Origin of the sequence: Cryobacterium sp. TMT2-17-1 (assembly GCF_004402765.1) — a bacterium.
Lineage (GTDB): Bacteria > Actinomycetota > Actinomycetes > Actinomycetales > Microbacteriaceae > Cryobacterium > Cryobacterium sandaracinum.
On the sequence record NZ_SOGC01000041.1, the window covers coordinates 57165 to 105555 of the forward strand.

The window sequence follows — 48391 nt, forward strand, 5'->3', positions numbered from 1 at the left end:
TCGAGCACGCTAGGCCGGGTCGACTGGAATGCCGAGTTGGTGCAAGGTGACTTGGCGCAATCGGTTCAGCAGCTCAAGCAAGAGCCCGGCGAGAGCCTGTGGGTAGGTGGCGTGACGCTCCCCCTTGCCCTGGCGGATCTGGGGCTGATCGATGAGTACGAGTTCCTTGTGCAGCCGGTCCTTGCCGGGCACGGCCCGACATTGCTCGCCGGCCTGCGCGAGCACATCCAGCTCGAACTCATGGATCGCCATGAGTTCCGGTCGGGGGCAGTCGCCATGCGATACCGGCCCACACGAGTTATGGCTCTATGAGCCTTGTCCTGGCACATTGGCCCAGCTTGACTGGCGGGTTCAGTCCATCAGTCCCCGAGCCGATACTAATGACTACGTCAAGTGGAAGACTCTAAGCCCGAGATACCTAACACTCTGCGCCGCACGGCCAGCGCTGTCGGGAGGAGGAAGGCTCTGAACCCGCCTCACACCACAGACCGGTCGGCAATCTCGCCAAGTACCCTGGCGTACGGGTCTCAGGACGCCCACAGCAGTACTCAGCTTTTCCGTCTTACGTGGATGGGTCCCAGGAAACTTCGTCCGGCCAAGGGCGCCGGGCGGCCGCCGACCGGGAAGCGAGTTCCATGTTCGCGTGAGCATCGAAGAACTCCAACCATCTGCGCAGCACGCCGGGATCCGCAAGCCGCCCTCCGATCTGCGCCGCTCCGTCGCCCGAGCTGACCTCGATCTGGTCCCAGCCACCCTCGCCATGCGCGAACCGATAGGTAAGTTGTTCCCATGCGGGGTTCACGTAAATTACTTGCGAGTCCGTCTCGTCGAGCGGCTCCCTGCTGAGAAAACAAGTCAGATCAGACCCACTCGCGTATCGACTTTCCCGATAGTCATCGCGGCGCGAGCCCACGGCATGGCGCATGGCGTCCTTCACGTCCACCTTCGGTGACGGGCCGGTAATGGCCGCGATGTAGCCGAAGTCCGCCGTGCCCTCATCCACGCGGCGAATCCAGATCCCGCGACCACTCCAGAATCGGACGGCCCCATCCTCCTGTTGAGTGCGACCGATGTAGAAGTGGTCTACGCCGACCCCGGTCTTCTCCTCTACTCGCGGGTGTTGCTCGAGGAGCTCACGAAGCATCGCGTCATGCGTGGGATCGGTGACCTTCTCGTCTAGGTCGTAAGCGTGCAGAATTCCCCGGAATGCTTCTTTAGCTTTCCCGATTGTTTCCCAACGGAAGGTGCGCAGCACCACCGGCTTAGCAACCATTACTCCCCCAATCGATCAGTGTAGGGCGCAGGCTGTTCGACGCTCGCTCGTCTGCGGGCGGCCTCTACAATCTCAGCAACGACGAGAGCCGGCAGGTCTAGCGCCCGAATGTCGCGCGACGCAATCCATTCGAGTGATCCCTCAGGTGTGAGGTCATCACTGACGATGTGCTCGGACAATGCCACAACACTGGTCCGTGAAAGACCGAGGCTCATCATCGACACTTCCGTGACGCGAGAAACACCAAGTTCCATCATCATTGCGATGTCCCGAGTCTCGTCGTGCTCCGTATCCGGAGGCAGCGCCTCATTCAAAACGTCCGAATAGCAGGCCAGAAACAACGGCCCTTCGAAGCGCGCATACTGCTCGACATCTTTTAGAACGTTGCGGATCTCAACAGCGAGCGTGAACGGCTTTTTTGCCCTACGCAGATACCGAAGCCGACTTGCGATGAGGACTGCAAGGGGGCGGCCCTTCATCCATTCCACGAACAGGAGAGCGAGCGAGAAGTGCCGGCCTTCAATATCGGTGAAGTCGGCGCCTAGGAACCTGAAACAGATATCAATGGCGCGCACGTAGGAATCGACCGAGTCTCTACTCTCGGGTGCGGCCAACTCAAACTCTTCCCGACCGGCTACTGACTGGAAGTGGTCGTGAAGGCGTTGTATCGAGACGGGGCTGATGCCCGCGTGGAGTTGGAGGGTCTCCTCCGATACGGTCAATGTCGCGAGTTGCGCATCAACGAGTCCGGAGAGTTCAGACGCCTCATCCCCAGTGGCCTGCAACCAAGGCAGATCCTCCAGCTCGCGGCCCTGCCGTCGTGCCGACGTCAGGATCCCGAACAACGCTTGAAGGATGGGCTCTGCGCGTGCCATATCGACCGGCGTGCCGTCGGCGATGTACTGGCGTAACGCGGCGAAGTCTCGCGAAATTGCGTCGGTCGCTCTCGCCATTGGCTGACGTGTGCGGCGGATCGGCACTTCAAGCCAAGTGCTCTCCGCAGCAGTGTCGATGCACACGATGTTGCCCTGAAACTCAACACCCCATCGGCCAGCTCGACCCGCCAGGTTCCAGAAGTCCGCCGCTGACATCAGCACTTTGTTGCCTTTGCGAGGTGCCCTGACGAAGAGGTTTTGGCAGGGCAAATTCACCCCTTCGAGCAACGTAGACGTGCAGACGAGATACCGAATGTCGCCATTGCGAAATAGCCGTTCTACGGCTTCACGGACGAGCAACGGCATATTGCCGTAGTGGAATGCCACACCTTGCCTGAGGTAGGTCGCGAGGAGGTACTGAGGATGGATCGTCTTCTCGATCAGTTCGACCAAGTCGAGCGTCGCTTCGGACGCTTCCCACTTCGACGAAGCAAGCGCGTCGCAAATCTGGCCGGCGGTTTTCTCTGCATCGCCAGGACCGTTGGCGTACACAACGTTGCCGGCGTGTGTACTGCCTAGCGCTACGGCAACAAGCGAAAGCCTCTTGCTCTCGGGAACCGGTCGCGCAGGCAAGTCGAACTCGCCGATAGAAATTCGTTCGCCGCTTACGAGCGCGACCATGTCCCACAGCTTCGTTTTCTTCGGTCGCTGATTGACATGAATCAGCGTTTGATTGACCGTTACCGTCTCGCTGATGAGAGCCTTCGAAGTTCCCGGGGCACCTTCGATTAGGAGCTCTGGGTTCGAAGTCAGCGGGCTGGCGAAGATGATCTTCGGCTCACCGCGGCGAGCCGCTTCGTCCAAGGTGCGCTGGAGAAGCACGCCGCGTGATCCGTCGTTCAGCTTCTGCGCTTCATCTACGAAGATGGTGTCGAACGTCATCTCCGGCCGTTTGCGTAGAAGGATGTGCAATCGTTCTTGGGTCAGAACGAACATCTCGTGGGGCTTCTCATCGACCCTCGTATCCCAGGGCATCGTCGTGACCGTTGCCCGGTCCCCCAGCGCAGTCTCCAGCTCTCGGCTGACCTCTTCAATCAGCGCCCGAGTAGGAACCAGATATACAGCCCTGTAGCTGGCGTGAGACGCAATCTGTGTGGCCAGCCACAATCTGACAATGTGCGACTTTCCGGCGGAGGTCGGTGCCGAAACACTTGTCCAACGCGATTCCTCAGCTGAGCTCCAGAACTGTCGCTGGAAGTAATTCACCGGAACACGGTGGTCTCCCCCGTCGACGCTGAGCTCGAGAGTTCGCCGAATGAGATCAAGCGAAAGCGGGCTCGCAACCACTCCATCGTCGGCCGGCGTGAGCCCCTTCTTGTGAGCGAGCTCGGCGGCGCGGCCATTGCCGAGGCGCCGCAAGAGGTACTCTGCGGCCTCTTTCTGTTGCGCAGATGCATCAACATCCTGGATGCATCCCTGCACAATCCGGAGAGCGCCCGACTGGACCGTTTCCGGCGCGTGAAGGGTAACGAGACTGGCAGCCAGCAGGTGGCGGTCCCAATCGATGGTGGGCGTTGCTTCGTTCGGTCGAACGTTGGCAAAGAAGTCGCGAGTGGATTTGAGCGTCGATACCCGGACGCCTGAAGAGAACGCGGCGAGGCTGGCTACCTCGGCCCAGTACTCGTCGTCGTTCATTTGTGCCCCAAAAGGTTATTGAATGCAGTTCGCAAATTGGCAACGGAAGGTAACGGCATGCAGAAGAACTCGATCTCGAAATCTTCAACCTCGCGCTTCAACACTCGGGAACCCACACTCTTAGACCAAGCTTCGATACGCTCCTGGACGTTTGCGAGCATCGTCACTTCGTCCTCCTCGAAGGGGTGTCCATGAGCTTCGTGGGTGAATCCCACGAGACATGCGCCCCGAACCTCGAGTTTCGACCGCTCAGGAGCGTCATCGGTGAAGTACTGCACCAACCTCAACGAAAGCTCGCGATCTCCGGTGTCCAAACCCTCACGCACGAGCACGAGCACGAGGTCACGGTGCGCCGGTCCCGTCCCGTCGTCGAGAAGGAACGGGGCGATGCTCGAAAAGCACTCAGTCATCGCCGACTGCACATCCGTGTAGAGCTTGGACTCACCCCAGTAAACCGCCAGGCCACCGCCTTCGCGAATCCCCGCGTGCACGCCATCTACACCATGAATGGGCATCTTCGAGTTGGTTTTCAAAGGCATCTTGCAAAGCACCTGCGGGAGGTTCAGCTCAGCTTCAAGGAGGAAATAGAGCAAGAGCTCTCCGCCCTCCCCGGACGTGTCCGAATCAATAAACAGACGGCGAGCTTCCTCCTGCAACATCATCATCTGCACGTTGCCGCCCTCGCGCTCGTCGCGCACACGGGCCTCACGAATTCGGGTGGGCGGGGTGCAATAGTCCGCGATCTTGTAGTACAGGTGCTGCGCCAGTGCAGCGGTACGGTCGCGGCCATTTCCGTCTAACGTCAGCCAATGGACTCGGTAGTTGACGCGAGTGTCAGGAATGGTCCGTTCCCCGATGACGTGGAAGAACGACCGTGTCTGCTCCGGTGTTCCGGCAGCAACATCGTTGAGTGCGTCTAACAGCGTCATGGGTCCCCCATCGCTCAACCTAGCGTCATCCGGCAGCGACGGTGAGCATGTTCTGCGTCGAGGTCCAATCTGTGTGGCGTCGTGATCTTCTAGCGTCGTAGTAATCAGGGCGACACTCGAGTGGAGAATGGGGACTCGTGAGCACAGCGCAGAACGAACGGATGGCGGTTTATGCCGCGCTCAACTTCTACGTTCCATTCATAGGGCTCAGGTGCTCGTGAGCGAGATCCGCCGCCGGCGTCCGCGAGATGGCTGGAGAAACGGCCGATGCTGAGCCATTCCTCTACCCAGGGCCCTCACTCGATGTCGCTGGCACCACCGACTGCGGAGGAGTCTAAATCGACGCCCATCACCCGGGAAGACGGTCAAGGAATGCGCTGAGCTGCGCGTTAGCCGATCGCATTCGCTCTACCGCCGCAAAGGCCTCCAGATCGTCGGCGGCGATCATCAGGACGTTGCCCTCGGGAACACCATAGCGCCGGTACACCGCACTCAGAGCAGCGTTCGCGGTCTCAAGAAGGTCGTTGATCGAAGAAAGTTCGTCCGTGATTGGATCAGATGTCATGGCCGAAGCGTATCGGATGCCGGCTCAATCCGACCGACCGATATCACTAACGAGAGATGAGGTTGAACGCCGTTCTAAAGCGCTCGAGGATCTTAAAGATGTTCAGCGCAAGATGAACCGCGAGCCAGACTACGGGCGCAGTCCACAGCCAGGTCAAACCGACAAGCAAAGCTGGCGCCGGTTGGGTGCTCGGTGCGACAGCTCCGGCAGCGACGGCCAGAACCACAACGAGCGCAACAGCCACGAATATTGTGTAAGTAATGGTGGCGCGCAAGTCGGAGATGACTTCCAGAAGGCCGTGGGCGTTACTGAACGCCTTTCCGTCTTTCCGCACGGTAACGGCGAAGTTGAATACAAGAAAGAGAAGGCCGAACAATAGCGCCGTGAATACGGAGAGCGCTGTGAGGTAAGGGGTGAAGCTGGGAATGTGCAGGTGCCAGAAAAGGAACGGAAGACTAGCGACAGTCGGGACGCCGTAGAGACGAGTTCCGACTCGTCGGCGAGCTTGTTTAGCGGCATCCCCTGAGGCAGACGTCCAGGCATCACGGTAGTCACGAAGAACCGTCCTTAACTGGCGTGGGATCATCGGCATTACGGTCACCCTCATCCTCCCCGAACTCGCACTGCTCGCGTCACTTCTGTAACGGCCACTGATTTGGAAGCGTGACCCCCAGCCCCCGAAGAAACTGAGCTGACGTAGCGTCCCATGCCTGCCGAATCGGCGTGTCGGTGAGTCGACCCGCAAACTCGTAGACCAACTGGGGCACCCGATCTCCTGCGACTACAAAGGTCTTCTCCGGACGGTCTTGCCCAAAGGATACTTCTACCCTCTGACTCACTTACTCATCGCGGTCAACCGGAAGTACCGCCTGCAAATCGGCTTCGAGATCGGCGCTCGACGGACCGTGATGCAGTACTTCTATCTCGTCGACCAATTTGCGCCACTCTTCTTCGTCGGCGACGGTGAATGCGTCCCGCGGCGCCTTCTTCAGTTCGCGAATGACGGTCCCGTCCCTGCGGTGCGTCTCTCCAATTACTTTGCGTCGAGCTTCGAGCGGTGCTATCCGGACGAGCTGGCGAAGCTCTTCTTGCTTACGTTCCAGCAACTCAAAGATGCGCTCCTTTAGGTCGCCGTCCCGCGTAGTGAGCCCGGCTCCCTCTACTGACACACGCACGGTGAGGTCCTCCACCGTGGACGGGTCGTGAGCCGAATCTGAAGGAGCAAGCACCTCGGTAACTCTGAGAACCTGCTTGCCGGCGAGTTCCTTGCGCCAGTCGTCTGTCAGCGCGAAGCCCTCCATCCGGACGCCCATCGAGGTGCGTAAACCGATCTTCTTCGCTATCAGGTGATACAACAAGTCTTTGAGATGCCGGCCACCGATACGCTCCACGAAGAGGAATCCGTAGTAACTGTCGCGAGGGATGTAGAAGGAAGCGCGGAACTCGCTCAAGAGGGCCTTTGTTCTGCCCGCCTCCACTGATTCGAGACTCTCTACATCCAGCATCTCCCCCGGGTTGCCCACGGGGCCGCGACGCATCTTCAGGCTTATGCTACGACCGCGACGATTGTGAGACTTCAGACGGTACCCTTCAGCCATCCCGTCGTTCCTATAGAACGCGTCCCCGAGCATCTTCAGTTCGCGATCTACCTCGGTCAGGAGGTCTAACTGGTCGGGGCCAAATTCGCTCAGCCGCTGAAGGTATCGAGGTCGGTTCGGCGGAGCGATCCGAATCAGATACGCCAAATATCCGTACGCAACCACGCATAGCCCCCAAGCCTGTCAAGTTTCAGGAAATCACCTGCCATCAGCCGTTCGCGATCTCCCCTGAGCGTAAACATACAGGTTCGGCGACCTCGGCCTCTTCTTGAGCGTTCAGCCTCTGCATCTCACCTCGCAAACCTCGTGGAGGCCGCAGCAAATAACACGGCACTCTTGCGGTCGAAGCGAGCGTCCTGAATGTTCAGCACCGGGACGTCTGCCAGTCCACGAAAATTGGCAACGAAAGGCCCTCCCATTACGACCGAGGTGGAGACCGGCGACGGCCTCGGGCGTTCGGGGTGGACGGTCGACTTGTCAGACGACACGACGACGAAGGTCTGCCTCGACCTCGGCCTTGACACCGTCCAGTTTGAGAACATTAGCGAGGGAGCACCAGATTGCTTCCAACTCAGGTCCACAACTCGCCCATGCCTGGACGGTCTCAAGGATCTGATAAACGAGATGAAGGTTTTTGTTTCCAGAGCCTTCGTGATGGCCCTCTACTGATCTTTACTCCAGTAGTGATTTCAAATCGCACGGTAGTGCAGACACTGGGTTTCACATGCGGACGCGGGCAGGTGGAGGACCCGTCACGCTAGCCGGGCGAGATGTAGCAAAGACATCCTGTTCCTCCGCGATCCGATTGACGGCATCAAGCGCGCCACGAGCGTGAGCGGCATCGCGTCGTTGGGTTTCTGTCTGCGGGACGGCTCCAAGGGCTCTAGTGCCGACTATTGCGTAGCGGTCTCGGTATGCCGCTACCGTGCGCGCCTGCTGTCTCCAACTGGTTGTTTTCTGTCCTTTGGAGAAGGCCCCGAGCGACCGAGTCCACCTGGCGCCCCCAGACAGGGCCTCGTCAAGTACGGCGTTCGCTCGCGACTCGATCAGTTGGCTGCGCTCATCGAGAGCCCGGCGCATCTCAACGGTCATCGGTCCGATTGCCTTCGGGATGAGTCCCGCGATAAGTCGCGGCGTCCTGCGCGCCCGAGTCGCGCGGGCGTCACGCGCGACCGCGGTCGTTATCCGGGAGCACAGAACTGCTGCCACATTCTCGGCACCCTCCCACCCGCGTGCTGCAACCGTGCGAGTAAGCAGGCTCTCTACGTCAAGGTGGTGGGCTTCGGCTCGCCGGAGTTCCGCCGTCAGAACCCCGAACGCAGAAGAGTTGATGGCCTCCTCGGCCTCTATGGGAGAGAGCCCGATACCGCGCACCAGTGCCACCCATCTGTCGTGTTGGGCGGCCGCCGCGAGGGTCTCGTACTCTGCCGCGAGTTGCGCAACGGAACCCAATGTGTCCTGCTGCGTAACGATCGTCTCGTGCGCTGACAGTTCGGCACCTACATGCTGCAGCACCCCGCACAAGACGCTCCGCGCTGGCACGTCTCCGCCGGCGCCAGTGCGCGGACCCGCGTGGGCAACATCGGGTCGGTCGACGGCAACGAAGGCTGTGTTAGCTTCACGGCCTCGCGTCATTGCGACGTAGAGGTTCTCGCGTGTCATGCCCGTGGTCACGACGACGTGAGCGGTGTCAGTCGTGATGCCTTGCGCACGGTGCGAGGTGACAGCGTAGCCGAGTTCCAGGTGGCGCTTGACGTAATCCGCGGGAAGCCGCACTGCGCTCCCCCATCGGTGGCCCTGCCGGCGGACGTTGACCGAGCCGTTCCGGTGCACCCCTGTCACGGTCCACCGGTCCCCGTTGCGCACCCAGGTTCGGGAGGAGCGCAGCTGACGGTCGTTTCGGCGGGTGATCACCGTGTCGCCAACAGCCGCACGGTTCCCGTCGTGGAGTACGACTTCTCGGACTGCGTCGATGTGCCCAGCGAGGATGAGTTCTGTGCGGGCACGCGCGTTTAGCACTGCGACCGCCTCGTTCGAATCGCTGATCAGGACGGTCACTCCGCCTGCTCGAGTGTCCGCGCGCCAGGCCACATAGGCGGCATCCGTCATCGACTCGGTGTCACCGCCACTTACTCTGCCGTGTCCGATGTATTGGTCGACCGAGTCGAGGTTGCCCCGGCGCAACCCAAGGGAGGCAGTCTTCTCCCACTCGTGGGTGAAGCGGTGCACGTCGATGAGCTCGGGAGCATCCACCCGGCTGTGGACCAGCAATGAGAATGCGCCTCCGGCGTCCACTGAGTGCAGCTGCGCGTAGTCGCCGACCAGCAGAACCTTGGCACCGGCGCTCGCGGCAAGCGCGCTGATCCGGTCCAAGGACAGCGTGCCCGCCAAAGTGGCCTCGTCGACGATGACGAGCTGGCCGGCGTGGAAGGTCTCTCCGTGATCGAGATGGTTCTGCCACCACTTCGCCAGGTTCTCCGTTGGGATGCCGAGATCTTCTGCCAGCACTTGTGCGGCGGCGGCCGAGGGCGCGAGTCCCACCACCGACCCCGCATGGTGCGCTGCCTCCCACGCCCGCCGAAGCGCGTTCATTGCGGTCGTCTTACCTGCACCGGCTGGACCCACCAGGACGTCAACAACTCGCCCCGAGCCGGCGATCGCGGTGAGCGCCGCGACCTGGTCCTCAGCAAGCACGACACCACCCGGCAGGCGGGTGCGCGACATTGCGCGAAACGTGGCCGGAGCAACTCGGGGACCGGTCGTGTCCTCGGCGCGCTCCAGCAGCCGAGACTCCGCGTCGAGTAGTTCCGTCGAGGTGAAGAGGGTGGCGTGCTTCGGTCGGAAGACAGACGTGCCATCCGCTCGCAGGAACGAAGTAGGGCTCGGCGCGAGCTCGGGTGGAGTGATCCGCAACGAGGCCCGCTCGGCGGCATCCACGACAAGGCCGATGAAGGCTTCGCGATCAGACGCCGAGACGAATCGCTGCTGCGCCAGCTGGCGCGCTGCCTCGGCGGCGAGATTCCAATGCCGCCAGGTCGCCCGCTTCTCGCTCACCGCCGTCATCACTCTCGACCCGAGCTCATCGATCGCCTCCTGCGGCACGTCCTCGGCACACAACATGGGTGCCAGAGAGGGTCTGACTGCCGCGGACGCCCACGTCATCGCATCCTCGCCGAGCACTCGCTCCGCTCGTTCGCGCCACGCCGCGGTGAGTTCGGCAAGCGAGCGCACCTCTTTCGCGGGCCGCGTGGCAAGGGTCGCCTGGGCGCGGAGCTTCATGATGGACACCGGGCCGGGACGGCGGCCGTGTCTGACCAGGTAGGCATCGATCAGCGTGTCGGTCGCGGTATCGATGTGCCGCGACCGCGACGAGAACTCCGCGACGAGTGGCTCAGGCACTGCACTGATCGACAAGGCGGGGTGGCGGTCCCTCCCCCGCTCCCGCATCTCCCACCGCACGCCCAGTGACCGGGTCAAGGCGTCCGCGAACAAGGACTCGTGTAGTTCGGAGAGCGCGACTACGGCGGCGTGCATCGGTCGGCCGTCGAGCGAGCGCCACTTGCCGTCGAGCACCGTTTGCACCTTGTTACTGATTACCACATGCGTGTGCAGGTGCGGGTCGCCGGCCCGGCTGTCGAAGTGGTCGAACGCGGTGGAGATCAGGCCCGTGACATCAACTTGCGCGACGGCTCCGTCGTACGCGGTGGTTCCTGTTCGCGTCGCCGCGACCTCGCGCTCCATGTACGCCACGACCTCGGAAACCGCCGCATGATGCGCCTGCACGATCCGCGACTGCGTGGCTGCATCTGCCACGCCCCAGAGGATGCTCGCCGACTTCGGAATCGAGAACGTGAAGTCATACCCGGCCACCGCACGCCGCCGGGAACCAGTCTCCTGAGCGCTGCCAGGCGGCGCAGGATCAGCTGGCTTCTTGTACTCGGGATAGGCGCGACCGAGCGGTACCCCATCGACCGGGTCTCGCCCCAGCCCGATCAGTCTTTGCAGCTGGGCTTCTGTGACCTCGGCGCCTTCAAGGATGCGACCCGAACCGAGCCCCGGTAGACCGCTTCCCACCCATCGACCGGGCGGCGTGCCCTTCGCATTGTAGTAGCGAGTCAACGGCGTGGATGGCGACCGGTGTCCGTCGCCGGCAGCGACGGTGCGCAGCAGGTACTTGTAGCCGTCACCGGCGCTCATCACCCGCATCGACACCGTCACCGGCGCACCTCCCCTATCTCTTAGGAGGTGTGCCGCCTCGATCTGCAAGAGGCGTGGCAATTTAAATGCGGGGATTGAGGCCACCGATTGGGACACCCTTTTATGGGCACCGGTGTCAGCGATCAGGTGGTCCCCTTTCGGGTAAGCGACGCGCGATCCAGCCATTGCGCACTCAAATGCGGGGAGAACCTGTACTCGATGCTCACTGTGATCTTCGACACTTCGCTTCGACCGCAAGACGTCGGCGATCTCACCTGCCCTAGTGTCTACGCGACCATCTCGATCAATGGACTTAGCAGCACACTGCGCATGCAAAAGCGCCGACGTACTCATAGACACCGGAGCCTTAGATCGGCAACAGTCCCACTTGGTCGGTCAGGTATTTCGGAACACGAGCGTCATAGAGCGCCCCGCGCAAGAACGCCGGGCACCAGCCATTGACACCCTTCTCTAACGTTTCGTCGCGGAGCCGCAGCTCAAGTTCAGCCCGCGTTTCCGCCAGCGTGGGACGAGTGCCCACACGGTTCCCAATCTGCGCAGGGAGCGACGCCCAGTAACGCCGGCTGTTCTCTTCCCACTCCGCGCCGAGAACTTTCGAAAGGTGGTAAACGACCGTCGGCAGTCGAAACGCTGCCACAGATTCGCTCGGCACGGCCCGAAAGACGACGGCGGCCAGATCAGTACCGAACTCTACCCTCCATATCTCTTCCGACGCCCATTCATCGTAGTAAGGGTGAATAAGGCGTTCGGGAGCGGCCTTTCCGCGGAAATCTCGTCCCTTCACGTCGCTGTTGCAGATTGTGCAAGCGGGAACCAGGTTTTCTCGCACGATCGAGAACTCGGGGAACTGTCCCCTCGGGAGCGCATGGTCCAGCGACCTCCCGCCAGATGATCCACACATGGGGCAGGATCGAAATCCGCCGGCTGGCCTCCTTATTCGGCTAATCGGTCCGCCTCTGCGGCGAGTGTCATAAAGCCTATGTAAGGCGTCCTTTTCTGCGGCAGTGAATGCCGCTGGAGTCACAAGCCAAGGATTTCCACAGGCCGTCCGGTAGCCGGCGGTTGCGGCCAGCCATCGGTCACGGTAAATATCCCACCCGCTTCTCTTGCACTGGCTAGCGATTACTGCGTCGCCGGCGTCTGCGGGCATCGGCAAATACCTCACCGTGGCTGCCTATCTGCAAAGACCTGAGCGATATAAGAGAGTGTCTCGGCGTTCAAGTCCTCGCGGAATCTCGCACGGAACTGGTCCAGTGTGGCGCGAGGTGTTTCTGCGAGCCAATCATCGAGAACTTTCTGAAATCGGTGCTTAAGTTCAATATCACCGAAAACAAACTGCGAAATCGTGTCGATGCTGGCACCGAAAGTTTGCATACCCGGCGGTTCAAAAACTATCCCGCCCTCTAGGTCCATCCGCACGATGCGGACTCGACGGGCTGGCACCTCGCGGACGACATACGCGGAGTGCGTGGCGATCAAGGCAACGGAGCCAGACATCTCGAGCAGTTGATCGAGCATGGACATAAAGATTGACACATAGCGAGGATGAAGGTGTGTTTCTGGTTCATCAAACAAGAACATGGTTCCTGAGCGCAGAGATCCAATTGCCTGGGTTGCGAACCGCAGCAGCGCCTGTTCGCCGCTACTGAGGTCGCGTGCTTGTTGTCTTGCGATAAGTACCCTAGGTGCGGCGTTGGGGACCATTCTCGCTTGAAGGTGCAGACGCCGCTGCTCACCGCGCATTCCGAAGAAGGACACGTAAAGGCGATCGCCCACGCGAATCGGCTCTGGAAGTAGATCTGGCTCCTCGCCGGCAGCGCTGACTTCGACGTAGAGGGTGTCTTTGAAACCAAGTGGCTTGAGTACGGAATCCAAGAGCTGCATTCTGTCGGCACCGGAGAGTCCCGTGTACTCGCCCCCCGAACGCATGCAATCGAGCAGAGATTCCGCGAGGTCATCCGGGCCCCCCCGCGCATGTCCGATCATCCTGTGGAAACGGTAGTCAAGACCACGCCAGGGCGGTACCTGTGATGGATAGGGATCGGAAGCCGCTGAGGAAAAGACGATTAGCCTTGAGAACTTCGGCCGCGGATTGAAAATGGGTGGTTCCTGTTGCGATGGCAGATCCCATTCCGAATCTCTCTGAACCCCGTCAATGAGCGCCCTGAAGATCCGCGTCTTGCCTACACCATTCTCGCCAACGAGCACCAGGGTCCGCCTAGACAGCGGAAAATCCTCGCCAAAGTCGGCATCCAGCGCGTGTCTACCGCTCATCCCCTGCAATTGCACCTCAAACTGAAAGGAGTGCGCCGCGTCATCGACGTCTGGCGCGCTGCCCGGAGTCAGGTACCTGCCACCCTGACGGATCGCGTCCCAAGTCGCGTCTTCGCGGAGAACACTTTGAACAAAGTCCATGCTCTTGGCCAATTCAAGAGTCTGGTGATCGGCGTCCTCGAGCCGCGTGACGACAGCATCGTGCATCCGCCGTAGCGACGCGAAAGCGTCAGCAAAGCCCAGCCGCTCCACGATGATGCGATAACTGCCTGTGTCGGCGAGCACGGATATAAAAGGGCCTTCAACAAACCTCAACCCCACATGAGCTCGCTTCCCCATAACGGAGGCCATCGCGAAGGAGGTGTCCTCCGCGCTCCCGAACATGAGGCGCATATTTATGGGGGAATAGGACTCGATGAAGCCCGCGAAGTGTAGTTGCGCACGGAAGTTCTTGGAGAAGTCGTTCCATCCGCTGGTGTCTGGGACTACGACAAGAGTTCGCTCGTCTACCGTTTGCCAGACCGCCTCGTCGAAGGTTTTCGCCAGAGAGATCTTGATGTCGGATGTGACAGGTACTGATGGCATGCGTGGCTCAAGTTTCCTTTTCGATAGTTATGAATTCCCCGCCGATGCGCACCGTCTGGGAGTTGTAACGGAAGGTCAAGCAAGTTGTAAGGTCTTCCTCGACTCGATACAGAGCTCGACGGTAACGGCAATGCAATTACTACACGAGCTCCGGGAACGCCTCATACTTGTGTCGACGATTATCGAAAGCGATCTTGGTACCTTCAAGCACGTTGAGTGCCAGCTGTGCTACATCGAGCTCGGCGATGCTGCCGCTACTGACTGTGAAGTTACTTCCAGCGAGTTCACAGTGGATAATTTGATCGGCATCGCCGACAATGGCCAAATTAGCGTTGTGTGTGACCACAATTGTCTGCCGCCTTCCTGCAGCCTCGTGAATCGCAGGCACGAGCTTTGAGGCGATCGTGGCGTTATCCAAATTTTCCTCGGGCTGATCGAGAAGAAGCGGAGTGGTGCGGCGATCCACTACTAGATAGAAGAGAGCAAGCACTAAACCCCGCTGCCCGGGGGACAGCTGCGCAAGCGGCAAGCCATCACCTGTAAGTCCAAAGCGGACCTCGAGCCATGACAGACCGAATACTTCAGCAAGAAAATCTTCCAGGGTCGAGTTGATTCGCAAGGCGTTTGCGGGATTCCTGAAGTCGGCCTGGATGTCGCCGCGTTCGTGTTCCAGTCGGACAAGCGCCTCCGATAGCTGCTCGGCAAGCTGTGCCCAACTCGTGTCTTCTATCCGATGAGGTAGTCCGTTGAGCCAATCTGGCAGATCTCCACTTCGCCGACCGTCAAGTGAGGCCGACACGCTCTGCCAGGCGGGGAGCATCCGAAGCTCGGCGTTGAACTGCAGGCCAGCGTTCTTGACCACATCAGCGTCAGCGATGAAACGGGAGGCTGGTTCATACAAGCTCGCGACAGTGTCAAGCTGAGCCTTGAGCGCGTTGTGGATTCGACTTGCCTGCAGAAGGATTTGTTCCCGCAGATCATCCAACAGTTGTGGAGCTTTCCGTATGCGTTCCCGAAGGGATGTGAGCCCGTCGAGCGTTCCATCTTCGTTCTCGTTCCCTACCAAAATGGCGACGCGCTCTCCTGCTTGCAATACGCGTTGACGTGCGCGTTCGCGGGCGCTGTCTGCCGCCGCGAGCGCAGCAGCGTTTTCTAGCCGCTGTTCGTCATTCGAGGCGACTTGAGTGGTGAGAACGTCGTGCTCTGACTTGGCAGCGCGAAGGTTTTCCTCCATTTCGCTGCGCGAGTCCTCGTAGCGAGTTCGGTTAATCGTCAGCGCGACATATGGATTGCCGACGCCGCCCATCAGAAGTTCTGCCTCTGTGTTAAGAGTCACTGTGTCGGCTCGAAGCGCTTCCGCTCGCGCCGAGATTGCGTCCATCGCAGAGAAACTTTGGCGCAACTGCGCCTGCACCTGCTCGTTTGCTGCTCTCTCTCGTTGGAGCCTGTCACGCAACGCCTCGATGTCGCCTGAGCGTTGTTTCAGGGCGGTCAATTCTCCGTTGTCTTGGCTCGACGAATCAATCGCGGCCAGTCCTTCTCCCTCCAATTTGAGGGCGGTTCTGGCGGCATAGACTTCGGCTTCCTTCAAGTTGAGGCGCCCGTCGACTTCCGTGAGCAGATTTTCGGCACGGAACTCAGCGAGGGTCGCATAACCCGATGAAGCTGCGCGGAGCTCGTCACGGAGTCGTTCTACTTCGCCTTGTGTAGCCCGCGTCTTCTGCAGGAGGAGTGCGTCGAACGTCTTCTCGCCTGCACGTTCCTCTTCACTAATGTGGGTGAACAATACAGTCCGAAGCTCGCGCTCAAACTCGATCGCGTCGCCAGTGATCGGATCGATGCTGCACACACGCTCGACGAAAGCTTGCGGCAGGTATTCGACTGAAATCGGAGCGGACCTGTCGTGTTCGTCATTGAGCTGAACACGGCGGGTGGTCCCGGTTTTCCATTCGAGTTCGGAGTAGTAGTTCTTCGCGATCTTCTTGTTTGACGGACTAAGGAACCGGGTGGGGGTTAGGAACGCGAACTCTCTATTGCGTGAGGAGTTTCCTGCGAGCGCGATGCAGTCGAGCAGTGCTGACTTGCCTTGCCCCTTGTTGCCGACCACAGCCACGAACCCTGTATTTAGCGATATGTCGTGGTCAAATAGCGTGTGCTCAGTCTTGTCAGATTTCACGGCAATCTTCGAAATGAAGTGCTCGGGATTCATTCGGATGCGAGCGAGGGCTGGCGGTTCCAGCCCGACATATGCTCTTCGTTCGAATTCAGCGAGCGCGTAGGAGAGTCCAGCGAGAGTCGGGGTCGTATTTAGCCATGTTTGACAAGCGCCGAGCCTCATCTGCTGGTCGGAGGCTGAGAAGTAATGCGCATCGCTGCAATCGAGCAAGCGATGGTTCACATTATTCGAGCGTAGGGTTTCGACGTCGGCCCTCCAACGGGAGGCGTCCGCGAACGCGGTGAAGATGAAATCTGCAGAGTTGATGACATGCTTTTTCGCAGCAATCGACTGCTCGTTCCACTTGATGTTCGCCCACTCCGTCTTTCCCAGCCCGATGAGCGCTTTGCCTTTGAAATACTGACTGCTGAGGGCTTCTTGGACATCACTCAAGGAGACATTTAGATTGTTGAAACCCTCCTGCATATCTGTGCCAAAGTTCTTCAGCTGTTCCGCAGGAACTGACTGCTTAATGCGAAACCCGAAGTCAGCGAGGGATTCTTGCGTGATGACCCCTTGCCATCCGAGCGCGTCGTGTCCTGGCGCCAGTTTCACTCTTGGTTGGAGGGCACCGAGGAACTGCGCCTGGATCACATCTGGGTCGATGTCAGGGTCAAAAATCACATGAAGATTCACACGCGATAACTTCCCGTCCGTTCCCCCGAACTGGTCGAGTCGCATCTCTATTACCGGAAAGATTGCTTCAAGGTTCCGCAATCTGCCTGCCTGGCGAGCTTTAAGAACACGCCGATAGCCGTCGAGAAACCAGTAGTCGTTGATGCCAATGACACTTATGTCCGATGGCAACGCTTCGAGTTCGTCAATGAATCTCGCCCAAACAGTATCCGTGTCGCCGCCGTATTTTTGAACAAGCGATGCCGGCGTGTGAACGTGCAGGTCCCAAATGCGCCAGGCCGTACCGCGGGCACGTTCATCCGAATTGTTCATACCTTGTCCTTAGCTCCGACTCCAAAGTCGGCCGGCCAAAGCAGAGGCAAGCCACTACGAGTTTCTTAAGCTGAGGTTATCGGCGTCGGACTGGTATCTACTGCAGCGAGACGCCCCCCCAATCAGGGCGATCACGCTGCCGGCCTCTTGCGGCCGGCCGGCCGGTACGTACCCTCATACAGCCAAGGTCCAACGTTCTAGTTCTTGCAAAGGTTTTTTTGAAGCATCATTAGTGAATGACCGCACGGCAAAATGGCTTCAGCACCAACACTCGCCAGACAGTCGCCGCACGCGCCGGGCACCGTTGCAGCTTTCGAGGGTGTGAAGCAAGCACATCCGGTCCGAGCGCGAGTTCGTCGCAGCGCGCTACCCAGAATGGGTGGGCGTGTCATATCTTTCCGGCAGGAGCGGGTGGTCCCAGATCGACTCTGCCGCCAGGACAGATCGGCCTGGAGAGTCTCGAAAACGCCGTATGGATGTGCGAGACGCACGGCACGCTAATCGACAAGAACAATGGTGAGGACTACCCGCCCCAGCTGTTACTCAAGTGGCGCGTTCAGGCCGAGATGGCCGCTTCTTTGGCACAAGGGTCGAGCTTCGAAGCGCCTCCGTCGATCGACTTCATTTGGATTGAGGGAAGCGAGCCGGGTACCCAGATCTTCGAGTTCAAAGACATTCACCTGGAGATATTTGATTTCACCGTTCTCTACGCCAACCACGATCAAGTCCTCAGTCTCATTTGTCGGTCCCTCGCGCACGCACCAGAGTTTCCCACTGAAGCACTCTCCCATCTGGGCTCAAATCAGCTTAAATTGTCGATTGGCTACTCACCCGGCTATCGTCCTCAAACTCGAATATGTTTCGAATCGGGTCGAGTCAAATACTGGGACGGTCAGATCTCGACCAACTCGATCGCAGGTTTCTATGAAGTGGTACTCGTCGACCGAAGCTCGCTCGTGCGTGGAATCCCGGCGGCCGACAGAGGTTGGTTTTCGCGAGAAGGTTTCGTTGGGCCTCACCCTCGAGAGATACTCGTCTCCAAAGATCCGATGCTCACCGAAAAAATGGTTGAGCAGCTGAGGGATGAAGACAACGTGATGGTTGATGAGATTCGGCTCAGAGACGGTCAATGGGATGTGCGTTGCCTCAAGCACACGCCCGGGCAGTTTTTCCGGCTCGAACAGCTTTCCTCGAGCGAGCAGATGTCAGTTCATCTTGATCTCACTCTCGCATTTCTCAGAATTGCTGCGCGCCAGCGTCCGGCTTCACCCTTCTTGCTTGTCGTAGACAACGTGTTGTGGTGCTACGACGAGAAGAATCTCGCGAAATTCGCCGCGATCTGTGGACGGCTTCCACGAAATGTCCAAGTGCTAGTGTCCGATGCGACCGGGCACGTAGCCCAAACGCTGAAAGTGCATCGCCAAGATCTGAAGGTTTCGGAGAGGACGACTCCGCCGGGATACTTGGTAGAGGCGACCTGACCCTTGCCTTCCACGGCTGTCGGCAAGGTTGCCCGCCGAGCGGGCGGACGTTTCCGAAAGGCTAGGTCTGGGTGGCCAGCTCATAGAGCACCGTGCCTGAGACGCTGTAGCCCACATTGGTAAGAGCAAGCGCGATAGCGCCCACGACAGATTTCATGAATGCTCCCTTCTGAGCCGTTCCGTTATTTCTCTGCGGATTCGAGTTCTTGAGTCTCGAAACAATTGGGGCAAGAAATGAGAAGCAGCAAACAAGAAAAGCAACTACAGCGGCCCACGGAAGAGTCGAACTTCCAACCGCATACCCAGGCCTAGCCCGTCGGACTACGTCTGGTGTTTAACTTACCGCCGTTTTGGCCACGGAGTCACGTTGGGCGATGGTGCCCCTAGCCCGCCGAAGAATCTCAAAATGATCCGATGTGGCGGGCCGCGGATTGCGGATGATCGCATCCAGCCGAGCACGTTAGAGACTGACGGCTAAGCGTCCTGACGGAGCTACGCGGCGAATACTTGATTCCAGTTGACACGCGTCAAGACAAATCCGCCGCGTTCCAACAGTTTCCCGATTCCCGGAAGATGCGCGTGGCCCCAGATCATCACTACATCATTGCTAGCGGCGAGCGCGGCGCGCGCAGCAACCGAGTTCCGTTCTCGGAGAATCACGCTTGGCCTCATCACCATCCACATCGGAAAGTTCTTTCCGGCATCCGTGTGTAATTGCCTAACCTGAGATCGTCCGTAAGCTCTGGCAACGTTCTGGTTGAGGCTTAATAGCAACGACATGACAGCTGCAATGATCAGCGGTCCTATGTGAATGGCAGAAAGCGTTCTTGCGACGGGGACGTCGTGATTCTCCCAATTGGGGCCAATTGACAGCGCGTCGAATTGAAACTCGCAGCCAGCTGCAGTCCAAATCCTGTGCTGAGACCGGTCGAGGCTCCTGCCGACGCGGGACTTGACTCTAAGACGCCGCGGCACTAGCTCACGAATTGGCTGTTCGAAATGAATAGCCGTCTTCCCATCAAGCGCAGTGAGCTGAACGGAAAGATTTGTCCAGAACTGACTTGACGCGTAGTGCTTCACCCCGATGATCACGATCTCTCGTCCGAGTCTGTTGGCGTAAACGGCAGTTGGGACTTCAAGACGCCCGTCGTTGAGGCGATCAGTAAGGGTCGACGAGGGTGAGTGCCCAATGGCTGAGTGGTGTTTGCTCATGTAGTCATTCTGTTCGTTCACACTGACATTGAACGAGAAGGTGGGCGGTTGGATACTTTGAATGAGTCCAATCAGTTCTGGCGGGCACTATCGTGCCCTTGCGACATTGCAGCCTGTCGGAGACGCCACCAGCGCACGTTTGCCACGAATTACTTCACCTTGAGCTGTACATGATGGAGGGTCGTTGGTCGACATGATCTGGTACAGCTGACTTTCCCGGCGACCGCTCGCCTCGGCGGAATGCCCCGAGTTCAACGTTGCTTGCCCCGACACCTGGCACGGACGCGACCTGTTTCATCCACGTCGAGATCTGACGTTCGTCGAGGTCACCCGCAGACTCGAGCTCCACACCCCGTGTCGACTTGCCCATCCCCACCGGCGTCACCGGCAGTACCGGTTCGAGCGTCGCACCATTGATGAACATGAGCCTGACGTGGCCGGCAAAGCCGCCGCAGGTCATGCATCACCCGCCGCCGACGCCATAGTACGTCGTGCCCCATTTCACGGAGCGCTGGAGGTTGGGCAGCCTCTTGGCCGCCAAAGCGTCGACTGCTTCGGCGATGCCGCGCTGCGGCTGCGGGAGGCTAGCGATGTAGGCGAAGACCGGTTTGTCGCCGACGGCCGCTTTCGCGGGCCTGGCCCGGCCGGTCATGGCTTCCGGCAGTGTCCAAAGCGGGGTCACCCTGGGCCGAGCCTACGGCCGAATCCTGAAGTTCGCTCTTGCCGATCTCCTTGCTGTCCATGGCGAGAGGCTAGTCCTTCCACCTCGCGGTGGGTCGATTGCGTACGCTCGGTTTCCGACGCAGTATTGAGAGTGTCGAGCGGACTGGCCAGCTTTAGGGACGCCTGATCTCCGCAAACTCCTCGGCAGTATCGGCCCGGCGGTGAGGCCCAACTGACCGAAAACGGGCCGCTTCTGGCGCTCATCTGCCGGCCCTGCTCATCGCGGTCTTCCTGCTCCCGCCACCTTTGCCGATAACGTCACAACCCCACAGAGAACTCGTGATGCTACGCCCACTCCCAGTCCCCTTCCCGCCCTTCAATCTGCTCGACGAGTCGATCCCCTGCTACGAAGCCCTGGGGGCGATCGAATGACCGGCGAACGAACATTCCCGGTGCTGCCCTGTGCAGATCTAGACGACGCACTCGTGTTCTATACCGCGCTCGGCTTCACCGTCACCTTCGAGCAACGACGCCCCTATGCCTGTGCGGTGGTGGAGCTGGACGACATTGCGATCCACCTGTTCGCCATGGACGGCTTCGACCCGGCGACCTCGTACGCCAGCGCCATCATCACCGTCGCAGATCCCGGTGAGCGCCACGAGGCGTTCAAGGCCGGACTGCGAGAACGATTCGGCCAGGTCCCGATCAAGGGCATCCCACGCCTGCTCCCCCCGCGGCGGAAGGCCGGCACCGCGACCGGGTTCTCGGTCGTGGATGTAGGGGGAAACTGGCTCCGCTTCTACCGTCACGGATCATCGGAGAACGACCCTGCAGAACGGCGCTCCGGCCTCCTCCGGGTGGTCGACGTCGCCGCCCGGCAGGGTGACTCGCGCGGCGACGAAGCCCAGGCGATCGCCGTCCTCGACGCCGGGCTTGCCCGACACCCCGACGCGCCGCCCATCGAGGTGTTCGAGGCGCTGCTTTACCGCGCGGAACTCAGAGCGCGAACGGGGGCGGACGCGGCCCCCGACCTGGCCGCCGCGAGGGCGCTGCTCGCCGAGCATCAGCTCGGCGCGGAGGCAGAGCAAGCGCTGATCCTCGCGGTTGAGGCGGACCTCACGACCGAACAGCAAGACGAGATGGGCAGGTTGAGCGCAGACGGGAGCGCGCCCAACGAGAATGACAGCCACTCAGGATGACTGGCGTGAAGTTGCGGATGTCCTTCCGCATAGGACGATTGCAAACGCTCGATCGTCGGCGCAAAATGGAAGGTAGTTCTGAGCAGGCCCGCACGTTTGCATCGACGACCTGATTCTCGGGCTTTCGGTAAAACTCCAGATGGCACGGTGTGGCCGCTGCGGCACCACCGCGGACAGGCGCAATCCCACGAAACCTCGTTGGCGGACGACGAAGTGAGATTTGCGTCTGAACTACAAAACCCCAGATGGCACGGCGCCGCCACCGTGGCGGCACCCTGAAAAGTCAGCATCCATCGCGAACGCACGGTCAGGAAAGCTGCGGCGCTCGGGCCACAGATTCAGGTTGAAGAAGCGAAAACCCAGATGGTGCGGTGCTGCCACCGTGGCAGCACCGTGATCAGTCGTCATCTTTCGCGAACGCCCGGTCGAGGAGCGCGGCGGTGGCCGGGTTCACCAGTTCGCTGCGTTGGATGTAGTGCATGACCGTGACCCTGGTGTCGGTGTGGCCGAGCAGTTCTGCGGCGAGTTCGATGCTGGCGTTGGTGTTGACCGCGGTCGCGACGGTGCGGCGGAACATGTGCGGGGTAACCCCGTTGATGCCGGCGCCCTCGAGTACCTGTCGGAGTTGTCGGCGCACGTTCGCCGTGGTCAGCGGTGTGCCGTCCCGGGACTGGAACAGCAGGTCATCCAGGCCCATGCTCCCGACTTTGGCGAGCCGCCGGCGGACCGCGTCGGAGGTGAAGGTGGGGATGGCGACAACGCGGGTGGACTTGGCAGTCTTGGGGTGGTCCTGCCGGAAGGTCTGCTCCCCCTTGCGGCTGACAATGGTGCCGGCCAGGCGGATGGACGGCACGGGGCTGGTGATGTCGACGTCTCGGCGGCGGATGGCGAGAACCTCGCCGATTCGGGCGGAGGTGCCGAGCATCACCTCGATCATCGCGCCGAGCTGGCCGTCGGGCTTGGGGCCCGAAGTGTGGTCGGCGGCGCTCTCCCACTGGGCGATCGCGGCGCGGATTACGTTGACCTCCGGCGCCATGAGTGCGGCGGGGACGTGCGGCTCGCGGTGGAGGCGGGCGACGTGGTCCATTGGGTTCCGCGGCAGGACTTCGTGCCGCACCGCCAGCTCCAGGGCGAGCCGCAGCACGACCCGGGCCTGTTTGGCGCGGTTGTAGGAGATCTTCGCGAGTTGCTTGATGAACTTGTCACACCGGGCCACACCGATCTCCCGCAGCGCCAGGTGATCAAAGGAGGGTGAGACGAGGGTGCGCATGTTGCGCTCGTACAAGTTGCGGGTGGTCCTCGATATCCGGTCCTCCAGGTCGATGTCCTCCAACCAATACGTCACCAGGTCCCTGAACAGGCTGTCCGGGGTGAGGGACGTGTCGGCGGGTTGGAACAGGTCCCGGTCGGCAAGCTTGGCCTTCAATGCCCGTTCGGCGGCCTTGGCGGTGGCGCCGGTGCCTTGCACTAGGCGCGCGTGGCCGTCCCAGTCGCGGTAGCGGGTTCGCGCCTCGTAGCGTCCGTTCGGCATCTGGCGGGTGCTGATGTCGCCGAAGGTGCCGATCGTCAGCCGTTGCCGGGGCATCTCAGCTCACCGCCGATCGGGGCGCCTCGGAGGGCTGGAGGAGGGGTCCCGCTGCTGGGCGATCCAGGCCCGCACGTCGGAGATGGCGAACTTGAGGTGTTTGCCGAACCGGTACGCGGTCGGGCCCTTGCCGTGCACCCGCCAGTCGTAGACGGTGGAGATCGGGATGCCCAGGTATGAGGCCAGTTCGTGGACGTCCATCAGGGGCTCCAGGCCCCAGTCGTCGGTGGGGGAAGAGGTCGGGTTCTCGTTGTGAATGCTCATACCCGGAAGGTGTGCACGAGAATCCCGGACGATCGGGAGGAACCGAAACCAACCTCAGCGCCCCGAACGACAGGGCCGGCAAAACGGCGAAAATGGGCTGAAAGTGATGGGGTAGTGATGGGAACATCAAATCTCTTAACCAAAAATGTCCCGGAAACCCTTGAGTTTCCGGGACATTTGGTCGGGCTGACAGGATTTGAACCTGCGACCCCTTGACCCCCAGTCAAGTGCGCTACCAAGCTGCGCCACAGCCCGCCGCTCCTGCACCGATTCCAACGAACAGAATCAGCAGGAGACAACTTGAATATCTTACCGCGTCTGGGAACCACTCGCGCACCGTCTGGGCCGCGGAGGGAAAGTCGCGGTGCTGAACCGAGCACGGGCGACCGATGCAGTGGCACAGCGACGGCGCGGGCGGAGCGTGAGCGCATGCCGGCAGACAGCGAGATCAGGATCGAAGCCGCCGCATCCGTGCTGCGGGAAGACGTGAGCCAGGTGTTCGCCACCCGCGACGACGCGGCACGATGCTGGTGCCAGTACTTCAAGCTACCGAACCGGGAGTTCCAGAACGCTACAGCGCAAGCGTGCGCCGGGATGCTGCGGGAGCAGGTGCAGGCCAGCGCGCCCGGGCCGGGCGTCATCGCGTTTCTTGACGGAGAGCCGGTCGGTTGGTGCGCGGTCGAGCCGAAGCCGGCGTATTCGCGGCTGCAACGGGCGAAGGTGGTCACCGTGGGCAGACGGCAGAAGCCTGACGACGCATCCGTGTGGCCGGTCACGTGCTTCGTGGTGCGGGTCGGAATCGGCGGCGCGGAGTTGCGGCGGCGCGGCTGTGAGCGGCTGTCGCCCAGGCCCGTGGCGCGGGTGCGGAAAGGCCGGGTCGTGATGGAGCTGGTGGCTCAGACAACCGAAAAGGCCCCGTCCGGGAGATGAGACATCTCCCGGACGGGGCCTTGTGACGCGCGGAGCGGCTAGCGCTTGCGCTTCTCGCGCACGCGCATGCTGATGTTGATCGGGCTTCCCTCGAAGCCGTAAACCTCGCGCAGGCGGCGCTGGATGTAGCGACGGTAGCCCGGGTCGAGGAACCCGGTGGTGAAGATGACGAAGGTCGGCGGGCGGCTGGAGGCCTGGGTGCCGAACAGGATGCGGGGCTGCTTGCCGCTGCGCACGGGGTGCGGGTGCGACGCGGCCAGCTCGGCGAGGAACGCGTTGAACTTGCCGGTGGCGATGCGGGTGTCCCAGGCTTCGAGAGCGGTCTCGAGGGCCGGAACGAGCTTCTCCATGTGGCGGCCGGTCTTGGCCGAGATGTTCACCCGCGGCGCCCAGGAAACGTGCGCCAGGTCCTGCTCGATCTCACGCTCGAGGTAGCGGCGACGGTCGTCGTCGATCTGGTCCCACTTGTTGAAGGCCAGCACGAGGGCGCGGCCGGATTCGAGCACCAGGTCGATCACGCGCACGTCCTGCTCGCTGATCACCTCGGTCACGTCGATCAGGACCACGGCTACCTCGGCCTTTTCGAGAGCGGCGCTGGTGCGCAGCGAGGCGTAGAAGTCGGCTCCCTGGGAGAGATGCACACGACGACGGATGCCGGCCGTGTCGACGAAGCGCCATACCCTGCCGCCGAGCTCGACCTGCTCGTCGACGGGGTCGCGCGTGGTGCCGGCGAGCTCGTTGACGACAACGCGCTCCTCGCCGACGACCTTGTTCAGAAGGCTCGACTTGCCCACGTTCGGTCGGCCGAGGATCGCGACGCGGCGTGGTCCGCCGACTTCCTGCTTGGCGACGGCCGAGATCTCCGGGAGTTCCTCGAGGAGCGCGTCGAGCAGGTCGGCGACGCCGCGGCCGTGCAGGGCCGAGACGGGCCAGGGCTGGCCGAGGCCGAGCGCCCAGAGGCTCGCGGCTTCCGGCTCCTGGCGGATGTCGTCGACCTTGTTGGCGACGAGGAAGACGGGCTTGCCGGCCTTGCGCAGCAGGCGCACGACGGCCTCGTCGGTGGAGGTCGGTCCCACGTTGGCGTCGACGACGAACATGACGACGTCGCAGAGTTCGATAGCCAGTTCGGCCTGCGCGGCGACGGAGGCGTCGATGCCCTTGGCGTCGGGCTCCCAGCCGCCGGTATCGACGAGGCTGAAGCGGCGTTCGTGCCATTCACCCTTATACGTCACGCGGTCGCGGGTCACGCCGGGGGTGTCCTCCACGACGGCCTCGCGGCGGCCGAGGATGCGGTTCACGAGCGCGGACTTGCCCACGTTCGGGCGGCCGACGATGGCGATGACCGGCAGGGCCGGCAGGTACTGGATGGCGTCGGGGTCTTCCGTCACCGTGTCAAGAACGTCGAAGTCCTCGTCCGCGAGGTCGTACTCGTTCAATCCGGTGCGGAGGGCGGCGGCGCGCTGCGTCACCAGGTCGTCATCGAGATCGTCCAGGCGCGTCACCAGTTCGGTGTCGGGGTCGGGGATCGTGTCGTCGAAGTCGTTGTTGTTGGTCATGCGATGGCCTCGCGGTAGGTATTGATGACGTCGAGGACCGCGTCAATGGTCTGTTCGAAGTCGAGATGGGTGGAGTCGACGGTGGTCACACCGTCTGCGGCGCTCATGAATTCGACAACCTGTGAGTCAGCGCGATCCCTCGATCGCAGCTGCTCCGCCACGGTTTCAGCCGATTGGGTCGATATTTCCGCAGAGCGCCTAGCCATTCTAGCCTCCTCGGAAGCCGTGAGCAGTATGCGGATCTCGGCGGTGGGAGCGACCACGGTGGTGATGTCCCGGCCCTCGATCACGATTCCGGTGCGCTTGGAGCTTGCCGCGATGGCGCGAAACAGCTCCGTCAGGTGCGTGCGCACCTCCGGGATGCGGGCCACGGAGCTGACGATGGCGGAGACGGCGGGGTCGCGGATCGCGTCGGTGACATCCGCCCGGCCGACCCGAACGACGTGCTCGTCGGGGGCGATGCCGATGGAGTAGTCGAAGTCGCCCAGGGCGGCCACGACGGCGTCGGTGTGCTCCGGGTCGATGCCCCGGTCGCTGACGAACCAGGCGAAGGCCCGGTACGCGGCGCCCGTGTCGAGGTAGTCGAAGCCGATGCGCCTGGCGGCGGCGCGGCTGACGCTGGACTTGCCGCTGCCGGCCGGCCCGTCGATGGCGACGATGTGGGGGCTTGAGTGACGACCCATGATTAACCAGCAATCCGCCAGCCGCGGGCGGCCAGCTCTTCGGTGAGGCGACCAACGGCCTCAGGGAGTACAGAAATTTCGGCCAGGCCCAGTTGGGCGCCCGGTGAGTGCTCGAGGCGGAGGTCTTCGAGGTTGACCCCGACCTCGCCGACCTCGTTGAGGAGTCGGGCAAGCTGCCCGGGGGTGTCGTCGACCATCACGCTCAGCGACACGAAGCGGCGGTCCTGGCCGTGCTTGCCGGGCAGGCGGGCCACCCCGGCGTTGCCGCCGGCGAGTTCCTCGGCCACCTTGCGGCGCGCGCCCGGTGCGGCGGGGGCTTCCAAGGCGTCGATGAAGCGGTCGAGGTCGTCGCGGTAGGCCAGCAGGATGTCCCGCACGGGTTCGGCGTTCGCGCCGAGGATCTGCACCCACAGCTCGGGGTCGCTGGCCGCGATGCGGGTCACGTCGCGCAGACCCTGGCCGGCGAGGTTCAGGGCCGAGCCGGTGGCATCCGTCAACCGGCGCGCCATGATCGTGGAGACGACCTGCGGCACATGGGAAATGAGCGCCACCGCACTGTCGTGCTCCTCGGGGCTCATCTCGACCAGGATCGCGCCGAGGTCGAGGATCAGGTCGTCGATCGCGGTGGCCTGCTGGTAGCTGATCGCGTCGTGCGCGGCCACCACCCAGGGGCGGCCGACGAAGAGGTCGGCGCGGCCGGCAAGGGGTCCCCCGCGTTCGCGGCCGGCCATCGGGTGACCGCCGATGTAGCGGGACACGTCGGCCCCCAGTGCGCGCAACTCCTGCAGCGGGGCGAGCTTGACGCTCGCGACATCCGTCACGATCGCCTGCGGGTGGGCGGCCAGCTCGCGCGCGACGATCTCGGCCGTCACGTCGGGCGGCACGCACACCACGATCAGCTGCGGCAGGTCGCCGGCAGTGGCGGCGCGGCCGGCGCCGTAGTCGACGGCGATGCTGAGGTTGGTCGGCGACGCGTCGGCGAGGATGACGTCGATGCCGCGCGCGCGGAGGCCCAGGCCGATGCTGGTGCCAAGCAGGCCGGTGCCCACGACGCGCACGGGCCCGATCAGGCGAGATTCAACCACTGGAACTCCTGACCTGGGCCTAGATCTTGGTTTCGGCCCGCGACACGGTGAGCAGCTGCCCGAGTTCGACCTTGGTCAGGTCGCGCACGGCGCCCACGCGCAGCGTGCCGAGGTGCAGCGGGCCGAACTGGCGGCGCACGAGGTCGACGACGGGGTGGCCGACGGACTCCATCATGCGGCGCACGATGCGGTTGCGGCCGGAGTGCAGGGTGAGCTCGACCAGGCTGAAGCCGTCGCCGGGAGGGCTGGTCAGGATGCGCGCCTTGTCGGCGGAGATGGGCCCGTCGTCGAGTTCGATGCCGCTCTGCAGCAGCTGGATGGTCTGCGCCGACACGCGGCCCTCGACCTTGGCGATGTAGGTCTTCAAGACCCCGAACGACGGATGCGCGAGCACGTGCGCGAGATCGCCGTCGTTGGTCAGGATCAGCAGGCCGCTCGTCATCGCGTCGAGGCGGCCCACGTTGAACAGGCGCTCCTCGAACTGGTCGGTGAACTCGCGCAGGTCGGGGCGTCCACTCTCGTCCTGCATCGACGAGACGACGCCGACGGGCTTGTTCAGCATCACGTAGCGGCGGCTGGTGTCCAGCTGCACGGCGACGTTGTCGACCATGATCAGGTCGGAGTCGGGGTGGATCCGGCGGCCCAGTTCGGTGACGACCTTGCCGTTCACGCGCACGCGGCCGGCGGCGATCATCTCCTCGGAGACCCGTCGGGACGCGACGCCCGCGGAGGCCATGACCTTCTGCAGGCGCACGCCGTCGGCGGCGGCCTCGAGATTGGTGGGTGTCCCCTGAATCCCCTGGTTGTCGGTTGTCATGACAATTCCTCAAATCCGTTCGCGCCGTCATTGAGCAACGGCGATAGGTATGGCAACTCGTCGAGCGAGTTGATTCCGAGCTGGGCTAGCAGAAGGTCTGTGGTGCCGTAATTGATCGCACCGGTCTCACTGTCGGTGAACGCTTCGGTGATCAGACCGCGGCCGAGCAGTGTGCGCACGACCGAATCCACATTAACGGCACGAATCGAGGCTACAGCCCCGCGGCTGATCGGTTGCTTGTAGGCGATCACGGCGAGGGTCTCCAGGGCCGCCTGCGAAAGCCGGCTCGGGTTCTGGGTGACCACGAAGTCGGCCACGGTCACATCGTGCTCGGGCCGCACGTAGATGCGCCAGCCGCCGGCCACCTCGCGCAGCTCGAAGCCGCGGCGCACGGTGCCGGCGAGGCCGTCGAAGTCGGCCACGAGCCGGGCGACGGATGCGCGCACCTCGCCCAGCGTGGCGTCGACGGCCGCGGCGAGCTGCAGCAGCCCCTGCGGTTCGTCGGCGACCATCAGGATGGCCTCGAGGGTGCGCTCGAGCGGGGGGCGCGGGGCATCCGTGCCCTCTGTGTTTTCTGTGTTCCCTGATCCGGGGGCGGTGTCACTGCTCATAGTCGTGTCAATGCTCATAGTCGGCTCCGAGGTTGGCGAGGGTGTCATCGGTCCAGGTCTCGGCACTCCAGTGCAGGCTGAGGTCGCCGAGCGGCACGAGCTGGTCGAAAGAGATGGCGTCGAGGCGGTACAGCTCGAGCACGGCCAGGAAACGGGCGATCACGACGCCCTTCACCTCGGCGCCCACGATCAGCTCGCGGAACGTGAGCGTGTCGGCGGCGCGCAGCATCCGTACCACGTAGGCCGCCTGTTCACGGATGCTGACCAGCGGCGCGTGCAGGTGGTCGAGCCCCACGCCGGGCAGAACCCGCGGGGTGAGTGCGAGGGCGGCCAGGGCGGCGAAGTCGCCGAGGGAGAGAGTCCAGACCAGCTCGGGAGTCTGGCGGCGGAATTTCTCCTCCAGCCGCACCGCCCGCACGTGCCGGGTGGACTCGGCGTCGAGCCGGCCCTGGAACCAGGCGCTCGCGCTCTTGAAGGCCCGGTACTGCAATAGCCGGGCGAACAGCAGGTCGCGGGCCTCGAGCAGAGCCACGTCTTCGGCGTCGACAAGCTCACCCTGCGGCAGCAGCCCGACGACCTTGAGGTCGAGCAGGGTGGCAGCGACCACCAGGAATTCGGTGGCCTGGTCGAGCTCTTCGTCCTGGTCGAGGCCGCGCAGGTAGGCGATAAACTCGTCGGTGACCCGGCTCAGGGAGATCTCGGTGATGTCGAGTTCGTGCTTGCCGATCAGGGACAGGAGCAGGTCGAACGGACCCTCGAAGTTGCCGAGGGCGACCGAAAACGACTTCGGTGCGTCTGCGTCAGGCGACGGCGCCACGCTGGATCAGTTCCCGCGCCGCCTGCTTGTAGGCCTTGGCGGCCGCGTGCTCGGGTGCGAATTCGGTGATCGGGACGCCGGCGACGCTCGCGTCGGGGAACTTGACCGTGCGGCCGATGACCGTCTCGAGCACACTGTCGCCGAACGCGTCGACGACCCTCTCGAGCACCTCGCGGGAGTGCAGGGTGCGGGAGTCGAACATGGTGGCCAGGATGCCGTCGAGTTCGATGGCCGGGTTGAGCCGGTCACGCACCTTGTCGATGGTCTCGATCAGGAGCGCCACACCGCGGAGGGCGAAAAACTCGCACTCGAGCGGAATGAGCACGCCGTGGCTGGCCGTGAGCGCGTTGACGGTGAGGATACCCAGCGACGGCTGGCAGTCGATCAGGATGACGTCGTAGTCGCCGGAGATCTTGCGCAGCACGCGGGCCAGGATCTGCTCGCGGGCGACCTCGTTGACGAGGTGCACCTCCGCGGCGGACAGGTCGATGTTGGCCGGGATGATGTCGAGGTTGTGCACCGACGTCTTCTGGATGGCGTCGTGCGGGCTGACCGAGCCGCTCAGCAGCAAGTCGTAGATGGTGGTGACGTCGTGGGTGGGCACACCGAGACCGGCGGAGAGGGCGCCTTGCGGGTCGAAGTCGATGGCCAGCACGCGGCGGCCGTAGCCGGCGAGGGCGGCACCCAGGTTGATGGTGGTCGTCGTCTTGCCGACGCCGCCCTTCTGGTTGCACAGCGAAATGATGCGCGCCGGGCCATGACTGGGCAGAACCGCGGGTTCGTCGAAGTCGCGCTTGGGTCGACCGGTCGCACCGACCGGTACCTCGTCTAAACCGGAAAGTCGTGTCCGGTCATCCTGCTTGCGCGCCACTGAGATGCCCTCGATCCGTCTTACACCTGTCACTGTCCCCACTGTAGCGATCGGATCGGGCATGTTGCGGCACGGATCGCCGAAAACCGCAGGTCTGCCGCGTGAATCCGGCGTGTCTCGGCCTGTCATCGGCCTGTCATCGGTCCGTCATCGGTCTCTGATCTGTGGAACCGGGTGAGTCACAGGCTCTTGCGTTAAGATTTTGAGGTGCCTCAGCCATTTACGCCCCTCCGAATCGCGCTCGTTTGCCTGCACACGTCCCCGGGAGCTGAGCCGGGCTCGGGCGACGCCGGGGGCATGAACGTGGTCGTGCGGCACCAGGCGGAGGCCCTCGCCTCCGCCGGCCACCACGTCGATATCCTCACCCGTCGCTCCTCCCCCGTGTCGAAGACGATGCAGTTGAGCCCCGGGGTGACGCTCCGCTTTCTCGAGGCCGGACCGGCCCGTCCCGTGCCGAAGGGCGACCACGAGGAGTTCATCGAGGCGTTCCGCGTGCAGATGGATGCGCTGGGACCCTACGACGTCATCCACTCGCACCATTGGTTCTCGGGTATGGCGGCGCTCCCGCTCGCGCGCCGCCGGGGCATCCCGCACGTGCAGAGCTTCCACAGCATCGCGGCCGACGCGTCGACGCCGTTGTCGGCCGGCGAACGCCCCGAGTCCCCCGGGCGCATGGCCGGCGAGGCCTGGCTGGCGCAGGAGTCCGATGCCCTGGTCGCAATCAGCGAGTCCGAGGCCGACACCATCGTGAAGCGGCTCGGCGGTGCGCCCGAGCGCATCTCGATCGTGCTGCCGGGGGTGGACGGGATTCTGTTCCGGCCCACGGACATCCGGAGTGTCGGTGCCGCCGCGGTCGGGGCTGCCGAACTTTCTGGACCGATCGACATCCGCGGGTACGCGATCGTCGCGGGGCGCCTGCAGCCGCTGAAGGGCCTCGACCTCGCGATCGAGGCGATCGCGGCCGTGCCGGAGCCGATCCGGCCCGAACTCGTGATCGCCGGCGACGCGTCAGCCGACTACGACGGCTATATCGACGAGCTTCGGTCCCTCGCGGCCCGGCACGGAATCGAACGCAACGTGCGTTTCGTGGGTCCGCAGTCCCGCGTGGACCTGGCCCTGCTGCTGAGCGGCGCCCGGGTCGTGCTCGTACCCTCGCACTCTGAAACGTATGGGCTCGTGGCGCTGGAAGCGGCCGCGAGCGGTGTTCCCGTCGTCGCCGCGGCGGCCGGCGGACTGCGCGAGGCGGTGCTCGACGGCGACACCGGCGTGGTGCTGGACTCGCGCGATCCGAAGGTCTGGGCCGGCGCGCTCACGCAGATTCTCTCGAACCCCGCGTTCGCCCGGCGTCTGTCGCTCGCCGCGCGCGAGCGGGCCGAGCACCTGGACTGGCCGCGGTCGGCAGAAGGCCTCGTGACCGTGTACCGGTCGCTGGTGCGCCCCGGTGCCGGCGACCGCCGCCCCTCGCTGCTCAGCGCGTGAGTCTGCTGGACGGTGTTCCCACTGTTCTGTTCGTGCACGCTCATCCCGATGACGAAACCATTGCGACGGGTGCGCTGATTGCGGAAATGGCGGCCCGGGGCATCCGGGTGTCGTTGCTGACCGCCACGCGCGGCGAGCAAGGCGAGGTCGTGCGCGGGCCGCTGTCGGTGCTCGAGGGCACGGATGCGCTCACCCGGGAACGCGAGCGGGAGCTCGCCTGCGCCGCGGCGGCCCTCGGCATCGGTTTCGCGGATCGGTTCTGGCTGGGCACGCCGCCCGCGCGCGCCGCGGGCCTCGCGCCGCGCGCGTACCGGGACTCGGGCATGACCTGGATTCGTCCGGGGCTGGCCGGGCCGGCCGACGACATCGACGGCGACGCCCTGGTGCGGGCGCCCCTGGCCGAAGTGACCGCGGATGTGGCCGCGCTGATCGGGCAGCTTCGGCCTGCCCTCGTGATCAGCTACGACAACGGTGGCGGGTACGGGCATCCGGATCACGTGCGCATGCATGAGGCGGCGCTGGCCGGCAGCCGGGCGGCGGGGGTCGCGTTTGCCGAGGTGGTGCAGGTGGGGGTGGATGGAGCCACATCGGGTGCGGGTGCGGGTGTTGCGGGTGCGGGTGCGGGTGTTGCGGGTGCGGGTGCGGGTGCGGGTGCGGGTGCGGGTGCGGGTGCGGCCGAGTGGTTCGACCTGTCGGCGCACCTCGCGACGGTCACGGCTGCCCTGCGCTGCCACGCGAGCCAGCTCACCGTCGACGAGGGCGGTGGCCACATCGTGCACTCCGGCGGGCAGCGCGAGCCGATCATCACTGTGGTGGGGCTGCGCCTGCTCTGAGGTCGGCCGCACCGACCTGCGCCCGTCTGCGGGATCTGCACTGGCTTCCGCTGGTCAGCCGCCGGCCTGGTGTGTAGCCCCTCGTGCATAACTCCTGCAAATCCTGCGGAATAGGCCCGAAAACACGGTGGAACCGGCTCCCGGCAGCCAAATTGCAGGAGTTATGCCAGGGAGGGCGCCGAGACTCCGACGGGTGACGACGCGGGTGACGGATGCCCCGCGCGGCGGACCCGGCCGCAACTGTTGCCGTTCCGGACAATTGTTGCCGGTACGCGGGCAACAGTTGTCCGGAACGGCAACAGTTAGGCGGGGTTTGGCTACGCATCCCGGACCGGCGGGGCCGCCGCAGCCCAGAGCGGGGGCAGCTCTCGACAGCCGGCGTCACGTAACCTCGGGGATAATCGCGACACGCCGCATTCGGTGGCCGCTCGACCGGCGGGTTCCGAAAAACTCCGAAGCTAGCGACGGTGACGGATGCCGATGGGCGGGTTCGAGGGCCAGGTCACCAAGTTTCGGGAGGCTCAACCACCGGCCGGGCCGCCGCAGCCGCGAGCGTGGGCGGCTCTCGGCATCCGTCGTCACGTAACTGCGGAGAAAACGCGAGACGCAGCCTTCGGTGGCTGCTCGAACGGAATATCCCGGAAAGCTCAAACGTCAGCGGCGCGCGGCGGCCCCGGTCGCCACTGTTGCCGTTCCGGACAGTTGTTGCCGGTACACGGGCAACAGTTGTCCGAAACGGGAACAGTCAGGCGGGGTTGAGCTCGTCCAGGACCGGCGGGGTCTCAACCTTCACCGCGGGGTGACTCAACCACCGGGGGGACGGAACGGGACACCCGCGCCCGCGGATGCGCCGTCGTGTACATGTCGCGCAGGGTATCCGCGGTGACGAGCGTGTAGATCTGGGTGGTGGCCACCGAGGAGTGGCCGAGCAACTCCTGCACCACGCGCACATCGGCCCCGCCCTCGAGCAGGTGCGTCGCGAAGGAGTGCCGCAGCGTGTGCGGCGAAACATGCCCCTCGAGGCCGGCGCGTTCGGCCGCGGCCCGGATGATCAACCACGCGTTCTGCCGGCTGAGCCTCTTGCCGCGAAGGCCCAGGAACAGGGCCGGCGTCGCCGGTCCACGGGCGGAGAGCAGCGGTCTCCCACGCACCAGGAACGTGTCGATGGCCGCGCGCGCGTAACTGCCGACCGGCACGATGCGCTGCTTGTCGCCCTTGCCGGTGAGGCGCACCACCTCGGGGTCGAGCACATCGTCCACATTGAGGTTGACCACCTCCGAGACGCGGGCGCCCGTGGCGTAGAGCAGCTCGAGCAGCGCCTTGTCGCGCAGGTTGTGCACCTCGTCGCCGTCGGTCGCCGCGAGCAACAGCGTGACCTGCTCGATCGAAATTGCCTTGGGCAGCCGGGTGCCGAGCTTGGGCGGCTTGGACTCGTGGGCGACATCGGTGTCGACCACGCCCTCCTCGAGCAGAAATCGGTGAAACCCGCGCACGGTCGAGAGGATGCGCGCGATCGACGCCGCCGTCAGCGGCGACTCCTCGCGGGATCCCAAGAACCGCACGTAGTCGGAGATGTGCTGCCGGGTGACGTCGGCGAGTCCGGTCAACCCGACCGCGGCAAGCCACCGGCTGTAGATGGCCAGGTCACGCCGGTAGGCGGACACCGTATTGGTGCTCAGACCGCGCTCGATCGCGACGTGCCGCAGATACGAGTCCATGGCCGCGGCGACGACCCCACCGGCAACTCCCGGTGCAGGCGGACCGCCCAAACCCGCGACGCCCCGGCCAGCAGGAACACCAGCCGCACCGCTCACACCACCAGACGAGGCCAACCGGTCACACCGTGTGGTCCCAATTGACCGGATGCCGCGGCCACGGCTCATCCGCCGCCCCGAGGGTGCTCCAGCCACGCGCGCGGGCTGCCTGGGCGGCGAGCACCCCGATCACCAGCGACGGGTTCTGCACCCGGCGGGCCAGCACGGCATCGACGCAGTCATCAAGCGGCACCCAGCGCACCTCGATGTCGGCTTCCTCCTCGGTGCGCTCGAAGATCTCCGGAGCCGCGGCGAGGCCGCGCGCCAGGTAGATGCGGATGACCTCGTTGCTGCCGCCGGGCGAGGTGGCGAACTCACCGAGCACATTCCACTCGGTGGCGACGAGGTCGGTCTCCTCGGCCAGCTCGCGCTGCGCTCCGACGAGTGGATGCTCGCCGTCTTCGTCGAGCAACCCGGCCGGCAGCTCCCAGTCGCGCGTGCGCACGGGGTGCCGGTACTGCTTGATCAGCAGCACCTGGTTGTGCTCGTCGAGGGCGAGGATCGCCACGGCGCCCGGGTGGTCCAGGTACTCGCGATTGATGCGGGAGCCGTTATAGCCGAAGGTGTCGCGGCGGACATCCCACACCTTGCCGTCGAAAACGATCGCGCTGTCCGAGACCGCCGCGAAGGCCGGCTCATCCGCCAGCGGGGCGGAGGCCGATTCGCCGGACTTCTCGGCGGTCACAGGAGCGGTCACGTTGGCGGCGGGCACAGACGGGTGGGTCACGGCTCAGGCTTCTTCCTTGGCTTCTACCTCGAACAGGCGGCTGGCCTGCTGGCGGTCCAGGGCCGCGCTGATCAGGCCACGGAATAACGGATGCGCGTGGCTGGGCCGGCTGCGCAGCTCCGGGTGCGCCTGCGTGCCCACGTAGAACGGGTGCTCCTCGCGCTTCAGCTCGACGTACTCGACCAGGTGGCGGTCGGGTGAGGTGCCCGAGAACCACAGTCCGGCATCCGCGATCTGAGAGCGGAACGCGTTGTTGACCTCGTAGCGGTGGCGGTGACGTTCGGACGCCTCGGAGGCACCGTAGAGCTCGGCCACGATGGATCCCTCGGCCAGAACGGCCGGGTAGAGACCCAGGCGCATGGTGCCACCCAGGTCGCCGCCCGCGATGATCTCGACCTGCTCTTCCATGGTCGCGACCACTGGGAACTCGGTGTCCTCGTCGAACTCCGAGGAGGATGCGCCGGTGAGGCCGGCCTTGTTGCGGGCGTATTCGATGACCATGCACTGCAGGCCAAGGCAGAGGCCGAGCACGGGGATGCCGTTCTCGCGGGCGAACTTGAGGGCGCCGAGCTTGCCCTCGATGCCGCGCACGCCGAAGCCGCCGGGAACGCAGATGCCGTCGAGCTCACCGAGCAGGCGGTTCGCGCCCTCCTCGGTCTCGCAGTCGTCGGAGGCGATCCAGGTGACTTGGACCCTGGTCTGGTTGGCGAATCCGCCGGCGCGCAGCGCTTCGGTGACCGACAGGTAGGCGTCGGGCAGGTCGATGTACTTGCCGACCAGCCCGATGGTGACGGTGTGCTGGGGCTCGCGCACGGCGTCGAGCACCTTCTGCCAACCGGTCCAGTCGACGCTGGTGACGGGCAGGCCGAGGCGGTCGGTGATGTACTTGTCCAGGCCCTGATCGTGCAGCATGGTGGGGATCTCGTAAATGCTCGGCACGTCGACCGCGTTGACCACGGCGTCTTCGTCGACGTCGCACATCAGCGCGATCTTGCGCTTGTTCGAGTCGGAGACGGGCCGGTCGCTGCGCAGCACGAGCGCATCCGGCTGGATGCCGATGGAACGCAGGGCGGCGACGGAGTGCTGGGTGGGCTTGGTCTTCTGCTCCCCCGCGGCGCCGAGGAACGGCACCAGCGAGACGTGCACGAAGAAGACGTTGTTGCGGCCGAGTTCGTGGCGCACCTGGCGTGCCGCCTCGAGGAACGGCTGGGACTCGATGTCGCCGACCGTGCCGCCGATCTCGGAGATGATCACGTCGGGGCGCAGCTCGTCGCTGGCCTGCAGGCGCATGCGGCGCTTGATCTCGTCGGTGATGTGCGGGATGACCTGCACGGTGTCGCCGAGGTACTCGCCGCGGCGTTCCTTGGCGATCACCTGCGAGTAGACCTGACCGGTCGTGACGTTCGCGGCCTGGTTGAGGTTGATGTCGAGGAACCGTTCGTAGTGTCCGATGTCCAGGTCGGTCTCAGCACCGTCGTCGGTCACGAAGACCTCGCCGTGCTGGAACGGGTTCATCGTGCCGGGGTCCACGTTGAGATAGGGGTCGAGCTTCTGCATGACCACGCGGAGACCGCTGGCCGTGAGGAGGTTGCCGAGGCTTGCCGCCGTCAGGCCCTTGCCCAAAGAAGAAACGACACCACCGGTCACAAAAATGTGTCGTGTCGTGTCGTTGCGTACTGATTCGTCCGTGCTTTTATTTTCCACCACGGGCTTCGACTCTAGCATTGAGGGCTGACCTATCGGTTGGCGCGGGCGAGGTTCATGAGCTCCCGGGCATGTTCGAGTCCGCTCGCGGAATCGGGCAGGCCGGAGAGCAGGCGGGCCATTTCGGCGGCACGCTCGTCGCCGTGCAGCTGGCGCACGCTGCTGGCGGTGACGGAGCCGTCGCTGTCCTTGACGACGCTGAGGTGGTTGCCGGCGAACGCGGCCACCTGGGCAAGGTGGGTGACCACGATCACCTGGGCGGTTTCGGCGAGCCGGGCCAGCCGGCGGCCGATCTCGATCGCCGCGGCGCCGCCCACGCCGGCGTCGACCTCGTCGAAGACGAAGGTCGGCACCGGGTCGGCCTGGTTGATGACGACCTCGATCGCAAGCATCACCCGGGACAGTTCGCCACCGGAGGCCCCGCGCGCCAGCGACCGTGGCTCCGCCCCCGCGTGCGGGCGCAGGAGAATCTTCACGAGGTCGCGTCCGGTGGCGGTCATCTCGGCCCGGCCGTCGACCTCGACCAGCAGCGACGCGTTCGGCATGGCCAGGGCGGCCAGTTCGGCTGTGACGGCCGCACCCAGGGCCTCCGCGGCAGCGCGACGGATGCCGGTGAGCTGGTCGGCGAGGCCGTCAGTCGACTGGCGTGCGGCATCCGTTTCGGTGCGGAGCGTGTCTATGCGGTCGGAGTCGCTGTCGAGTTCGAGCAGACGGGCACTGCCGGTGTCGAGAAAGTCGATGGCCTCGTCAAGGCCGCCCGCGTACTTGCGGGCCAGGCCGGTGAGCTCCGAGCGGCGCTCCTGCACGACCTCGAGTTCGCGGGCGCCATCGGCGTCGAGGCCGGCCAGGTAGCTGGAGAGCTGCGCGGCGATGTCGGCAACCAGGAAGCCGGCGTTCGCGAGTGCCTCGGCAAGGGGCGGGAGGGCCGGGTCGTGCTCCCCGGCCCGTTCGAGCTGGCGCCGGGCGGACTCGAGCAGGGCGACAGCGTCGGGCATCTCGTCGGGGTTCTCCTCCGCCGAGAGCAACTCCCGGGCCTGGGCGGCCGCGATGCGCAGCTCCTCGAGGTTGCCGAGGCGTTCGGCGCGTTCGCTGAGCGACTCGTCTTCGCCGCGCTGGGGGGCGACGAGTTCGATCTCGTCGATGGCGGCGCGCAGCGTGTCGGCCTCGCGGGCGCGCTGGTCCTGCTCGTCGACGAGTCGGTCGAGCTCACTCTGAAGGCCCTGCCAGCGGTAGTAGGCCCTCTGGAACAGGTCGAGGGTTTCGGCGAGCGTCGGCCCGGCGAAGCGGTCCAGGGCTGCAGCCTGGGCGACGGCCGAACGCAGACGCACCTGGTCGGACTGGCCGTGCACGACCACGAGGTCGCCGCCGAGGTCGCTGAGCACGCCGGCGGGGGCGCTGCGCCCGCCGACCACGGCCCGGCTGCGTCCCTCCGCGGACACCGAGCGGCTGAGGATGAGTTCGGGGCCGTCGAGGTCTCCCCCGGCGTCCCGCACGCGGGTCGCGACGGTGCCGTCGGCGGGGATCAGCCAGCGGCCCTCCACCCAGCTCTGCGACTGGCCCTGGCGCACGAGACCGGGATCGGCACGCTGGCCGAGCAGCAGGCCGAGGGCGGTGACGACCATGGTTTTGCCGGCGCCGGTCTCGCCCGTCACGGCGGTGAAGCCGGGGCCGAGCGGCAGGGTGGCCTCGGCAATGACACCGAGGTCACGGATGACGAGCTCCTCGATCATGCGGAACGCCTATTCACGGCCGACCGGGCCTCTCCAGCCCGTGACGGGCAGGTTGAATTTGTTGACCAGTCGGTCGGTGAACGGGCCGCTGTGCAGGCGGGCCAGCCGAACGGGAATCGGTGAACGGCGCACGATCACACGGGAGCCCGGCGGCAGGTCGTGCACGCGGCGACCGTCGGCGCAGAGCACCGCGGCCCCGCCGGTGCGGGCGAGCACCTCCACGGCGAGCGACGAGTCCGGGCCCACAACGAGCGGGCGGGCGAAGAGGGCGTGAGCGCTGAGCGGCACCAGCAGCAGCGCGTCGAGCGTCGGCCAGACGATCGGGCCGCCGCCCGAGAAGGCGTAGGCGGTGGAGCCCGTGGGCGTGGACATGACCACGCCGTCGCAACCGAAGGAGGAGAGCGGGCGGCCGTCGACCTCGATGACGACCTCGAGCATCCGTTCACGGCTGGATTTCTCGACTGTGGCCTCGTTCAACGCCCAGGTCTCGTAGATCACCTCATCGCCGAGCTTGACCCGAACGGCGAGGGCCATGCGTTCCTCGACCAGGTAGTCGCGCAGCAGAGCCCGGCGCACGGCCTCACCGAGGTCGTCGCGCTCGCTCTCGGCGAGGAAACCTACGTGGCCGAGGTTGATGCCGAGCAATGGGGCCGAACAGCCGCGCACGACTTCGGCGGCACGCAGGATGGTGCCGTCGCCGCCGAGCACGATCACGAGTTCGAGTTCGGTGGTCGCGACGCACTCGTGCAGGATCGCAATCTGGTCGTCGAGGTCCGGGCAGTGCGCGAGCAGGTCGGCGCGCTCGTTGCGGGCCAGCACCGGCACGGCTCCGGCGGCCAGCAGCTGCTGGCAGACGGTGACGGCGGCCTCGAGGGAATCCGTGCGGCCGGTGTGCGCGACGACGAGGATGTTGCGTGGTGCTGCACTCATTTAGTCACTCCCACCAGCGCCGTTGTGCGTTCGATCCATTCTGTCGGATTGCTGCCGACCGCGCTCGACAGCCAGCACAGGTACTCGCGATTTCCGGCGCCGCCGGCGATGGGCGAGGCGATCAAACCGTTCGTCTTGAGGCCGAGATCCCACGCCGCCCAGAGCACACCGGCAATCGCGTCGGCGCGGAGGCCCGGATCGTGCACGACGCCCTCGCGGATGCTGCCCTTGCCGACCTCGAATTGCGGCTTGATCAGCAGCACGAAGTCGGCACCGTCGGCGGCGGACGCCACCAGGGCCGGAAGCACGGTGGTCAGGGAGATGAAGGACAGGTCTCCCACGACCAGGTCCACCCGCTGCGGCACCCCGGAGGCGGCCGCGATCTTCTCGGCCGTGGCGTAGCGCAGGTTGAACCCCTCGACCAGCACGAGTCGCGGCTCGGTCGCCAGCTGAGGGGCCAGTTGCCCATGCCCCACATCCACCCCGATGACCTGGCCGGCGCCGCGTTCGAGCAGCACCTGGCTGAAGCCGCCCGTGGACACTCCGGCGTCGAGCACCGTGCGGCCCAGGGCCGGAACCGCGAAGGCGTCGAGGGCGGCGATGAGCTTGTGGGCGCCGCGGCTGACGTAGTGGTCGGTGGCCGCCACCTCGATCAGCTGGGTGTCCCGCACCTTGGCGGATGCCTTGACGACGGGCGTGCCGTCGACCGTGACCAGTCCGCCCACGATCAGCTGCGCGGCGACGGTGCGGGACCGGGCCAGACCGCGCTCGGCGACGGCCGAGTCGAGGCGCTGGTGGGGCATCCGCTCGCCGGCAACGCCGGGGTCGCTGGGGTCGCTGGCACTGGTGTCGGGGGCGACGTCATCGGGGGCGCCCATCGGGGTTCCGTCGACGTCGGTCATGGGTGGCTCGCCCGGGGAACGTCTCCACCTTCGAGGTGGCCCCGCAGCCCGTCGTGCTCCTGAACGTACGCGGCGGCGCGCTCCTCGAGGGGCCGGTCTTCGATCGCGGCGAGCCGCGCGGGAAGATCCTGGGTTACGTCGTCCGTCGTCACGTGGGGCTGATTCACCCTCTCCACGTTACCGTCCGAGATACAGTCGCTCCGGAACAGTGAGCCCGTAGATGGGCCGACCGGATGCCCAGATCACGGCGCAGGCGGCGCGGAGCAGGTTGATCGCCCCGTCACCCTCGGCCACGATCGTGACGTCGGCGCCGACAATGCGCACCGTCGCCCCGTTCACCGTGGCGGAGGAGCCGTCCTTGGAGAACACCGTCTGCGGGTAAGGCTCGTGCAGCTGGCGCAGGTCGTCGAGGATATACGTCGGCCGCGACTTGGCGTCGGCGGCCAGGGTCTGCTTGGCCTTGTCGATGCCGGTGAGCACCAGCGCGGCCGGAATGCCGGCCCGGTTCGCGCCGAGGATGTCGGTGTCGAGGCGGTCGCCGATGAACAGGGGTGCCTGCGCCTCGAAGCGGGTGACGGCCTCGGTGAAGATGGCCACCTCGGGCTTGCCGGCCACGATCGGCAGGCGACCGACGGCGCTGTGCACGGCGGAGACGAGGGTGCCGTTGCCGGGCGCGATCCCCCGGGCCACCGGGATGGTCCAGTCGGTGTTCGTGGCGATCCACGGGATCTCCACGCCATCCTCGTTCGGGTGCAGGGCGAACGCGGCCTCGGCCAGGTCCTTCCAGCCGAGGTCGGGCGAGAAGCCCTGGATCACGGCCGCCGGAGCGTCATCCGCCGAGCGGGTGACGACGAAGCCACCCTTTTCAACCTCGGTCAGAAGACCTTCGCCGCCGATCACGAGGATGCGCGAGCCGGCCGGCACCTCATCCGCGAGCAGACGCACGGCGGCCTGCGGTGAGGTCACGACATCCGTCGCCACCGTGTGCAGGCCCAGTTCGGAGAGGTGGTCCGCCACGGACTGGTCGGTGCGGGACGCGTTGTTGGTGAGGTAGCCGACCCGCACGGTTTCCGCCGCACGGTTCAGGCTCTCGACCGCGAACGGGATGGCCGCTGGACCGGCGTAGACCACGCCGTCCAGGTCGGCCAGAACCACGTCGACGCCGGTGAGCGGGGTGACCGGCTCAGGCACGCGGCGACGCCTGAGCATCGTGCTCCGCCTCGTCGGTGGAGTCGTCGGCGTCATTCGCGGACTCTTCGTCGGAGACGTCAGTCGCGTCGTCGTCGTCGGTGGAGTCGTCGGCGTCATTCGCGGACTCTTCGTCGGAGACGTCAGTCGCGTCGTCGTCGTCGGTGGAGTCGTCGGTGTCGGTGTCGGTGTCGGTGTCGTCGGACTCTTCCTCGTCGGACTCCTCCTCGTCGATCTCGAGGATCTCCATGGTCTCGTCGAAATCGGTCACGCCGGACACGGCAGCGTCGGCCCGTTCGGCCCGCTCGTTCCACAGTTCGGCCTCGTCGTCGCGGCCCAGCTCGCCGAGAACCTCGGCGTAGGCGGCGAACAGCTCGGCGCTGTAGGAGAACGCGGTCTTCGGGTCCAGCTGCGGGATCTCCAGCTCGCTGAGCGCAGCCTCGGTCTCGCCGAGGTCCAGACGCGCCCCGGACATGGCGATCGCCAGGGCAACCTGAACGGATGCCGGCAGCGAGGCGCGCTCGACGGAGCGTCCCAGCTCGAGCGCCCGGTCCGGGCGGCCCACGCCGCGCTCACTGTCCACCATCAGCGCAAGCTGATCGTTGGAACCGGAGATGCGGCGATAGGTGCGCAGTTCCCGCAGCGCCAGGGCGAAGTCGCCCGTGGCGTAGGCGGTGATTGCGAGGCTCTCGCGCACCACGGCGATCCGGCCGGCACGACGGGCAGCCGACAGGACGTGGCGGTGAGCCAGCTCGGGGTCTTCGTCGATGACGCGGGCGGCCATGGCCAAGTGGCGGCCGACGGCCTCGGCGTTGTCCTTGCTGAGGGTCTTGAGCTCGTTGCGGGCGATCCGGTCGAGGTCCTGCGACGTGATGTCGTCGGGCAGCTCGGGGTCGTCGTGGCGCGGGCGCACCGAACGAAGCTCACGCTGCATGCGCTGCTCTTCGGTCATCTCCTCTTCGACGACACGGGCATCGCGGTCACCGCGGGCCGGGGCACCGTCACGGGTCCACAGCTTCTTACCGGCGTCTCCGCGCGGAGCTCCGGCACGGTTCGGCGAACCGCCGCGCTGGGTCCAGGGCTTCTCGCCACCCTGCTGCGGGCGATCGGTGCGCTCGGGACGGGCGCCGTCCTTGGCCCAGGGCTTGCGCTCCCCGCCGCCGGAGGAGCGATCGGAGTTGCCCCGGTGCGGGGGACGCTCGCCGCCCTGCGGGCGATCGGAGTTGCCCCGGTACGGGGGACGCTCGCCGCCCTGCGGGCGATCGGGATTGCCCCGGTAGCCACCGGTAGAGGGACGGTCCGAATTGCCACGGTAAGGGGGACGCTCACCCTGCTGCGGACGGTCGGAATTGCCACGGTAGGAAGGACGCTCACCCTGCTGCGGACGGTCGGAATTGCCACGGTAAGGAGGACGCTCGCCACCCTGCGGGCGTTCAGAGTTGCCCCGGTAGCCACCGGCAGAGGGACGGTCCGAATTGCCACGATAAGGGGGACGCTCGCCACCCTGCTGCGGACGCTCGGAGTTGCCACGATAAGGGGGACGTTCACCATCACGCTGGGGACGGTCAGTATTGCCACGGTAACCACCCGTGGCCGGGCGGTCGGAGTTGCCGCGATAGGGAGGACGCTGACCATCACGCTGCGGACGCTCGGTATCGCCACGGTACGAAGGACGCTCGCCACCGTTGGCCGGACGCTCGGAATTTGCACGGTAACCGCCCGTGGAGGGACGATCGGAGTTCCCGCGGTAGGGAGGACGCTCGCCTCCCTGCTTCGGACGCTCGGAATTACCGCGGTAAGGGGGACGCTCACCGTCACGCTGCGGACGGTCGGACCGGCCCTGGTAACCCCCGTTGGAACGACGATCGTCTCGTCCGCCGTCGCGTGATTCGTTATCGTGCGTTCCTGAAGGGCTCACTGTGTCTCCTGTGTAATTTGACCTGTCATTTCGACAGACCTATCAACAGTAACTCAACGCCAAATGACCACCCGTCTGGGAGGCCATTTTGGTTGATTCTGAATCGAGTCCGGCGGTGTCATACCGGGTCGCGGCGAGTGTCCCTCTCCGGTCGAGAGTGGTGGCTCTACCGGGCACTTTCGACCGGAATGAAGACATTCACTCTCGCTCACCACATGGAAGTCACCTCGAGGGGTGGCCAACTGTCGTTGGTGCAGGTGTGCCCTCCCACGGGGTGGTGTGGTTCGTGGCGCAAGGTGTGGAGGTGGACGCACGGTATGGAGGTGGGCGCAGGTAGAGCGTGCGCCGCGGGGCGGCTTGGCCAGGGCCCGTGTGTGTGTGGCTAACTCAGGACATCTGTTGCCCGCAGTAGACGGCCGCCGCGGGTTAGTGCGGCATTGGTGCGGATGCCCGGCACGGCCCGGTTGGATCTCCTGAGTTGGCCACGACCGCTGCCGGATGTGCGCCGCGGGGTGGGGGTGGTGCGCGCTTGGTTTGTGTGGGTTCGGCTGGTGTACCGCGGGGTCGTGTGCGCCGGTGAACGGTTGGGGCGGGGCTGTCGCAGTTGGTGGGCGCCGGGGTGGTGGTTAACGCACAATGGCCACCCGTTGGGGTGGCCATTGTGTGTGTTGCTACGTTGAGTCCGGCGGTGTCCTACTCTCCCACAGGGTCCCCCCTGCAGTACCATCGGCGCTGAGAGTCTTAGCTTCCGGGTTCGGAATGTGACCGGGCGTTTCCCTCTCGCTATAGCCGCCGAAACATCTTTCGATGAATCGAATCTATATTTTTTAGTTATAGAGCCCTCAGTGTTTATGAGTCACCGTGGGGCGTTGTTCTCGACCGTACATCGAGAACCACATAGTGGACGCTTGCAGCTTATTCAAACTGGTGTGTTATCAAATTATTGGCTTATTAGTACCGGTCAGCTCCGAGGGTCTTTAGTCCCCTCTTCCACATCCGGCCTATCAACGCAGTAGTCTAGCTGCGAGCCTCTCCCCCGAAGGGATGGAAATCTCATCTCGAAGCCGGCTTCCCGCTTAGATGCTTTCAGCGGTTATCCGTTCCGAACGTAGCTAATCAGCGGTGCTCCTGGCGGAACAACTGACACACCAGAGGTTCGTCCATCCCGGTCCTCTCGTACTAGGGATAGATCTTCTCAAATTTCCTGCGCGCGCAGCGGATAGGGACCGAACTGTCTCACGACGTTCTAAACCCAGCTCGCGTACCGCTTTAATGGGCGAACAGCCCAACCCTTGGGACCTACTCCAGCCCCAGGATGCGACGAGCCGACATCGAGGTGCCAAACCATGCCGTCGATATGGACTCTTGGGCAAGATCAGCCTGTTATCCCCGAGGTACCTTTTATCCGTTGAGCGACAGCGCTTCCACAAGCCACTGCCGGATCACTAGTCCCGACTTTCGTCCCTGCTCGACTTGTCAGTCTCACAGTCAAGCTCCCTTGTGCACTTACACTCGACACCTGATTGCCAACCAGGTTGAGGGAACCTTTGGGCGCCTCCGTTACTTTTTAGGAGGCAACCGCCCCAGTTAAACTACCCACCAGGCACTGTCCCTGAACCGGATCACGGTTCGAAGTTAGATATCCAATATGACCAGAGTGGTATTTCAACGTTGACTCCACCTGAACTAGCGTCCAAGCTTCACAGTCTCCCACCTATCCTACACAAGCCACACCGAACACCAATACCAAGCTGTAGTAAAGGTCACGGGGTCTTTCCGTCCTGCTGCGCGTAACGAGCATCTTTACTCGTAATGCAATTTCGCCGAGTTCGCGGTTGAGACAGCTGGGAAGTCGTTACGCCATTCGTGCAGGTCGGAACTTACCCGACAAGGAATTTCGCTACCTTAGGATGGTTATAGTTACCACCGCCGTTTACTGGGGCTTAAATTCTCAGCTTCGCCTTGCGGCTAACCGTTCCTCTTAACCTTCCAGCACCGGGCAGGCGTCAGTCCGTATACATCGTCTTGCGACTTGGCACGGACCTGTGTTTTTAGTAAACAGTCGCTTCCCACTGGTCTCTGCGGCCTTCGAACGCTCCAGGAGTAAATCCCTTCACGCCTCAGGCCCCCCTTCTCCCGAAGTTACGGGGGCATTTTGCCGAGTTCCTTAACCACGATTCTCTCGATCTCCTTAGTATTCTCTACCTGATCACCTGAGTCGGTTTGGGGTACGGGTGACTAAAACCTCGCGTCGATGCTTTTCTTGGCAGCATAGGATCACTGATTTCGTCCGTGAGGACTACCCATCGGGTCTCAACCTTCATGAGAGACGGATTTGCCTATCTCTCGGCCTACATCCTTAGACCGGGACAACCATCGCCCGGCTCAGCTACCTTCCTGCGTCACACCTGTTAATACGCTAACCGCACCAGCATAGGGTCGCACGCTAGGCCCCACGCTTCACCCCGAAGGGATCCATCTAGAGGATTCAGATGCTTAGCATTACTGGATTAGTTTGGGCGGTTTTTCGCCAGTACGGGAATATAAACCCGTTGTCCATCGACTACGCCTGTCGGCCTCGCCTTAGGTCCCGACTTACCCAGGGCGGATTAGCCTGGCCCTGGAAACCTTGATCTTTCGGAGGACGGGTTTCTCACCCGTCTTTCGCTACTCATGCCTGCATTCTCACTCGTGTAGCCTCCACGGCTGGTTTACACCGCCGCTTCGCTGGCCACACGACGCTCTCCTACCCATCAACACGGCTGAACCAACACCACAAGGGTGCGGCTTACCAAAAATATCAATGCCACAACTTCGGTGGCGTGCTTGAGCCCCGTTACATTGTCGGCGCGGAATCACTTGACCAGTGAGCTATTACGCACTCTTTCAAGGGTGGCTGCTTCTAAGCCAACCTCCTGGTTGTCTGTGCAACTCCACATCCTTTCCCACTTAGCACGCGCTTTGGGACCTTAGTTGGTGGTCTGGGTTGTTTCCCTCTCGACGATGAAGCTTATCCCCCACCGTCTCACTGCTGCGCTCTCACTTACCGGCATTCGGAGTTTGGCTGACGTCAGTAAGCTTTTAGGCCCCATCGGCCATCCAGTAGCTCTACCTCCGGCAAGAAACACGCAACGCTGCACCTAAATGCATTTCGGAGAGAACCAGCTATCACGAAGTTTGATTGGCCTTTCACCCCTATCCACAGCTCATCCCCTCCATTTTCAACTGAAGTGGGTTCGGTCCTCCACGACGTCTTACCGTCGCTTCAACCTGGCCATGGATAGATCACTTCGCTTCGGGTCTAGGACATGCGACTGAATCGCCCTATTCAGACTCGCTTTCGCTACGCATTCCCCTCTCGGGTTAAGCTCGCCACATATCACTAACTCGCAGGCTCATTCTTCAAAAGGCACGCTGTCACCAGAAATCCGCACCACGAATGGCACAGCCTGGCTCCAACGGTTTGTAAGCAAACGGTTTCAGGTACTATTTCACTCCCCTCCCGGGGTACTTTTCACCTTTCCCTCACGGTACTTGTTCACTATCGGTCATGTAGGAGNCAAAGCTGGCTCCAACGGTTTGTAAGCAAACGGTTTCAGGTACTATTTCACTCCCCTCCCGGGGTACTTTTCACCTTTCCCTCACGGTACTTGTTCACTATCGGTCATGTAGGAGTATTTAGGCTTATCAGGTGGTCCTGACGGATTCACACGGGATTTCTCGGGCCCCGTGCTACTTGGGATACTCTTCGGGCGATTGCTGCATTTCGACTACGGGGTTCGCACCCTCTATGACCAGGCTTTCAATCCTGTTCGTCTATACAACGCTCTAACCCTCACTGTTCGGCAGAATCAGCAGAAAAGTCCCGCAACCCCGACCATGCAACGCCTGCCGGCTATCACACATGATCGGTTTAGCCTCATCCGGTTTCGCTCGCCACTACTAACGGAATCACTATTGTTTTCTCTTCCTGTGGGTACTGAGATGTTTCACTTCCCCACGTTCCCTCTACCCGCCCTATATATTCAGGCGGGAGTCACCAGGTCACCCAAAGGGCCTGGCGGGGTTTCCCCATTCGGAAATCCTCGGATCACAGTTCGTTTATCAACTCCCCGAGGCTTATCGCAGATTACTACGTCCTTCTTCGGCTCTACATGCCAAGGCATTCACCGTTTGCTCTTAGAAATTTGAAATCACATGAGTTTGAATCGATTAAG

General features: G+C 63.6%; 38 protein-coding genes, 1 tRNA gene and 2 rRNA genes (1 of these 41 running past the window's edge). 9 read left to right on the forward strand and 32 right to left on the reverse strand.

The features are described from left to right. Positions 1-312: the 3' portion of a dihydrofolate reductase family protein gene (locus tag E3O47_RS12380; protein WP_134420699.1), read on the forward strand. It extends 261 nt beyond the left edge of the window; 312 of the gene's 573 nt are visible here — the last part of the coding sequence; its start codon lies beyond the left edge, outside the window; the stop codon is at positions 310-312. 250 nt (positions 313-562) lie between these two features. On the opposite strand, the gene E3O47_RS12385 is transcribed toward E3O47_RS12380, so the two are convergent. The 4 genes from E3O47_RS12385 to E3O47_RS12400 all read right to left on the reverse strand — a co-directional run bounded on the left by E3O47_RS12385 (position 563) and on the right by E3O47_RS12400 (position 5337). Continuing rightward, on the reverse strand, positions 563-1273 hold the full coding sequence (locus tag E3O47_RS12385; RefSeq protein ID WP_134420701.1) for a DCL family protein: 711 nt from the start codon (positions 1271-1273) through the stop codon (positions 563-565). Next, positions 1273-3843, reverse strand: coding sequence for a DEAD/DEAH box helicase (locus E3O47_RS12390; protein WP_134420703.1), 2571 nt, complete (start codon positions 3841-3843; stop codon positions 1273-1275). The genes E3O47_RS12385 and E3O47_RS12390 overlap by 1 nt, the downstream gene beginning before the upstream one ends. Beyond that, positions 3840-4772, reverse strand: coding sequence for a DUF1837 domain-containing protein (locus E3O47_RS12395; protein ID WP_134420705.1), 933 nt, complete (start codon positions 4770-4772; stop codon positions 3840-3842). Before E3O47_RS12395 ends, E3O47_RS12390 begins: the two co-directional genes overlap by 4 nt. Before the next feature lie 349 nt (positions 4773-5121). Next, complete coding sequence (locus tag E3O47_RS12400) at positions 5122-5337, reverse strand: hypothetical protein (protein WP_134420707.1); 216 nt, start codon at positions 5335-5337, stop codon at positions 5122-5124. On the opposite strand from E3O47_RS12400, the gene E3O47_RS12405 reads away from it, so the two are divergent. After that, positions 5336-5716 carry a hypothetical protein gene (locus E3O47_RS12405; RefSeq protein WP_134420709.1) on the forward strand — a complete coding sequence of 127 codons (381 nt, stop codon included), beginning with the start codon at positions 5336-5338 and terminating at the stop codon, positions 5714-5716. The two genes, E3O47_RS12400 and E3O47_RS12405, sit on opposite strands and share 2 nt — an antisense overlap. A gap of 460 nt (positions 5717-6176) precedes the next feature. On the opposite strand, the gene E3O47_RS12410 is transcribed toward E3O47_RS12405, so the two are convergent. Next, positions 6177-7100, reverse strand: coding sequence for a hypothetical protein (locus E3O47_RS12410; protein WP_134420711.1), 924 nt, complete (start codon positions 7098-7100; stop codon positions 6177-6179). A gap of 264 nt (positions 7101-7364) precedes the next feature. Between E3O47_RS12410 and E3O47_RS12415 the strand changes: the two genes are divergently transcribed. Next, positions 7365-7604, forward strand: coding sequence for a hypothetical protein (locus E3O47_RS12415; protein ID WP_134420713.1), 240 nt, complete (start codon positions 7365-7367; stop codon positions 7602-7604). Positions 7605-7655: 51 nt separating this feature from the next. Here the strand turns inward: E3O47_RS12415 and mobF are convergent, their stop codons facing one another. The 4 genes from mobF to E3O47_RS12435 all read right to left on the reverse strand — a co-directional run bounded on the left by mobF (position 7656) and on the right by E3O47_RS12435 (position 17175). Then, positions 7656-11141 (reverse strand): MobF family relaxase, encoded by a 3486-nt coding sequence (gene mobF, locus E3O47_RS12420; protein WP_134420755.1) that lies wholly within the window; start codon positions 11139-11141, stop codon positions 7656-7658. A gap of 358 nt (positions 11142-11499) precedes the next feature. Continuing rightward, positions 11500-11937, reverse strand: a complete 438-nt coding sequence (locus E3O47_RS12425; RefSeq protein WP_134420715.1) for a hypothetical protein — start codon at positions 11935-11937, stop codon at positions 11500-11502. A 377-nt stretch (positions 11938-12314) separates the two neighbouring features. Continuing rightward, positions 12315-14012, reverse strand: coding sequence for an AAA family ATPase (locus tag E3O47_RS12430; protein ID WP_134420717.1), 1698 nt, complete (start codon positions 14010-14012; stop codon positions 12315-12317). A gap of 139 nt (positions 14013-14151) precedes the next feature. After that, positions 14152-17175, reverse strand: coding sequence for a TrlF family AAA-like ATPase (locus E3O47_RS12435; protein ID WP_134420719.1), 3024 nt, complete (start codon positions 17173-17175; stop codon positions 14152-14154). Between the two features lie 236 nt (positions 17176-17411). On the opposite strand from E3O47_RS12435, the gene E3O47_RS12440 reads away from it, so the two are divergent. Next, a complete protein-coding gene (locus E3O47_RS12440) occupies positions 17412-18656 on the forward strand; it encodes a hypothetical protein (protein WP_134420721.1) in 1245 nt (414 codons plus the stop codon). 492 nt (positions 18657-19148) lie between these two features. On the opposite strand, the gene E3O47_RS12445 is transcribed toward E3O47_RS12440, so the two are convergent. Together E3O47_RS12445 and E3O47_RS16265 are read right to left on the reverse strand one after the other, a co-directional pair. Further along, entirely contained in the window at positions 19149-19889 is a 741-nt protein-coding gene (locus E3O47_RS12445) for a hypothetical protein (RefSeq protein ID WP_134420723.1), read from the reverse strand. Between the two features lie 442 nt (positions 19890-20331). After that, positions 20332-20550: a hypothetical protein gene (locus E3O47_RS16265; RefSeq protein WP_198418032.1), complete on the reverse strand. Its 219-nt coding sequence runs from the start codon at positions 20548-20550 to the stop codon at positions 20332-20334. Positions 20551-20959: 409 nt separating this feature from the next. Here E3O47_RS16265 and E3O47_RS12455 point away from each other — a divergent pair, with 409 nt between their 5' ends. Then, positions 20960-21730, forward strand: a complete 771-nt coding sequence (locus E3O47_RS12455; RefSeq protein ID WP_134420725.1) for a hypothetical protein — start codon at positions 20960-20962, stop codon at positions 21728-21730. A gap of 397 nt (positions 21731-22127) precedes the next feature. On the opposite strand, the gene E3O47_RS12460 is transcribed toward E3O47_RS12455, so the two are convergent. The 3 genes from E3O47_RS12460 to E3O47_RS12470 form a co-directional block, all read right to left on the reverse strand. Continuing rightward, positions 22128-23315 (reverse strand): tyrosine-type recombinase/integrase, encoded by a 1188-nt coding sequence (locus E3O47_RS12460; RefSeq protein ID WP_134420727.1) that lies wholly within the window; start codon positions 23313-23315, stop codon positions 22128-22130. 6 nt (positions 23316-23321) lie between these two features. Continuing rightward, positions 23322-23579, reverse strand: a complete 258-nt coding sequence (locus E3O47_RS12465) for a helix-turn-helix domain-containing protein (protein ID WP_241986197.1) — start codon at positions 23577-23579, stop codon at positions 23322-23324. 178 nt (positions 23580-23757) lie between these two features. Next, a tRNA-Pro gene (locus E3O47_RS12470) sits at positions 23758-23834 on the reverse strand. A 174-nt stretch (positions 23835-24008) separates the two neighbouring features. On the opposite strand from E3O47_RS12470, the gene E3O47_RS12475 reads away from it, so the two are divergent. Then, positions 24009-24509: a hypothetical protein gene (locus E3O47_RS12475; protein ID WP_134420729.1), complete on the forward strand. Its 501-nt coding sequence runs from the start codon at positions 24009-24011 to the stop codon at positions 24507-24509. 38 nt (positions 24510-24547) lie between these two features. On the opposite strand, the gene der is transcribed toward E3O47_RS12475, so the two are convergent. From der to E3O47_RS12510, 7 genes are read right to left on the reverse strand one after another with little or no spacing between them, the layout of a single operon-like run. Then, positions 24548-26065, reverse strand: coding sequence for a ribosome biogenesis GTPase Der (der, locus tag E3O47_RS12480; RefSeq protein WP_134420731.1), 1518 nt, complete (start codon positions 26063-26065; stop codon positions 24548-24550). Next, a complete protein-coding gene (cmk, locus tag E3O47_RS12485; RefSeq protein ID WP_104100396.1) occupies positions 26062-26748 on the reverse strand; it encodes a (d)CMP kinase in 687 nt (228 codons plus the stop codon). The genes der and cmk overlap by 4 nt, the downstream gene beginning before the upstream one ends. A gap of 2 nt (positions 26749-26750) precedes the next feature. Then, positions 26751-27833: a prephenate dehydrogenase gene (locus E3O47_RS12490; protein ID WP_134420733.1), complete on the reverse strand. Its 1083-nt coding sequence runs from the start codon at positions 27831-27833 to the stop codon at positions 26751-26753. A 19-nt stretch (positions 27834-27852) separates the two neighbouring features. Then, positions 27853-28650, reverse strand: a complete 798-nt coding sequence (locus E3O47_RS12495) for a pseudouridine synthase (RefSeq protein WP_104100394.1) — start codon at positions 28648-28650, stop codon at positions 27853-27855. Beyond that, the gene (locus E3O47_RS12500) at positions 28647-29279 is read right to left on the reverse strand and encodes an SMC-Scp complex subunit ScpB (protein WP_134420735.1); all 633 of its coding nucleotides are present in this window, start codon (positions 29277-29279) and stop codon (positions 28647-28649) included. Before E3O47_RS12500 ends, E3O47_RS12495 begins: the two co-directional genes overlap by 4 nt. Next, the gene (locus E3O47_RS12505; protein WP_134373093.1) at positions 29269-30078 is read right to left on the reverse strand and encodes a ScpA family protein; all 810 of its coding nucleotides are present in this window, start codon (positions 30076-30078) and stop codon (positions 29269-29271) included. Before E3O47_RS12505 ends, E3O47_RS12500 begins: the two co-directional genes overlap by 11 nt. Next, the gene (locus E3O47_RS12510) at positions 30062-30949 is read right to left on the reverse strand and encodes a ParA family protein (RefSeq protein WP_233191344.1); all 888 of its coding nucleotides are present in this window, start codon (positions 30947-30949) and stop codon (positions 30062-30064) included. The genes E3O47_RS12505 and E3O47_RS12510 overlap by 17 nt, the downstream gene beginning before the upstream one ends. Positions 30950-31156: 207 nt before the next feature. Here E3O47_RS12510 and E3O47_RS12515 point away from each other — a divergent pair, with 207 nt between their 5' ends. Both E3O47_RS12515 and E3O47_RS12520 read left to right on the forward strand, forming a co-directional pair. Next, positions 31157-32428, forward strand: coding sequence for a glycosyltransferase (locus E3O47_RS12515; protein ID WP_241985986.1), 1272 nt, complete (start codon positions 31157-31159; stop codon positions 32426-32428). Next, entirely contained in the window at positions 32425-33261 is an 837-nt protein-coding gene (locus tag E3O47_RS12520; RefSeq protein WP_166785392.1) for a PIG-L family deacetylase, read from the forward strand. Before E3O47_RS12515 ends, E3O47_RS12520 begins: the two co-directional genes overlap by 4 nt. Before the next feature lie 782 nt (positions 33262-34043). Here E3O47_RS12520 and xerD read toward each other — a convergent pair. The 9 genes from xerD to E3O47_RS12560 all read right to left on the reverse strand — a co-directional run bounded on the left by xerD (position 34044) and on the right by E3O47_RS12560 (position 43190). Continuing rightward, on the reverse strand, positions 34044-34979 hold the full coding sequence (gene xerD, locus E3O47_RS12525) for a site-specific tyrosine recombinase XerD (RefSeq protein ID WP_134420761.1): 936 nt from the start codon (positions 34977-34979) through the stop codon (positions 34044-34046). Positions 34980-35097: 118 nt separating this feature from the next. Further along, a complete protein-coding gene (locus E3O47_RS12530) occupies positions 35098-35721 on the reverse strand; it encodes an NUDIX hydrolase (protein ID WP_174720203.1) in 624 nt (207 codons plus the stop codon). A gap of 84 nt (positions 35722-35805) precedes the next feature. After that, entirely contained in the window at positions 35806-37527 is a 1722-nt protein-coding gene (locus E3O47_RS12535; RefSeq protein WP_134420739.1) for a CTP synthase, read from the reverse strand. Positions 37528-37538: 11 nt separating this feature from the next. After that, on the reverse strand, positions 37539-39236 hold the full coding sequence (gene recN, locus E3O47_RS12540) for a DNA repair protein RecN (protein ID WP_134420741.1): 1698 nt from the start codon (positions 39234-39236) through the stop codon (positions 37539-37541). 9 nt (positions 39237-39245) lie between these two features. Next, complete coding sequence (locus tag E3O47_RS12545) at positions 39246-40166, reverse strand: NAD kinase (RefSeq protein ID WP_104100385.1); 921 nt, start codon at positions 40164-40166, stop codon at positions 39246-39248. Continuing rightward, on the reverse strand, positions 40163-40969 hold the full coding sequence (locus E3O47_RS12550) for a TlyA family RNA methyltransferase (protein ID WP_134341968.1): 807 nt from the start codon (positions 40967-40969) through the stop codon (positions 40163-40165). Before E3O47_RS12550 ends, E3O47_RS12545 begins: the two co-directional genes overlap by 4 nt. A gap of 95 nt (positions 40970-41064) precedes the next feature. Further along, positions 41065-41235 carry a hypothetical protein gene (locus tag E3O47_RS16050; RefSeq protein ID WP_158250237.1) on the reverse strand — a complete coding sequence of 57 codons (171 nt, stop codon included), beginning with the start codon at positions 41233-41235 and terminating at the stop codon, positions 41065-41067. A 10-nt stretch (positions 41236-41245) separates the two neighbouring features. Continuing rightward, a complete protein-coding gene (locus tag E3O47_RS12555) occupies positions 41246-42277 on the reverse strand; it encodes an HAD-IIA family hydrolase (protein ID WP_134401395.1) in 1032 nt (343 codons plus the stop codon). Then, positions 42252-43190: a hypothetical protein gene (locus tag E3O47_RS12560; RefSeq protein WP_241976806.1), complete on the reverse strand. Its 939-nt coding sequence runs from the start codon at positions 43188-43190 to the stop codon at positions 42252-42254. Before E3O47_RS12560 ends, E3O47_RS12555 begins: the two co-directional genes overlap by 26 nt. Here E3O47_RS12560 and E3O47_RS12565 point away from each other — a divergent pair. After that, positions 43155-44144: a hypothetical protein gene (locus tag E3O47_RS12565; RefSeq protein WP_134420743.1), complete on the forward strand. Its 990-nt coding sequence runs from the start codon at positions 43155-43157 to the stop codon at positions 44142-44144. The genes E3O47_RS12560 and E3O47_RS12565 overlap by 36 nt on opposite strands. 710 nt (positions 44145-44854) lie before the next feature. Here E3O47_RS12565 and rrf read toward each other — a convergent pair. Together rrf and E3O47_RS12575 are read right to left on the reverse strand one after the other, a co-directional pair. Beyond that, positions 44855-44971, reverse strand: a 5S ribosomal RNA gene (rrf, locus tag E3O47_RS12570). A gap of 134 nt (positions 44972-45105) precedes the next feature. After that, positions 45106-48367, reverse strand: a 23S ribosomal RNA gene (locus E3O47_RS12575). Between the last annotated feature and the right edge of the window lie 24 nt (positions 48368-48391).

What these genes read in the sequence shown, in the direction of transcription:
- E3O47_RS12385 (WP_134420701.1), bottom strand. Translation starts at nt 1,273, where the DNA reads ATGGTTGCTAAGCCGGTGGTGCTGCGCACCTTCCGTTGGGAAACAATC.
- E3O47_RS12390 (WP_134420703.1), bottom strand. Translation starts at nt 3,843, where the DNA reads ATGAACGACGACGAGTACTGGGCCGAGGTAGCCAGCCTCGCCGCGTTC.
- E3O47_RS12395 (WP_134420705.1), bottom strand. Translation starts at nt 4,772, where the DNA reads ATGACGCTGTTAGACGCACTCAACGATGTTGCTGCCGGAACACCGGAG.
- E3O47_RS12405 (WP_134420709.1), top strand. Translation starts at nt 5,336, where the DNA reads ATGGCCGAAGCGTATCGGATGCCGGCTCAATCCGACCGACCGATATCA.
- E3O47_RS12400 (WP_134420707.1), bottom strand. Translation starts at nt 5,337, where the DNA reads ATGACATCTGATCCAATCACGGACGAACTTTCTTCGATCAACGACCTT.
- mobF (WP_134420755.1), bottom strand. Translation starts at nt 11,141, where the DNA reads ATGCGGGTGATGAGCGCCGGTGACGGCTACAAGTACCTGCTGCGCACC.
- E3O47_RS12430 (WP_134420717.1), bottom strand. Translation starts at nt 14,012, where the DNA reads ATGCCATCAGTACCTGTCACATCCGACATCAAGATCTCTCTGGCGAAA.
- E3O47_RS12435 (WP_134420719.1), bottom strand. Translation starts at nt 17,175, where the DNA reads ATGAACAATTCGGATGAACGTGCCCGCGGTACGGCCTGGCGCATTTGG.
- E3O47_RS12440 (WP_134420721.1), top strand. Translation starts at nt 17,412, where the DNA reads ATGACCGCACGGCAAAATGGCTTCAGCACCAACACTCGCCAGACAGTC.
- E3O47_RS12455 (WP_134420725.1), top strand. Translation starts at nt 20,960, where the DNA reads ATGACCGGCGAACGAACATTCCCGGTGCTGCCCTGTGCAGATCTAGAC.
- E3O47_RS12460 (WP_134420727.1), bottom strand. Translation starts at nt 23,315, where the DNA reads ATGCCCCGGCAACGGCTGACGATCGGCACCTTCGGCGACATCAGCACC.
- E3O47_RS12465 (WP_241986197.1), bottom strand. Translation starts at nt 23,579, where the DNA reads ATGAGCATTCACAACGAGAACCCGACCTCTTCCCCCACCGACGACTGG.
- E3O47_RS12475 (WP_134420729.1), top strand. Translation starts at nt 24,009, where the DNA reads ATGCCGGCAGACAGCGAGATCAGGATCGAAGCCGCCGCATCCGTGCTG.
- der (WP_134420731.1), bottom strand. Translation starts at nt 26,065, where the DNA reads ATGACCAACAACAACGACTTCGACGACACGATCCCCGACCCCGACACC.
- cmk (WP_104100396.1), bottom strand. Translation starts at nt 26,748, where the DNA reads ATGGGTCGTCACTCAAGCCCCCACATCGTCGCCATCGACGGGCCGGCC.
- E3O47_RS12495 (WP_104100394.1), bottom strand. Translation starts at nt 28,650, where the DNA reads ATGACAACCGACAACCAGGGGATTCAGGGGACACCCACCAATCTCGAG.
- E3O47_RS12500 (WP_134420735.1), bottom strand. Translation starts at nt 29,279, where the DNA reads ATGAGCATTGACACGACTATGAGCAGTGACACCGCCCCCGGATCAGGG.
- xerD (WP_134420761.1), bottom strand. Translation starts at nt 34,979, where the DNA reads ATGGACTCGTATCTGCGGCACGTCGCGATCGAGCGCGGTCTGAGCACC.
- E3O47_RS12535 (WP_134420739.1), bottom strand. Translation starts at nt 37,527, where the DNA reads ATGCTAGAGTCGAAGCCCGTGGTGGAAAATAAAAGCACGGACGAATCA.
- recN (WP_134420741.1), bottom strand. Translation starts at nt 39,236, where the DNA reads ATGATCGAGGAGCTCGTCATCCGTGACCTCGGTGTCATTGCCGAGGCC.
- E3O47_RS12545 (WP_104100385.1), bottom strand. Translation starts at nt 40,166, where the DNA reads ATGAGTGCAGCACCACGCAACATCCTCGTCGTCGCGCACACCGGCCGC.
- E3O47_RS12550 (WP_134341968.1), bottom strand. Translation starts at nt 40,969, where the DNA reads ATGCCCCACCAGCGCCTCGACTCGGCCGTCGCCGAGCGCGGTCTGGCC.
- E3O47_RS12555 (WP_134401395.1), bottom strand. Translation starts at nt 42,277, where the DNA reads ATGCTCAGGCGTCGCCGCGTGCCTGAGCCGGTCACCCCGCTCACCGGC.
- E3O47_RS12560 (WP_241976806.1), bottom strand. Translation starts at nt 43,190, where the DNA reads ATGCAGCGTGAGCTTCGTTCGGTGCGCCCGCGCCACGACGACCCCGAG.